This window comes from Halodesulfovibrio sp., assembly GCF_015482765.1.
Taxonomy (GTDB): Bacteria; Desulfobacterota; Desulfovibrionia; order Desulfovibrionales; family Desulfovibrionaceae; genus Halodesulfovibrio.
Genome location: NZ_JADMLB010000075.1, coordinates 1 through 56,846, shown reverse-complemented (window position 1 = coordinate 56,846; position 56,846 = coordinate 1). Strand labels below are relative to the sequence as shown.

Sequence of the window (56,846 nt, the reverse complement as noted above, 5' to 3'; positions counted from 1 at the left end):
AAGAAGCTGGAAAACTTTCGGGATTTCAGGTGCATTCTGTTTGTTGATAGTGAGACGAAGACCAACTTTCAGGCCTTCTGCTTTACAGTTCTCAATACCTTCAAGAGCTTTTTTGAATGCGTTTGGAACACCGCGGAACTTGTTGTGAACCTCTTCCATACCGTCAAGTGAGATACCAACGTAGGAAAGGCCGACTTCTTTAAGTTCGCGTGCTTTTTCTTTGGTGATAAGTGTACCGTTAGTAGAGATAACAGCGCGCATACCTTTATCGGTTGCATGCTTAGCAAGTTCTACAAGGTCTTTGCGAACGAGTGGCTCGCCACCGGAGAAAAGCATAACAGGTGCGCCGTACTGCGCGAGGTCATCAATGATCTCTTTACCTTTTTCTGTGCTGATGAGGTCTTTATGCTTATCAGGGTCGATAGCATGAGCGTAACAGTGAACACATTTAAGGTTACAGCGCTGGGTCATATTCCATACGACAACAGGCTTTTTATCTTTTGAAAACTGCAGCAGGTGGGAAGGAAGTTTGCCAGAGTCCCTGCCGTAGCGCAGCGCGTCGGAAGGTTCAACCTGACCACAGTAAAGTTTTGAGATGCCTATCATTGTGACTCCTTATAATATGAAAAGGCGTAAAGCCGTCTGACCCGATGTGAGGCTCAGGAGGAGCCCCAAAAGAAAAAACAAAAAAGGGAAAGGATTCCCCTGTAAACAACGTATATAAAATTTAGCTGATGCACGTTTGTCTAGCTTACGTACAACGCAGCTTTTCCTTACCAAACTACCTCGCACAGGGCAAAGAATTTCCTAACTCTCAAGTAGAATCAAACTTTTTCGTGTAATTTAGAACCGCTAAAGTAGGAAAGGCAATCTTTGCATTCAACAACAGATCACGGTATTGGGAAGAATGTGCGAAAGAAAGTCGCGTAATCGACTCTATTCTAAAAGAAGGATTCTGTTTGCTAGTAGTAATTAGTATTGATATAAAACTTCTATACCGCATAAATCCAATATGCACCAGCACATGTCGTGCCACGTCTTTATTACAAAATACTCAATAGATTTATGTTAGTTACAATACTGGATGCGTATGTAAACCCCTCACAGTTTTTTGCAACACAGCAAATAACTCGTGTTCCTTTACGTGCTCTTTTTTTTGCTGTCCTTGTTTTAACGAGTATTCCGTTTGTTCGAATCGGGCTTGGGAACCTTGTCGGAACATTGGGAGCAAATTATTTTGCACCGTATAGTGTAATTTTTGCTTTTTCTCTTTGGCAGACTCCGCTGGCAGCTATGCAGCAGCAGGTTGTACTTGTACCTTTTTATGCGCTGGGAATCGTTTTTTTGACAACGTTTCTTCATTTGCTGCTATGGCTCGCAAAGGGGAAAAATGCATCTTATGCTGCAACAATGCTTTGTGTATGCTATGCTGTACCCTGTCTTTATCTAAGTGTTTTCCCGTATTCAGGCACTATAACCGCTGCATTATACATGTCCATTTTTCTGGCATACAGCCTTAAATCTGTTCACCAGACGTTATGGAGCAGGGTTTTGCCTGTAGTTGCAGTAAATTTTTCATTACTTTTTATGGTCTGCAAGGTTCTCTTTCCCTAACGTAGGATTTTGTATATTGCTTTGATGCAGGTCACACCCTTTTGATTTTTAGTAGTACTCCAGCACGTTTTTCGTTTGAGGGTACGTAACAATACAAGGATAGAATATGGAAATCCGTTGTCCAGAGTGCGGGTATTCAAAAAAAGTTAATCCCGACTCCATTTCACCTGATATAACTGTTGCTACCTGTCCTAAGTGCAGTACTAAGTTTAAACTGCGCCCGTCCGATGAGACTGTAGAATCACAGAGTGTAGAACCGGATACAGCTGCTGCACACAGCGAGATGCCTCAGATGGACAAGAGTCTCACTGATGAACCTGCTGAAGAAGTGAAACGCCCTGTACGTCCTGAAGATTTGTATCCTCCATCCATGCGACGGGAAACTCCTGCTGAGCCGGAAGACTTGCTGCAGGATGAGTTTTGGAAGAATGATGATTCCAAACCTTCTTCCGATGAAGATCCTCTGCGGATGGTTTATTCAGACGGGCAGCCATTAAACGGTATGCCTAGTGATGTGCCTTGGGCAGAAGTTAAAGAACTTGGATTCTTTCCTGCCATCACAGCAACTGTGAAAGGTGTGTTGTTTAAGCCGGAATTATTTTATGAAATCATGAATAAAAGCGGAAAGTTTTCTATTCCGTTCAGTTATTTTATTCTTATTTCCCTAGCCGCTGTTCTTGTTGAAACATTGTGGCAGAGCGTTTTCGGCAATCCTTTGTTTCCAGCTGAAACTATGGGGCCGATATCAATTGATGAACTTTTTTCTATTATGTTCATCAGCCCACTTATTTTAGTGTTCTATCTGTTTACAACGGGTGCTGTCTTGCATGGCGCGTTACGATTGACGGGAGCGGCAAAAGGCAGGTTGGGCGTGACGCTCCGTGTGTTATGTTACGCATCAACAGCAGACCTCCTTGCAATTATTCCAGTTGTCGGGCCGCTTGTAGGTGGACTCTGGAAACTTATAATTATTGTGAAAGGATTAAAGACAGCACACGGAACAACATACACGCGGGTATTACCGCCTGTGATAATTCTGGTGCTCGTACTTGTTTCTTTTGTAGTATACAGTCTACAATTACAGGGTATTATATAGATTCATGTTGCAGAATTCTGCAGCCGCCCAAAAAGTGTTGTTCAAGTCTCGTACCTGTGTAGCAGAGTACACGACGATCTATTTTTAAGAGGGTTGGTTCATGCTTATCACATGTCCTGAGTGTCAGTTTGCCCGTAATATAAATGCAGAGGCTATTCCGCCTAAAGCACAGCTTGCAACGTGTCCGCGATGTAAGACGAAATTCCGATTTCGAATTTTGCACGACGAAGAGGAAGTTCTCGTTGAAAGCGTTGAAGACGTGTCTGCAGCACAGAGTACAAAAGATGATTTGAAGACGGGCACACATCGTGAGTCTGTAGAGTCAGTAAAAAAGGTCTCCGGCGATAGCGTTGTTGAAGATGCGACCATTGAAGAAGAGTACATCGAGTCTCAGATGGTTGCCGCAATGCAGGAAGAGATTGAACAGCTTATACGGGCGGAAGAAGCAGAGCAGGAAGACGTTGAGCAGACTGTAAAGCAAACCAGTATTCGTGACGTACTTCAGGAAGAAGCGACAGCTGCTGACCGTCAAGATGAGTCGCACCTTGACGATATTAATGAAATTTTATCAACACCAGCATTAGATCCTCAAGAAACTGTTGTTGAGGAGAAACCAAAGACATTTGTAAAACGGTCAGCTTCTGCTCAGGCGTTACGGGAGCAGGGCGTTGTATCGCATGATGTCACAGATATGTCTCCCGAAGCAGTAGCTGCTGAAGAAGGCGCCGTTCGTCAATACCAGCAAGAGCAGGAATCACAGGCTGTTGAAACTGCCTCCGCGCATGTTGTACCGGAACAGACTTCAGATACTGATATTTGGGACGCCATTGCAGCTATGGGTGATGATCCTGAATGTGTAGAGTCGTTCGCACCGGGATGTGGATCTCAGGTCAATATTATTCCTTGGGAAGATAACAGACTCGGCTTTGCTGGTCGTGTTGTAGGTACGTTTAAAGGGCTGTTTGTGCATCCGGTTCGTTTCTGGCGCGGAATAAACGCACATCCTGCCTTACTTCAGCCAATTCTGTTCTCTCTTTTTATGTGCATAATCTCGTGTATTGCCACTGCCGTAGGGGTGCAGATTTTAGCCGCTAACTGGATCGATATTTCCGCGATGCTGCAAACGGTTTTGCCACATGAGGGATATCTTCCTGCCACATTATTGTGGTCTGATGTTGCTCCGTTTGTTATGATCATTCTATGCTCCTCCTTGTTGTTCCTTCCAGTTATTTTGGGAGGTTTGATCACGTTGGGAGCTCGTTTGCTGGGCGGTGATCCTGTACCGTTCAGTACAGGTGTAAAGGCTGTTTCCTACAGTAACGGGGCAGTGAGTTGGTTGCTTATTCCGGTTGTCGGAATTCTGGGGGCAGCCGTTTATCTTCCGCTGTTATATGTTAACAGCGTCCGTGCTGGTTATAATTTGTCGTTATTTAAATCGGTTGTACTGGTAGGTACAGTTTTACTGTTGTTTGCAGCTTCGGTACTGATTATGACAGCTGCAGGGGTTACAGTTATGTAGCATAAGGAGTCGCGAGCATGTTTGCATGGCTTGCTAAAGCTTTTGGCAGTATTAAAGACAGGATCAGATACAAAGAAAAGGTCTCTCCGGAAGCCATTAGAGTGCTGGCCGCTGAACTATGTGAACTGGCTCGAATGGCCGAGATGTTTGCCAATGAAGAAGCCGCCCCCATAGACCGGATTAAGCGTATTCAATCTGAAACAGGACAGCTTATTGAATTGACCGGAAGAGCTGAATTTCGCAGACTTTCAGTGCAGCGTCGATTGGAATTGCATGAATCACTCGTGGATTCCAAGCGTCACTTGCTCAATACAATGCAAGCAACGCCTGTTGCTACGGATGTTATTCAGTAACGTCTTGAAATAAAAAGAATATAAGCCTGATGAATATGTCGGATTATCTCCGAATGTTCATCAGGCATTTTTTTTGCATAACCATAAGGGAATATGTAAATAAATGCCATTTTTCTGACATTGTGAGTAAGGGCTGTTATGAAACAAATAGTATCTTGTTGTATGCTGGTTATGTGCTGCGTTGGCTTGTTGACAGTGAGTGGGTGTTCTACCCCTGCTGTTCAAACAGAAATTAAACCTGTTCCTTCTGGTTTTACACCAGCAATGAACTTAGATAGCGAAATCGTGTGGGATGAATGGGTTCGTGGTGGAGACTTGAATGTTTCTGTGTATCCACAGACAAAGCCTGATGCTGCTCCTACGGCGGTATTTTTCCCATTTTTACCGACTGTAACCCTGCGTGATCCGCTTGAAACAGGAACAGCCGTAGCGAAAGGGTTCTGGCATGAATGGCTGCGTGAAGCGCCGTTTACTGTACTGGAATTTCGAGAGCTGAAAACTTCATACACTCCGGCATACGCTATACGCCTTGCACGTCAGCGTGGTGCACTGTTCGCAGTTACCGGTAAATTAACAGATTTTTATGACGGCGGCAGCGTAACCGGTGCTCGTCTCGGCGTTGTTGTGGATATTTATGACACACGCACTGGAGCGTTAATCTGGTCTATGAATCAGTTTGCCTACATGGATAAAGATAGAACCAGAGACTTTCTCTTGTTTAAAGCAGAAAGCAGACTGCCGTCAGATCCTATGTGGGTTGTAACAACTGCTATCGCTCGAAGCATGAAAAAACCGGTTCAGCAATGGACAGGACAGTGGGCTTTTGTTGAACAACAAAATAACTCAGAAGAGAATGCAGCATTCTAAATTGATTGCGGAAAAAAGTGCCTAGTCAAAAAAAAGACCACATGAAGATGTGGTCTTTTTTTTGGGGCGTAGAAAATTATTCGGTTACGCAGAGGTCGCCATTTTTTGGTACATGGCTGCTCCGGTTCGCTTCGCCGGTTGCGCAGCGGGTTGGACAGGCTGCTGATTGAATACACCGGAATTAGCATGTGTTGTTGTTTGAGTGCTAGGCATTGCAGCATTGTTTTTCATAGCTTCAATGGCTTCCGGAGTATCAATAATTTGAGCATAGGCATCACGCACACCATCAATGATCTTAATGACCTCATCAATGTATGTGGTGTCCATTGTCAGGTTCGCTTTAAGCAACCGTGTGTTGCAGAAGTAGTAGAGTTCGTGGAGGTTCTTTGCAATTTCACCACCGGCTTCTGCATTAAGGCTACTATCGAGTTCGTTGATAATATCCATTGCACGGGTGATGAGCATGCCCTTTTTTGCCACGTCTTTTTCTTCGATGCTGGTTTTAGCTTGATTCAAAAACTTGATACAGCCTTCGTACAGCATAATCAGCAACTGCCCCTGTGAGGTCGTGGATACTTGAGTAGAAAAGTAGGCTTGTGCGGCCGTTTTCATTGGGTGCTCCTCATAAACTTCTAACAAACTATTATAGATACTAGGGGAAGGGTGCAAACATGCCTGCTGAATACTATACACGTTTGTGTATGTTGTAAAAGCGGCAAAAATTTCCTGTTTGCAATAGCCCCCTAAAAATAAAGCAAAGTGGATGCCAAGCGTTGAACGTGACGTAACTGGTTGTCACCATTCATGCTTACTTACTTTATCGGCAGTAAATACGTTGCCTTTAGAATAACTGCATAAAGATCGTGTAAAGAAGTGTGGAGGAAGCAGCATAAAAAAAGGGCGGAATGTATCCCGCCTTTTAAGAAGTCTATTGGTTATGCATCCGGAAGACTGCTTGTCAGTTTGGCAAGCTTTTGTCGAGCCTCATCCGGATTTACCCCTTTCATTGAAACAATGTAGTCGAGGTTTTCTTCTGCATCACAGGGACGCAGGTAGAGAGGATCAACAGGTGCATCAGAGTAAGAAAGTGACTCTGCGATTTCTAACAGCGTTTCAGGTTTCGGGTGTGAAAATCGTTCGCCCAGCAACGTAGCGTTGGGCAACTCGGAGGTAAAGAAATCACGGTTCTTCTGAACTCCGGTTCCCAGTAATATACAACCTGAGCGGCGCGTAGCTATCATAGCGGCCAGTTCTTCAATTGTTCCTGCAGCGGGTTCAGTCAGTGCAATAGGAAGCCCTGTTTCAGACGTTCCTTTGAAAGCCTGAAAGTGTACTTGTCCTCGGCGGGCGTGGGTTACAACCCATACTTCCTGATCCGTACATGCACAGGTGTCCATTGCAAGGGCAGGAAGGTAATCAATACCCGCCATAGGGAAGCCATGAGAACGAGCAAGACCGAGTGCTGTTGCCAATACCAGTCTTAGACCTGTGAAAGATCCCGGGCCACGAACGCAAGCAATTCTGCTGACGTCTTTAAGCGAAAGGGACATTTTTTCCAGTCCTTCCATAAGGGCTGGTAAGAGAACCTGCATTCCCTGACGCGGTGAAAACAATTCTTTGGAAAAAAGCAGCTGATTTTCTTTCCCGCAGACTATCTGCAGGCGAGCTTCAGCGCTGTTAAATACAAGTGTAATGTTAGTAGAGTCTGCGGACATCGTTGAATGTGGCCCATACCATGAGTGTTAACAGTAAGAAAATTCCAACGCGGATAGAGTAGTCCATAACTTTACCTGGAACAGGTTTACCCACGATCATTTCATAGACAAGCATCACAAGGTGACCACCATCCAATACTGGAACTGGAAGCAGGTTAAGTACACCAAGGTTGATACTGATTATTGCCGCAAGAGCAAGAACAGCTAACAGTCCTTCCTCTGCTTGCTGGCTGACAAGCTGGGCAATCATAATAGGACCACCGACAGTGTCTGCCGGAATAACCCGCTCAATAAGTTTTACAAAGCCCTGCACTGTGAGCACGGTATTAGACCAGGTCATTTCAAGTGCTGCTGATGCAGAGTTCACAAATCCGAGCTGAATCTGTTCCGTTTTTCCTGCTGCCTGAATACCAATGAGGTATGTTTTTTCATCCTCACCAAAAAGGTTTTTTCGGGTAAGCAGGGAAGGGGTAACGTCAAATGTGAGTTGTTTCCCGTCACGGGCTACAACGATTTGTAATTCTTTGCCGCCACTTTTTTCAATGGTGGCTGGAATATCTTCCCAATACGTGATGGTGGTACCGCTGATGGATTTTACGGAGTCACCTTTCTCAATTCCGGCAACAGCAGCAGGGCTGTCTGCTCGAACATCACCGATTTCAGGAAGAAGCTGGAATTGACCATTTGTCGCAAAAATAGCCCAGTACAGCAAAAAGGCGAGTAACAGGTTTGCAATAGGGCCGGCAGCAACAATACACATACGCTGCCATGGCTTACGTTTTACAAAGCTGTCTTCTTCGGTAAATTCTCTGTTTTCTGGTGAGTTGATGTCATCATCCGGACTTTCCCCCACCATAGAAACGTATCCGCCAAGAGGCACAGCGGAGAGTCTGTATTCTGTTCTGCCACGTTTAAATTTGTATATTGCAGGTCCGAATCCGAGAGAGAACGTGCGGATACCTACACCAAATGCACGGGCCACACTAAAGTGTCCGAGCTCGTGGAAAAAAATAAGCCCACCCAGAACAAGAATGATTGCGATTGCACTGCTTAGCATACTGCTTAGATACTCCGTGGGTTAACTAGTGCCGGTTATAACGATCGTGCCCATTCAGATGAGCGTTTCCGTGTCGCATTATCCAGCGCTATAATGTCTTCAATGGAAGCAGGGGTGACCATGTCATGTGCGTTCATAGCTTTGCTAATGAGCTCCGGAATCTGGAGAAACTCAATTTTGTCCTGCAAGAACAGGTCTACAGCTATTTCATTAGCCGCATTAAGAACTACACAGAGTCCTTTTTCACCCCGTAAAGCCTCGCGTGCCAATTCAAGACACGGAAACGATAGTATATCAGGTTTTTCAAAGGTCAAGTCACCACAGGAAATTAAATCAAGAGGCGTAACGCCTGTTTTCATGATTTTTGGCCAGCCGATACAGTAGCCTATGGCTATCCGCATATCCGGTGGGCCCATGTGGGCGATTTGTGAGCCGTCATTATATTCCACTAGTGAATGGATAATAGATTGAGGGTGCACTACAACTTCAATAGTGTCCAGTGGAACACCATATAAGTGGTAGGCTTCAATAACCTCTAATCCTTTGTTCATAAGTGTTGCAGAGTCGATACTGATTTTGGGTCCCATAGACCAGTTTGGATGTGCCAATGCTTCCTTACTTGTTACAGTAGAGAGAAAATCTCGTTGTTTCCCACGGAAGGGACCACCTGATGCTGTAAGGATAATTCTGCGTACTTCAGCATCATCATGACCTGAAAGTGCTTGGAAAATTGCATTGTGTTCAGAATCGACAGGCAGCAGGACTGCTCCGGTACGTGAGCAGACATCACGAATAAGGTCGCCTGCAAGCACAAGAGATTCCTTATTGGCAAGGGCGATGACTTTACCGGCTTCTGCGGCGGCAAAGGTAGCGCGGAGTCCTGCTGCACCAACCTGAGCAGAAAGAACAGTGGATGCTTCCGGCAGTTGTGCCATGTGAGCATAGCCATCACCACCGATAAGAATTTCCGGCTTATAGTCTGAGGGTAATGCTGCACGGAGTTCGATGGCCGCATTTTCATCCAGTACAGCAAGGTAGGCAGGTCGCCATTGTTTAGCCTGCTGGGCGAGCAGTGTGATATTCCGTGCTCCAGCCAGACCTACAACAGTAAACTGTTCCGGTTGTTCTTTGATAACGTTAAGGGCACTGGTTCCAATTGAGCCGGTAGATCCCAGAATTACGATTGAACGCGGAAATGTTTGAGCGTATGTCGCGTCCGGCATTGAGGATATGTAATGTACCACAGGGCTTCCTATGCGTGTTGTGCGGCAAGCTTTGCGCCTGTCTCTGTCATAAAATTGAAAAGCAGCGTGATGTCGTCATCGGTTGTGCGATGGTTGGCAACACAGAGGCGAATAACACCTTTTCCACAAATACGAGCCGGTGTCATAAAACCGAGACCGCTTTTTTCCAGTTCTCCGAGAATGGCGACTTGCAGGTTGTCAAGCTCGGCTTCTGTCCATGAGCAACAATTATCTGGAATGTAGCGGGCGCATGCCATGGAAAGTTCAACACCGCAAACAGGTTCCCAGTTAGGGGATTCTGTCGTTAACGTATGGAACAGCTTTGCATGTTCGTGGTTGCGGTCAACAATTTCTGCCAGACGTTTTACGCCGTATGTTTTGAATGCAAACCAAAGCTTAAGAGCACGTCCTTGTCTGGAAAGCTGGAAATTTGTATTTTTCAAATCCCAATCTGTTTCCTGACCAAGATACACAGCTTTTGCTACGAAGGTATCTTTTTGCTGCTGTTTATTTTTAAAAAGTGTGATGCCGCATTCAAGTGGGATAAAAAACCATTTATGTGGATCTACGGCGATGGAATCAGCACGATCTATGCCGTCAAGAAGCGGGCGAAGTTTCTCTGAAATCATGGCCGCACCACCGTATGAGGCATCAACATGCAGCCAGAGGTTCATTTCTTCACAGATGTCTGCAATGGCATTCAATGGATCAATTGAGCCAGTTGAAACTGCTCCTGCCTGAGCAACAACACAGTAGGGTTGCATTCCGGCCATTCGGTCTGCTTCTACCATTCTTCGCAATTCTTCAGGAATCATACGACAGTCATCATCCGTCGGAACACTGCGCACATTGTTGTGCCCGATACCAAGTAACATCGCGGAACGGTAAACGGACATATGTCCCTGATCGGAAACATAGACAGTGAGCGGTTTTTCCAGCGCATGCATGCCCTTATCTGCAACTTCCGGAGCGTGCGTGTGGCGCCCCACAGTCATCCCCATCAGGTTGGCAACGGTTCCACCGGAAACAAGCGTTCCACCCCATGTGTCGGGATAGCCGAAGAGATCGGCAAACCATTTTAGAACAACTTTTTCTAAAATAGTTGCCGGCGGGCTGCCCTTATACAGCAAAGGAGCCTGATTGAATCCGACGCTGAGAAGCTCTCCGAGTGTTCCGGCTGGGGAAGGACTGGTGGTAATCCATGCAAGAAATCGAGGATGACCGATTTTAGTACATGCTGGTTTAAAAGAACTCTCAACCTGATCCAGAACGGCATCCGGTGAGGTTCCTTCCATAGGCATATCTTCAAACAGCGAATCTCTGATGTCTTCCATAGGTGTCCGGGTGACAACCGGAGCATCGGAAATATGTTTTATATGATCTCCGATGATTGCAACGACACGATTAAGATGATCGTCCAGTTGCTCTAGATCAAGGGAGTGCTGTTTATGCGTATCGTCCATCAGTCAATTCCTGCCTGTGGGTTAAAAGAACGGGTAGATGCTCTGTGCAAACCAGTATGTTGGCAGAACAAGAAGAATAGAGTCTACACGGTCAAGAACACCGCCGTGGCCGGGAAGAATAGCGCCGGAATCTTTTACGCCAACAGTACGTTTAAGCGCAGATTCAAAAAAGTCGCCAAGCTGTGAAGCACAGTTGAGCATAATACCAAGAAAAATTAATGCATACCATGGAGCCGTACCAAAGCTTAAGCCGATGGTAAGAGTAATAAGGCTGCATGCGAGCATGCCGCCGATAGATCCTTCAACGGTTTTTTTAGGGCTGACCCGTGGCCAAACTTTGTGTTTACCAAAGAAACGTCCGGCATAGAAACCGCCAATATCTGAAGCAAATGCAGCAAAGAGTACCAGAACAAGCTCTACGCGTTGGAAGCTGAAAGCAGCCTGCAAAAGAAGTGGGATGTAGAGGACGCCGCCGGTAATAATCTGGCTTTGTGTGAAGTCAGCATCATCACGTTTGCTGATGCCGTATTTTCCGAGGAAGGCGAAGTTGCTGATCCAGAAAGTAAGGGCGATGAAGCCGATAACAACTGAAGGCATGTTCAGGTAGGATGCGATGAGGATGGATACCCCCATAAGGCAGCCTAACAGCTTGAGTGTCATTTTTTCATTGCGCGGCCAAAACATGGAGTAGAACTCGTATTGTCCTACAACACTGGCAGCGAGAAGACCAGCGAGCAGTGCCCAGTCTCCGATAACAAGAACGGCAATAAGTACGGGAAAAGCAATAAGGGCTGTCATCCAACGCTGTCTGTGGGAATTAGTCATTGTTAAGCTGGTCTCCGGTCTTACCGAAACGGCGCTCGCGTGCTGCGTATGATTTGAGCACATCGTGGAATTCATCAATAGAGAAGTCCGGCCATAAGGTTTCGGTGAAATACATTTCGCTGTAAGCATGCTGGAACAGCATGAAATTAGAAAGGCGAACCTCTCCACTCGTGCGGATCATCAAGTCAGGATCAGGAATGCCGGAAGAATAGAGTCTTGCGGCAAGGGCTTCTTCTGTTACATCGTCCGCTGATGCTGAATCTTCTACCAGCTGCTTTGCAGCACGGATAATCTCTTCTCTCCCTGAATAGTTTAAGGCAAGATTAAGCGTCATGGTGGTATTCTTTTCGGTTTTTTTGATTGCATGTTGCAATGCAGTGCGAGCCGCGAGAGGCAGATCACCCATATCACCGAAAATGTTGAGTTTGATGTCTTGTTCAATCAGAGCAGGAAGCTCTTTTTTAAGGAAGCTGACAAGCAGCTCGAAAAGAAAACTGACTTCCTTTTTAGGACGTGCCCAGTTTTCACGAGAAAATGTATACAGGGTTACGTGCTGTATCCCTAATTTACGACATTCCCGCACAATGCGCTGTACTGTTTCAGAACCCGCACGGTGACCCACCGTACGTTCATTCCCCCTGTGCTTAGCCCATCGACCGTTTCCATCCATGATGAAGGAGACGTGCGTAGGCAGAGCTTCAGGTATTACCCAGTCCAGTAATTGTGAATTTGACAAAACATACCTCAGCATGCGGTTAAGTAATAAAAGAAACGTTGAGTTATAAGGGGAAAGCTTGGCTTCCGTCAAGAAAGGGTGTCTTGAGCAGATTGCCAACATACGAAAAAAGGCCGGATAAATATCCGACCTTTTTTTATGACTGAAATTCAGCCGAAGCAACCCGGAAATTAGATTTCCATGATCTCTGCTTCTTTGTCATTACCTTTAGTGTCTGCTTTAGCAACGAATGAGTCAGTAAGTTTCTGAACATCATCCTGACCACGGCGGCAGTCGTCTTCGGAAATGTCTTTTGCTTTTTCAAGCTTTTTCATCTGCTCGTTAGCATCGCGACGAACGTTACGGATAGCAATTTTAGCATCTTCTACGTTCTTTTTAGCAAGTTTAACAAGTTCACGACGACGTTCTTCTGTCAGCATCGGAATAGAGATGCGGATCAGTTTACCATCGTTCATAGGAGTCAGGCCGAGGTCAGAGTTAATGATAGCTTTTTCTACGAGAGGAAAAGCACCTTTATCCCAAGGCTGAATAGTAATTGTGCGGCTTTCAGGAACAGCAACAGATGCGAGCTGTCCAATAGGGGTTGGCGCTCCGTAGTAGTCGACCACAATGTGGTCAACAAGGCTGGCGTGAGCGCGACCGGTGCGCAGGCGACCGAATTCACGATCCAGTGCTACAAGCGCTTTTTCCATTCTTTCTTCGGCATCAAGAAGAATTTCATCCATGATTAGCCTCCGTGTACGATTGTACCAACATCTTCACCAAGGATAACTTTACGAACGTCACCCTTGAACAGGTTACAAACCAAAATTGGCACATTGTTTTCCATGCACAGCGAAATGGCAGTAGAGTCCATTACTCGCAAGTTTTTCTGAAGTACCTCGATAAAGCTGAGGGACTTAAACATAACTGCATCATCATTTGTTACAGGATCTTTATCATAAACGCCATCTACTTTGGTAGCTTTAATGATAGCCTGACATTTTAATTCCATACCGCGGAGTGCAGCTGCGGTATCGGTGGTGAAAAACGGGTTACCTGTGCCGGCAGCACAAATGACGATGCGACCTTTTTCAAGATGTCGTTCTGCACGGCGTCGGATGTACGGTTCACAAACTTCCTGCATGGTAATAGCAGAAAGTACGCGTGTCGGGTGACCGTGTTTTTCAAGGTGATCCTGAACAGCAACAGCGTTCATTACTGTTGCCATCATGCCCATGTAGTCAGCGGATGAGCGGTCCATACCCTTTGCTGAAGAGGAAAGACCACGGAAAATGTTACCGCCGCCGATAACAAGAGCAATTTCTAAACCCATATCAGCAAGTTCTGCGATTTCTGCGCAAACACCTGCTACTGTGTCCGGGTCAATACCAAACTTGCCGTCGCCGGCAAGAGCTTCGCCGCTGAGTTTAATCAGTACGCGCTTAAATTTTAAATTTTCCATTTGTTCCCCATATGGTTTCGGGCATTCTAGCAGTTTTCAGAGTCAGGTACGAAAAAATCCAGAATAGCCTTGATAACAAAATTAATCTCGTCTTCCGTATGATACGGATCAAGCGGTAGGCTGACTTCGCAGTCTGCCAGTTTTTCAGCTACAGGAAAATCTCCTGCTTTATACTGTAAGTGGCTGCAACATGGCTGCAAATGCATGGCAATTGGATAGTGGATGTTGTAGCCAATATTATGTTTTGTGAGGTGAGCACAAAATGCTTCACGTTTTTCAGCAGGAACCATTACTGGGAAAACATGCCATACAGATACTGAATGGTCATGTACCACAGGTAGTGCAAGTTCTTCAATTACTGATAATTTTTCAAGGTATATTGATGCCAGTGCACGACGTTTCTCATTCCACTCAGGAAGTGAAGGAAGAAGGCATTGCAGCAGGGCAGCCTGCATTTCATCCAGTCTGGAGTTAAAGCCGACAATGTCATGATGATACTTAACAGCGGCACCGTAACTGCGAAGCTGACGTGCTGTTTCTGCAATGGTATCGTCGTTGGTGGTCAAGCAGCCGCCGTCACCGAATGCACCGAGGTTTTTAGTCGGATAAAAGCTGAATGCTGCGGCATCACCAAGCGCACCGCATTTTTTATTTTTGTACAATGCACCATGAGCCTGACAGGAATCTTCGAAAAGAAGGAGATTATGTTTTTCTGCAATGGTACGCACTTCGTCCATTTCTGCCGGAATTCCATAAAGGTGAGTTGGCATAATGGCTTTAGTTTTTTCTGTAATCGCAGCTTCAATGTACTCGGGTGCAATATTACCCCATTCTTCGCACTCAACGAGAACAGGAGTTGCTCCTACTCGCATGATGCCGAGAATGGTGGCAATGAATCCACCGGCACTGACGATGACTTCATCTCCAGCACCAATTCCAGAGGCTCGTAAGATAATTTCTAATGCGTCAAGCCCGTTACCGGTACCGATGCAATGTTTAACGCCTGTAAATTCTGCAAACGACTTTTCAAACTTCTCAAGGCGCGGCCCCATAATGTAGCTTGTTTCGCTGAGAACCTGCTCTGTTGTTTGCTGTAGTTGGAGACGGAATTCCTCATAACGACGAGGCATAGCAAGGTAAGGTACTTTTTCAACAGCAGTACGTTTTGCATCGAATGCGTAAAATTCGTCTTTATCGTGAATGTAGTCTTCCGGGTCATAGTCATCAGACGCCAAAACCATAAGCACGGCATCTTCAGAAAAGTTGCTCATTTCACGCCAGTATCCTGCCGGAACCAGAACAGCTTTTTTAGGAGAGTCTAGCTCGAAGGTGTGCGTTTTCCCGTAGCCTTCCAAGGTTAATGTGACACGGCCTGAAGTAGCGACAATGCACTGCTGAAGTTTTTTGTGGCCATGAAAACCGCGGGCTTTATCGTATTCAATTGTGTGAATGTAATAAATTCTGCGAATTGGAAAGTTAAGATGCGTATTGGATTGAATTACGGATAATGATCCGCTTTGTTCTGTTCTATGTGTTTCAATATCAATGAGTTTAGGAAGCGTGTTCATATTAAAAGTCCTTTCTTGTTGAGGGGAAAGAATACAGTCTCAGCATGTTTTCAGCGTTATTCCGCATCAAACGGTGTGCCCCAGTTTCCTTCGTCAATACGAACGTATTTTAAAAACACATAAAAAAAGCCGTGCATTGCATTGATGAATCCGGCTTTGCCATCAAGCATACCAAGCTTGAGAAAGTAAATTTTGATAAAACGCATTGTAGCGTGAGCTAGCGCAGTAGCTATGCCGCCTTTGCGTTTTTTTCGTTTGAGATCTTCTGCGCCTTCCTGTGCATACAGGTTAATTTTTTCAAGATGATGGGCGAAGCTCTCATACGGGTAATGCAGGATGTCTGCATCAATGTCTTTTATTGTTCCTGAAGCACTGAATGATTCGTGAGAACCGCTTTGTGTTACGGTTAAGTGTTCAGGGCGGAAAATGCGGATTAATCTGTCCGGATACCATCCTGAGTGCTTCATGAATCGATCAAAATACCAGTTTCGACGACATGGTCGGAAGGCGGTGGTGGAAGGCTCTACGTGTTGTAATTCAGAGAGAATTTTTTCTTTGAGTGTTGCTGAGCAGATTTCATCCTGATCTAATGAGATAACCCACTCGCTCTCAATATGTTGTAAGCCGAATTCAAACTGTTTTTTGAAGCCGCCCCACGGATTTTGAAGGATAGTTGCCTTGTGTTTTTCAGCAATGGCTAGTGTCTCGTCAGTTGAAAAAGAATCTACGATAAGTATCTTGTCGCAAAAAGATAGAGATTGAAGGCACTTATCGAGAAGGCGTTCGCCGTTATATGTGAGAACTAGTCCAGTGATCGAAGGCATAATTTTTTCCTTAAAAAAAGGGGAGAGAAAACTCTCCCCCCTTATAAGCTGTCAGATAACCGTAGTATCTATTCAGCGTCTTCTTCTTTAGCGTCGTCTTCGCCGAGTTCGAAACGAACGAGGGAAGCGATAGTAGCGCCTTTGAGGAGGTCGCGGATAGACATTTTGTCATCACGGATGTAAGGCTGGTTCACAAGGGTGATTTCCTTGAAGAATTTAGCCATACGGCCGTCAACGATTTTGTCTACGATGTTTTCAGGCTTACCCTCTTCGAGAGTTTTCTGACGCTGAACTTCGCGCTCACGAGCAACGAGGTCAGCAGGAACGCCGTCTTCATCGATAGCTACTGGGTTGGTAGCAGCAATCTGCATTGCAACGCCTTTAGCCATTTCAGCATCGTCAGAACCGAGGATCTCAACGAGAACACCGATTTTGCCGTTGGAATGGATGTAAGAACCGATGATGCCTTCGCCGGAAAGCTCGATGCGATGTGCACGGCCGGCAGACATGTTTTCACCGAGGGTAGCGATAGCTTCGTTTACGTCAGCTTCAACGCGTGCGGTGAAACCTTCAGCACCGTTCTCAAGAACATCGTTAGCAAATTTTGCTGCGATTTCCTGGAATTTTTCGTTACGTGCTACGAAGTCAGTTTCACATTTGAATTCTGCAAGAGCAGCGCGGTTAGCTTCAACTACGCAGCCTACGAGACCTTCAGAGGTAGCGCGACCTGCTTTTTTAGCAGCTTTGGACAGACCTTTCTGGCGGAGCCAGTCGAGTGCTGCAGCTTCATCTGCGTCGTTTTCTACGAGTGCTTTTTTGCAGTCCATCATGCCAGCGCCGGTTTTTTCGCGCAGGCTCTTAACCATAGCAGCAGTAATAGCCATGATCTATTCTCCCTCTGAATGAATTATTCGGATGCGGTTGCTTCAGCAGCTTCTTCAGCTTCAGCAGCTTTAACCATCTCAGCTTCAGCGTCTTTGCCGTCTTTAGCCATTGCGCCGCCTTCAGCACATGCATCAGCGATGTGAGATACGAAAAGCTTGATAGCGCGGATAGCGTCGTCGTTACCTGGAATGATGTAGTCGATCACGTCAGGGTCGCAGTTAGAGTCAGTTACTGCAACGATAGGAATACCGAGTTTGCGGCATTCTTTAACAGCGATGTCTTCGCGCTTAGGGTCAACGATGAACGCGAGCTGTGGCAGGCGTTCCATGTTTTTAATACCACCAAGTGTAGCTTCGAGTTTGTCCATTTCACGACGGAGACGAAGAATTTCTTTCTTCTGGTAGCGGTTTACGCTGCCGTCTTCGAACATAACTTCGAGTTTTTTGAGGCGGTCGATAGACTTACGGATAGTCTGGAAGTTGGTAAGAGTACCACCCATCCAGCGGTTGGTTACGTAGTACTGGTCAGCACGAGCAGCTTCAGTTTTAACAGCTTCGTGAGCCTGACGTTTGGTACCGATGAAGATAACTTTGCCACCGTTAGCAACAGTTTCAACAACTTTGTCGTGAGCACGACGGTAAAGTTTTACAGTCTGCTGGAGGTCCATGATATGGATGCCGTTACGAGCACCAAAGATGAATGGACGCATTTTCGGGTTCCAGCGACGAGTCTGGTGACCGAAGTGAACACCGGTTTCCAGCATTTGTTTCATAGTTACGTAAGCCATTGTAATCTCCTTCAATGGGTTTTTCTTCCACCCCGAGCCAAGTCCCTCCACCTTCAGGATCTTACGAATTCTGAAGGCACCCAGGGAAGATGCTTCGGAGTGTGCTTTGTATTAAAAGGCAGGGATACATACTGCGAATAAGTGAGTTTGGCAAGCATTGATGCCGCTCATTCGCATTTTTTCTGCATGATATTCTCTCTGCGAATATTTAAGTATAGCGTAGAATCTATTGAACTGGAAGTCCTGAAGTCGTTTCCCGCTTATCAATATTTTTGACAGGATTAATCAACGTGCCGATTCCGTTAATCTCTACCTGAATTTCATCCCCTTCCTGAATAGGGCCTACGCCATGCGGTGTGCCTGTCAGAATCACATCTCCGGGGAGAAGCGTCATAACATGGGATATGTTCGCCACAAGCTCAAGCGGGCTGAACAGCATATCAGACGTATGCCCCTGCTGAACCAGCTGGTCATTTTTATAGAGTTTAACGGAAAGATCTGAAGGGTCAGGAACATGTGTTTCAAGCCAGGGGCCTATAGGGAGGAATGTATCAAATCCTTTGCAGCGCCCGAACATGCCGTCGCTTTTTTGAAGATCCCGGGCAGTGACATCGTTTGCACAGGTGTAGCCGAAAATATGCTCCTGAACCGCATGCGGAGAAAGGAATTTGGCCTCTCGTCCCATAATAATGGCAAGCTCTGCTTCATAATCTACGCGTGTAGACTGTGGAGGAATATAAATTGGCTGTCCGGTATTAATGATGCAGGAAGGAGGCTTAAGGAAAAACATAGGCTCTTCCGGTAGCGGCATTCCAAGTTCAGCTGCGTGGTCTTTATAGTTAAGCCCCACGCAAACTACTTTTGAAGGTGTAACCAAAGGAAGAAGCTGGGCCTGTTCTAAAGGGAACCGTTCTGTAACACCTATCTGTGGAGTGAGGCAGCGTAATAGTCCATCTTCAAGAGCTGCGTAGAATGTTTTGTATTGATAATGAACGCGAACAATTTTCATAACACACTCCCGTACTGGATTGTTTGGTATGACTTACCAATAGGTGTTTTCTATACTAATTACAGTGTTGTAGAAAAGAAATGTATTGTGTTGCATTTGCTTGTGCAAATATTCGTCATTGCAACAAAAAAAGTGTTAAATTATCTCTTTTTTATGTACGATTGCGCAGTTTATCCAATTATTATCGAATCTGTTTTTAAATGTAATTACAGTTTTTTATAACAGGATGCATCACCTTCCTGCTTGGAGCCTTGTCATGTCAGAGTCTGCCCTGATTGATAAATTTTTGCCAGAGTACACATTTAATGAGTGTCACGAAATTGTGGTGAACAGCCCCATTGAAGAGGTCTACGAAGTTACAAAGAATGTAGATCTCTCTAAATCCACTCTTATTGTAACTCTTTTTAAACTGCGGGGATTGCCGACGCGCAGGATGACATTGCAAGGTGTTGTGGAGGATGTGGGCTTTTCCAGACTTGCAGAAAATTATCCCATCGAGCATCTGGTCGGTTTTTTGGCGAACAGAAATATTGTTCCTATTTCTACTGCAAAAGAATTTTTAACGCACTCACTTTCTGCAAAGGTGAAGGTTGCATGGAATTTCAGCCTGTCAGAGATAAGTCCCGGATTAACTAGGGTTACAACGGAAACCCGGGTGCTCTGCCTGTCCAATATGACGCGCAGGATATTTAAAGGCTACTGGATGTTCTTCAGGCCGTTCAGTGCGCTGATTCGGCGCAGAATGTTGAAAATCGTGAAACGGCAGGCAGAATTGATTGGCTGGAATTGCTACTTGTAATGAAGTAGTTGTACGCTAAGTTGTATTTTTTATTTCATATAACAGTGCGTACCGTTGTGGTGTGATATCTCTAGAGTGTTATAAGTTGCCTGTTTTAGGACTGGAGGGATATATGCCGCACATGAATGAAATTGGAATCGTGGCAATGGTACTAATCTGCATTGTCGGATTTGCGTTGTACTCAGCGCTGATAGTTTTGCCGTGTTGGATTATTGCCAAACGGCGCAGTATTTCTCCGCCTTGGTGGCAGTGGCTGATTCCGTTATGGAATATGTACATTGCTTTTAGAATAGGCAAAGGCTCTAATAAGCTCATATCTTTTTCTTTTCTTCTATTGCTTGCGGGAATAGGTGGTGTTGCACTCCGTGAGCAAGCACAGTCTTTTGTTATTGTCGGAATTTTCCTCCTGATTGTCTCGTTTGTTATCGGCATATATGTTGTTTATATGTGGCTGAAAAACATGAGTGTCTTAGCAGGGCGGCATCCGTTGTTTCTTCCGGTTGTAATGCTTATTCTGCCTGTAGTTCTGGCATTAATTGGTGGCGTCCTTATCGGACAGAAAGTGGTATCACCAGAAGAGGTGAGAGGCTGTGAAAATGTTATCAGTTTAATTTCATGGGTGATCTTTCTAATTATTGCATTGAGAACACCTCGCGAGCCTTTAGGAAATGAGGAGTTTGTTCTCGGCAAAGAATAGACCCCGCTCAATATTTACTCATAAAAAAACTCCCGATCCAGTTTTGGAAAGGGAGTTTTTTTTATACCATGGTAATGACTGGAACAACGACGGGGTCGCGTTCGAGGACTTTTCGGAAGAATCGGCGTAATCCGGAGCGGATACGATCCTGTAACAGCTCAATGTCCTCAGGGCCGATGTTTTCAAGCAGTTCAAGAATAATACATTTTGCATCTTCCAGAACATGATCGAAATGGGCTTCGAAGATAAACCCTTTTGAAACAATTGTCGGTCCGTGCAGGATCTCCCAAATCTGTTCGTCGAGAACCATAAAGACCACAACCATTCCTTCGCCACCGAGAATCTGACGCTCTTTTAAAACGGTCAGTCCCACATCGCCGACGCCTTTTCCGTCCACAAGAATCTCTTCAAGCTCAAGAGGCGGTTCCGGCGTTAATGTGCCGTCGCGTAACGTGATTGGCTGCCCGTCTTCAATAATGAAGGTGTTTTCTTCTGCAACGCCGCACTCCTGCGCCAGACGACAATGTTTTACCAGATGACGGTATTCACCGTGGACAGGAATGAAGTGTTTCGGTGCAACTGTTTCGAGCATTTCACTCAGCTCGTCGCGATACGCATGACCGGATGCATGAATGTTTCGGAAGCTTTCGTAGTACACTTCTGCACCCATTCTATACATATCGTTAATCATGCGCGTAATAGCGAGCGTGTTTCCCGGAATAACACGGGAGGACATAACAACCGTGTCGCCTTCCTGAATCGCAAGGTGTTTATGTTCTCCGCGCGCAATACGTGAAAGCGCAGAGAGCGGTTCACCTTGTGAGCCGGTAAGAAGCAGAACGGTTTCTTCGTCCGGAAGTTCCGGCATTTCACGGGTATCCATGAAAAGCGGAGTCCGAATGCGTAAAAATCCAAGGTCGTTTGCAATTTCTATATTTTTAACAAGACTGCGTCCGGATACGGCGATCTTTCTTCCGTAGCGGGCAGAGATGTCGAGTACCTGCTGAATTCGCTGGATATGGCTGGAAAAGAGGGTGACGATGATTCGCCCTTTAGCATTGGCAAAAAGGTCTTCAAAGGCACTCTTAATATCACGTTCGCTGAGAGAGAAGCCTTCACGCTCAATGTTGGTTGAGTCGGAAAGAAGGAGTTCAACACCGTCTTCAGAAAAGGCTCGGAACCCTTCAAGGTCAGTACGGTGGTTGTCCAGCGGTGTCCGGTCGAGTTTAAAGTCGCCGGTATGGACAATTTTACCAGCCGGAGTTTCTACCCCGAAGCCGTAGCCCTCGATTATTGAGTGGCAGACTGGGAAGAAGTTGAAAGCCATATCACCAAGCTCAACCCGTTCGCGGGGAGCTACAGGGATTAATTTTGCGCGGTGGAGCAAGTCTGCTTCACGCAGTTTACTTTCGACAAGAGCAAGGGTGAAGCGTGAACCGTAAATCGGAACGCTGAGCCAGCGGATAAGCCACGGCAGCGCGCCGATATGGTCTTCGTGCCCGTGGGTGAGAACAATGCCTTTTATCTTGTCTTTTTGTTGTAAAATGTGCTCGAACTGCGGAATAACCACATCGACCCCAAGATGGTAGTCGTGCGGGAACATTAACCCGCAGTCGACAATGACAGTGGATGTCTCTGTCGACCACATGGTGCAGTTCATGCCTATTTCACCCATACCGCCCAGCGGTGTGAGTGTTATGCCTGAGTCTTGTGGCATGCACGCATCTCCATGTATTTCTTATTCATGTGTTCACGGAGCATGTCGCTGAATTCGTTTCGTTGCTTCATAGTGTATTCGGCAGTGCTGATAGGCTCCATAGCCGTAATATACACTTTTTTACGAGAGCCGAGGGAGATACGTCCCTTAGGAAGAATATCGCCGGTACCTTCAATAATGACAGGCACAATAGGCACACCGGCTTTTAAAGCGAGCATGATTGCGCCGGTTTTGAAATCACCGAGTTCTTCAAGTTGATCTTGTCGTGTTCCCTCAGGGAAAAGAATAACAGAACGTCCGTTCCGGATTGTTGTTGCAGCAGTTTCCAAAGATTCCATCGCTGCACGTCTATTGCTTCGGTCTACAGAAATGTTACCGAATAATCTGAAGCAGCGTCCGATCAGCGGCAGTTCCTGTAAGCTTTTTTTTGCCATAAAAGCAGGCAGTGCTTTTTTTAACGCTACCGTTGAAAGAGGAATATCAAATTGGCTTTGATGATTGGCAACAAAGATAACCGGTTCATCTGTCGGAATAGAGTCTGTATCAGTAATTAGAGTAATCTGGGAGCAAAAGCGCGCCGCACGGCACCAATACAGTGCAAAGTAACGAACCATTTTGCCAGAGCTATCTAAAGCTGCTGAAATTGGCATAAAGATACAGACGTAAAGTGTCGTAAGTAAAAACGAAAAGTAAAACCAAATTGTGCGAATCATACGTTGTCCAAATAAAAAGTGAGCTGGTAACCTAACTAAATTCAGCACCAGGCTCAAGTACGGCAAGCGAGGCGCAATGTAATGATGCGGTGCTTGTAGCATGGAGGAAAGGAAAGTGGTTAGTACTTTATTGCGCTCAAAAAAATCTATATTCAGCGAACAGTTAGAGTCGCATCCGTAGTGTGACGCTTCACCGCACAATATGGTATCGGGTTACGTTGTTGCGCTTTCGTCTGAATATTCAATTTCAGATTCAGGTTCCTCTTCTTCGGTTTCGATGTCCTCAGGGGGCGCTGCATACGTTGTAATATAGTTCCCCGGATGTTTTTTTGATGAGTACATAGCGTTGTCAGCCTGTTTAACTAATCCGTCCGCATCCAACCCGCTTTCCGGTGTAAATTCTGCCAGTCCAATACTGAATGTAACAATGCACTCAGGATCGATTTTCGCAAATTCTGTAATAAGGCGATCGCAGATTTCTTTTGCCTGTTCAGCAGAGGTTTCGGCAAACAGAATGCAGAATTCATCTCCGCCATAACGGGCACCGATGTCTTCTTTTCTGAGGCTGTGTTTAATTGCAGTGGCAACATTTGTAAGAACTGCGTCGCCGTACTTGTGTCCGAATGTATCATTAGCTTTCTTGAAATTATCAAGGTCGAAGTAACAAAGAGTGAAATTATTGGCTCTGCGTTGAGAACGTGAAAGCTCAATGTTCAAATATTCAAAGAAGGTTTTTTGATTGTACAGTCCGGTTAATCCATCTTTGCTGGCTTGTTCTGCAAGTTCTTTTGTGCGTTTTGCAACGGTGTTTTCAAGTTCATGCGCGTAATTTTCTAAATCGTCTTTACTTCGTTTAACTTCATTAACAAGTCCTTGAATATATGTGTCAAAAACAAGAACAAGGTCAAAGAGCATAAGATTTTCAAGTGCTGTTGAACGACTGTTGCAGATGTCACAGGATTTTGTTTTATTTTGAATACGGAGTTTTTCCCGTAAGATTTTACTGAGCAGCTGGTAGGCCGTGATATACAGTTTGGGCGGAACTCCAATACGTTTATGAACCAACCCGATGCGTAGCCGTGATTGTACATATTCAACATCATAAGTGCCCTCAAAAAGTGAACGCAGATATCGCTGCATGTGATTGCGTAACCTGTAAAGACTTTCTGCATCACCAATAACTTGGGCAACACCTTCTACTTCCACAAGCTCTGCGTAAAAGCTGTTTACGATATCTTCAATGTCAGCAAGGATAACGGGCTTGATTTCAAGTAATGTGAGCATGTCTTCTTCGGATATATGGAACAGACTTTTCCGCTTTACAATTTCATGTGCAGTAATACGCATCTGCTCATCAAGCGTGAAATCTGTGGGCTTCATAGCTCCATCAATTTTGTGCATTCTGTTTTCCTTATCGTGAAGAGTTAAAAGCAACGAATATCTTTTTAAGCATATTGGCTCTAACTGATGGTCAACATGATAAGTGGCAAGGAACGTAAGAAAGCCCCTTTGAGTCATCAAAGGGGCTTTCTTTTTTCTCCTTAGTTACGTTGTGGAGTTACAAGTGATTAGGTTTGATTAACTTGCTTCTTTTTCAGAAACAACTTTATCGATTACTGGTGGTGGTGCCTCTTCGTAATGGTCAAATTCCATAGTGAAGACACCCTGACCGCCTGTAATGGAACGAAGATCCGGCGCGTAGCGGAGAACTTCGCCCATTGGCACGTGTGCTTTAATTTCGGTGATACCGGCTTTTGAGTCGGAACCGAGAACTTTACCACGACGTGATGACAGGTCACCGATAACATCACCCATGAACTCATCAGGGATGTGAACCGTCATAAGCACAACAGGCTCAAGCAAGGTTGGTTTTACCTGTTCCATAGCGCCCTTGAGAGCGAGAGAACCGGCAATTTTAAATGCCATCTCTGAGGAGTCAACGGAGTGGTATGAACCGTCGTAGAGCTTAACTTTAAAATCAACGAGAGGGTAACCGGCTAAGCAACCGCGTTGTGCTGCTTCCTGAATACCTTTGTCGACAGCCGGAATGTACTGGCGAGGGATAACACCACCTACGATGGCATTTTCAAACTCATATCCGAAGCCCTGCGGCATACCTTCGATTTCAATCCAGCAATCACCGAACTGACCGCGTCCACCGGATTGTTTTTTATGTCTGCCTTGTACCTGTGCTTTACCTTTAATAGTTTCGCGGTACGGAATTTTTGGTGTTTTAAGAACCATGTCGCATTTGTAACGACGCATGGCGCGTTCAACGCTTGTTTCAATATGCAGCTGTCCCATGCCTGAAAGCAGAATGTCGCTGGATTCTGGATCACGGGAAAGTGTAAGGGTTATATCCTCATCAAGAAGTTTATGAACCGCTGCATAAATCTTATCTTCGTCTCCTTTTTCTTTTGGAGCGATTGCGTATGAAATCAAGTTAGGAGGAAGTTCCGGCATCAGAACTTCGAACGAAGCCTTAGGATCAGCAAGTGTATCACCAGTTTTTGTTACTTTCAGTTTAGGTACAGCGATAATAGAGCCGGGGCCGATTTCTCCTTTTGCAGGTGCGGACTCTTTACCGTTCATAAACAGTGGAGCGCCGATGCGTTCCGTATCGTCATGTGTGACGTTGTGTAAGGTAGCATCACCGGTAAAGGAACCTGAAAGAACACGCATGATTGACAGCTGACCTGAGAATGGGTCTGAAAGTGTCTTGATGGTAAGCAGAGCGAGAGGCTCATCAGGAGATGATGCGCGCTCATTACCTTCTTTATCCATCCATGCAGCATGCTGGAGCGGAGACGGCAGGAGATCCTGAACAGCATCAAGAAGTTCTGCACCACCGTGGTTAGTAAGAGCAGAGCCGAGCATTACTGGAATAAGGTCTCGTGACAGCACGCCTTCGCGCAGGCCGGTAGTAATTTCTTCTTGAGAGAGTTCTCCGGTCTCAAGGTAGTTTTCCATCAATTCTTCATTGCTTTCTGCAATGTTTTCGATGGTGGTTTCACGAAGTACAGAGACTTCCTCTGCGAGGTCTTCGGGGACATCGCCTTCAGTGGTGGAGCCATCTTCATTAAAGAAGAATGCTTTGTTGTTTAATACATCAACATAGCCTTTAAAATCATCGCCCTGACCAATTGGCATTTGCAGCAATACCGGGCGAATTCCAAGAATAGAAGACAAACCGTCAAATGCTGTGTCAAAATCAGCACGGTCACGATCCATCTTGTTAATGAAGATAATGGAAGGAAGTTCTGCTTCCTGAACGAAGTTCCAAAGGCGGCTTGTCAGCGGTCGTACGCCGTCAACAGCATCAATAACAAAAACGGCGCCATCAACCCCGAACAACAGGTGGTTAATGTCGCCTACAAAGTTATTGTCGCCCGGAACATCCATAAGGAAGTGGCGATTTTTGTTCCAATCCATGGTGGCAAAGCCCGGCTGGATAGAGCCTCTGCGCTTTACCTCTTCTGGCTCGTGGTCGAGGGAAGTGGTGCCTTCTTCAATTTTCCCAAGGCGATTGATAACCCCGGACTGAAACATAAGCATTTCAGCCAGCGAGGTTTTTCCACTTCCTCCTGTGCCCACAAGGGCATAAGTTCTCTGAGAATCAAGTGTCTTGGCCATATACCTTCTCCCTTATGTGGTTTTAGGGGATTATGCCTGCTAACATTGCAAACTGCGGTGTTCCATAACTTGTCTAGAGGGGGTGCCTAATGACTGTTTATAGGGGGCACCCCTATGGTTCCACCTTGTATAACGCTGCAACACTTGTCAACCTCTCATGCGAAATTTTCAAATTCTCAGACGGATACGCACCTTTCTGTTGAATTTTGTTGTAAGTTGTAGAAGTATAATCCGTCGTTAATTTTTGACTCTGCCAAGTTGCTGATTCGGGAGTACATATGTACATCAATATTCTTGTTGGAATTGTCTTTATTGCACTTGTTGTATGGATAATTAGAGATTTTGTGCATCGTCGTAAGTCACCTGCGCGAATTATGGAAGACGAATTGAACCAGCGGCGGGAACGGCAGGAACAGGTCGCTGCGAACCTTGAACGCCTGCGGGACATAGGTGTGAAGAAGCTGGAATCTGTCCGCAAAGCATTAGAGGAAATGAATGCTGCGCTACCGGAATCACAGCGATTTACTATAGAAAATAATCGTGACAGTGTGGCGGTTATTTTTGAAAAAACGTATGTAGAGATTACTCATCAGCTGACGCAATTTTCTCTTAGCGGCAATGAGCAGGACTTTTCAGATGATGTTGCGATGCATCAGCGTTTTGTCATTGAGAGTAAAAATGCACAGGGCGATGTTGTCCGAAGTCGTGACGCAGAGACGGAAGAAGAAGCTATCCGCCTTATCGCAAAAGAAATTGCAAGTGTTGTTGAACCGTGAGTAAGCAGTCGCAATTTGCATTGGCATAGCTGTATGTTGTTTTGCTTTCAGATGAATGATAAACTGAACAACGTTGCGTCTGATGTTCCAATGAGTTTGTGACGAGTATTACATTTTCCAAATGGGGGCGAAATGTCGAAAGAATGTACCCTGTATGCACTTTCAACCTGCATTCATTGCAGACGTATGAAAGTTTTTTTAGAAGATCATGATGTAGAATTTGACAATGTTTTCGTTGATAAGCTTCGTGGCGATGAACGAAAAGAAACAATCGATTTGATTAAGAATTATAACCCGAAACTTTCATTCCCGACTCTTGTTGTTAAAGAGGGCGCATGCATTGTGGTGGGCTTCCATAAGGATCAGATCGAAGAGGCGTTGGATTTATGAGTAATACAATGACGGCTGAAAAGCTTTATGAAATGCTCAAGAAGATTCAAGAGCCACGCGGTTTTTATTTCAACAAGAATATGGATATCACCATGCCGCTTCTTGAAAGCCTGCTCATTAATAAAGAAGAGTATGGTTATATGGCATGCCCTTGCAGATTGCCGAACGGCGATTTTGATGCGGACAGAGATATTATCTGCCCGTGTGAATATCGCGACCCCGATTTAGAAGAATTCGGCGTGTGTTACTGCGGTCTCTATGTGACTGAAGAATACAACAAGTTAGAAGATCCAGGTGAAGTGGCTATCCCCGAACGCCGTCCACCGGAGAAAATTTTAGGCTAAGTGTAACAACACAGGCCGTGAAAATGAAAAACGCTGTGCAGCACTCAAAGAGAGGTTGCACAGCGTTTTTTTTGTTCGAACTGGACTTCGTTTGTTACTCAAGTCCCAGCAGTTCAGCGCCATTGCTGAGGAACATTTCAAGCTTTGGTAAGGAGAGCTTGAGCCGTTTTTTCAGTTTGGCGATTTCTTTATCAGGACTGTACAGAGGATAGTCTGATCCGAAGAGAATTTTTTCATGCGGGTGCTTTTTCATAATCGCACTCAATGTAACATCGTCAATAAAATCAAGAGTACTTGATGTGTCGATGTAAACATTTTTTCCGATAAGCACGTCTAATGCATGCTGCCACTGATGGTAGCCTCCAAAATGCGCTGCAACAAAGCGCGCCTTAGGGAAGTTTTCAATAAGCGCAGCAAGCTTGTACGGGCAAGACGGGTTATCTTTGGGTTCAAGTTTGTCGCCAATATGCAGAAGCATTACAAAGTCATTTTGTGCTGCTTCAATGATCGGCAACAGACGTTTTTCATCCAACCGGAAACCTTGGAAATCCGGATGGAGTTTTAAGCCCTTGATGCCTCGTGCTTTGAGACGCGCGAGCTGGTTTTCCCAATCATCAAAATCCGGATGAATTGTTCCGAAGGGGATTGCATCAGGGTGTGCAGCCTTGAGAGACAGGGCAAAGTTATTTGCGGGAATAACCTGCGAGGCTGAAGTTGCTGCACAAAGTACCACCATCTTATCCAGACCGGCTTTTTTAATGCGGCGGATAAGGTCATCCATAACGCCCGGGCACTGGCAGTTGACTCCGTAATGGGAGTTCAAATGCTCAACGGCCTTTGCGGCGATTTTTGGATGGAATGCGTGAGTATGGAAGTCGAGATACATAATAGCGCAGCGTTCTTTTGGTTAAAGTTTGTTTCCTACAAAGAGTTCTTTCAGCCTGTCGGGAACTTTAACAGGGCGTCCTTTTTCGTTGGTACAGGCATGCTCTGTGAGTCCGGTAGCTAAAATAGTGTCCTTTGTTTCGTTGTAAATTTCGTACTCAAAGGTCATGGATGCACGCCCCCATTTACTGATTCCGACACGAATGTGCAGCAGGTCATCAAATCGCGCAGGGCGTTTGTACCGGCACTGTGCTTCACGAACCGGAAGCATTATGCCCCGTTCTTCAACAGTTTTGTAACTCATGCCCTGTTCGCGGATATATTCGCTGCGGCTTCGTTCGAATAAATGGAGATACTCTGCGTAATACATGACAGACATCGCGTCGGTTTCCCCGTAGGAAACACGATGTGAAAGCCAAGTCTCAGGAGTCGGAAATTCTGCCATAGTCATTCCCTCTATATATTCAGTCGGTATTCAGATTGCTGACGATTTCGTTCAATGCGGTGTGTCAGGCACAAACGGCCGCAATGTACGAAGAGCTCTTTTGTTGGCTGACAGTGAACATCAGTTTTTCAACGGAACTCTTTCCATTTTATATCGGCGCTGAAGATTGCCCCGCCGTACATAAAAATGGTGTCAGCAGTCTCGGTGTTATATGTGGTGCTGTAAGTACGGCACATTTTTATGTTGTCGTTTTCGCCACTCTGTGCGGGCGCGACATAGTTCTTTACCTGTCTGCTCCTGAACGATGGAGTGCAGGTAATCCCCGTCAGCCGTCTTACCGGATTTGCTGATAAGTTTTTCCAGTGCGGTACATTCGGCACGGTAGCTTACATCTATGAGCGCAGGCTCATATTCAAGCATAAAGTCTTCCGGAACGGATTCTTGAATCCAGCCGAGGTAGCGCACATTATTAACATGTCCGTTAATGTCAATATCAGCTTTTCTGCTTATGAGTGGGCTTTCGTGTTCAGCCGCACGCAAGCACGGGACAACACGGGTGGGAAACTCTTTGCATGGCGGGTTGTCTACCGGATAATTTTCGGTAATGGCATCCGGCACCGGAACGAGTTTACGCTTTTTAATATCAATGACAAGCCATGCGGTTGTTCCTTCAGCAATAAGATGATGTTGCTCATCAAAAACTTCAAAACAACGCAGAGCTAAGTTGGGCGTATGGGCGGAAGGCCATGTGTGGATGGAGATTGTTTCTCCGGCATCCGGATAACGGTCTACAGTCATGGTGAGTCTGCTGAGCACCCATGCGATACCATGTTCCAGAAGGAATTCGCTTGGAAAACCATGCAGGCGGGCATTGTTTGCAGCAGCTTCTTCAAAAAAAGCTGCAAATGTAGCCGGACAGGCTTTGCCGAAACGGTCAGTATGGTAGGTCTTTATGGTGAAAGACTCTATCCCCTTCAGTGTCATGTGTGATTCCCCTTATGAATAAGGATGTTAGCTAACACTGACCTGTGTGGAGAGCAAGTAATCAGGGGATATTAATTGTGCGGTGGCTGCTGTGATGAAAAAAAGCAGCCACCGCATTGTTCTGTTGTTATGGCGTTACTAACCGTGCATACGGATTCAGAGTGAATTCTTGAGGTGTGTAGATGGCCTGATCGGCACGGGTAGCAGCCGCCCAGCGCTGGGTTCCATATTCGAAATGCCACCATTCACAATGGAAGTTTATGAAACCGGCCTGAGTCATCACAAAGTAAAGAAGACGTCTGTTGTACAGCGCTTCTTCTTCACGGGTGGTGAGCTTTTCTCCACGTTCCAGCTTGTCTTCAAAGAAAAGTGTGCTGGAAATATCACCGGGGTAGTCAAACGGAGCACCGAAGAACAATTGTTTTCCAGAACGTTCCGCAATGCATACATCCACTGCGCCACCGGTTGAATGCGGTGCAGGCTCTGAATAGTCTGTCATTGGCTTGGCAACAAACTGCTGTGCCATAGGTACAATTTCTTCCGGTGTTTTTTCCGGATGCATAGAAGCAAGGGCATTTTTGCATTCAGAGAACAGAAACGTTTGTACAGCGGTAGAGCGCCATCCATCAAGAATGACAAGCCGCAGGTGTGACGGCAGAAGTGACGATGCATGAAGCAGACGTTCCAGCACTCCTTCACGCGCATAGCATTCCGGCAGTGCTCCTTCAATTTGCCGTTCAAAATAAATAGAGCGGCTCAGCATGTGTTCCGGTGCTAACGACAGTGATACGATATCTTCATTCGATTCTGTAGATGCAGTGGCATATACAGTTTCCCAAGAAGCGTGAACAATTCCATGAATTGGGGGTACGATTTTATCAGGCATGACAAATCCAGTAAGAGATATAGGTCAACGTACCGCTAGTATCCCAGCAGGCGCGGAAGCCAGAGTGAGAATTCCGGTACAAAAATAAGCAGCAATTGGCAGATAAGCGCTACAAGAACAAAAGGCCAGATATGTTTAAACATTTTTTCTAACGCGACATTGCCGACAGAGGAAACAATGTAGACACAGGCGCCCATAGGCGGTGTGATGAGTGCAATGGTGATGTTCAGTGTCATAACAATACCGAAATGAAGCGGATCAATTCCTGCTTGTGCCGCAAGCGGGCTGAACACAGGAGTCAGCAGCACAAGAGCAGCAATTTCTTCCATAAACATGCCGATGATGAAGATCACAATGCTGATAAGCAGAAGAACCATAGAGGGCGACGATGCGTACTCCATGACCAGCGGTGCAAGCTTTTGCGGCATGCGTTCCGAAGAAAGAATCCAGCCAACAATGGTTGCAGCACCGATAACAATAAAAATGACACTGCTCAGCCGGACGGTACTGCATGTGGATTGAATGATTCCTTTCACGGTAAGCTGCTTTGTCCACAGTAGACCCATGATGAGTACATAGGCGCAGGCAACAGCACCGGATTCTGTGGGAGTCATGAATCCGAAAAGAATACCCCCGACAATAATCCCCGGTGCAAAAAGCGCAGCCATTGCTCCGCCGGTTGAGATGAAGAGTTCTTTCCATGAAAATTTGGAATTAACGACTGGAAGTCCTAACCGTGCTGCGCTGATGCGATGCATAATGATGAATGCAATACCAAGCAGCAGGCCGGGGACGACTCCTGCAATAAACAAAGCGCCCACGTTGGTTTTGGTCATTGCTCCAAAAAGGATCATAAAGATACTTGGAGGAATAATAGGGCCGATGAGTGAACTTCCTGCTGTTAACCCTGCTGCATACGAGTCAGGGTACCCGCCTTTCTTCATGGCAGGAATCATAATAGAACCAACTGCTGAAGCATCCGCAGCAGCCGAACCGTTCACACCTGCAAAGATGATACTGGCAACAACGGTGACATAGCCTAACCCCCCTTTTAAATGCCCTACGAGAGCTTCAGAAAAACGCAGAAGACGTGAGGTGAGACCGGAATTGCTCATAAGTTCACCGACCATAATAAAATATGGAATCGCAAGCAGAGAGAACGGCTCCATTCCGCCATAGAATTGCTGAATCATAATGCGCAGTTGACCGAGCTTGTCTATGTATATGAAGCCTGCAAAAGCGGTTGAAAGCATGGCAGCGAAAAGCGGCAGACCGGAAGCCAGAGTAATGAAAAAGATGCACAGAAGAATCAGCGTCATAATGAAGTCTCCTCTGTGTGTTGTTTGTGCATTGCGGAAGTCTCAGCGTGAGGTTGCTGTAGTGCCTCATCAGGGGGAATGAACTGCTGTAACGTGTATTCAACAAGCATAAGCCCCATGCCGACTGGAATCGCCATCAGCGGTAGTGATTTTGTTATTCCTAATGTCATGATGGTAAACAGACGCATCTTGTATGCATACTGTGCTCCCAGCCATATCATCAGCAAGAGAATGCTCATGAACGCTATTGTGCGAATTCCGCAGACAAGACGTCTGGAGCGTTGAGGAAGCCTGTTTACAAGTATGGTTATTGCCATGTGCTCGCCATGCTTTAACGCAGGGGCTGCAGCAAGCATAACCATCCAGACAAGGGTGATTTTTGCCAGATCAGTTGTCCAGATCGGCGGGCGAAAGAATCGGGAAAAAACTCCTACCATTACAGTTGCCAAGTTTATAACCAGAAGCGCCCCTGCTCCAGATAGGCAGAGGCGTTCCAGAATAGTTGAAACTGCTTGGCATTTGGTTGCCAAAGAGGTCATTACTGAACCTCATTATTCGCTTTTTGTGCGTCTGCCAGAGCGTCATCTATCCACTCTTTTTCAATGTGCTGACGTAACCATTTAATATAGGAAGGTGTGCTGAGTTTTTTGAATTCAGCCATTTCTTCGTGGGTGGGGGTGTACACTTCCATTCCTTTTTCTTTCAGGAAAGCGATTCTATTTTCTACCTGAGATTCAACAAAGGTTCGTGTCAGTGCGTTCGCTTCTTTGGCTGCGCTGCGGATTGCCTCGCGCTCCTTGTCTGCAAGCTCTTCCATCATGGCATTGTTCACAAGGAGGAACTGGTCGGAATATTGTACGTTGGCAAGTGTCAGGTGTGACTGCACTTCATAGAGACTGCCGATGATGATGTATGTCGGCGGGTTCATTTGACCGTCTGCAACGCCTGTTTTTAATGCGAGGTAGACTTCCGTCCAAGGGATAGGAGTACCAGCAGCGCCAAAGGCTTCGTACATGGCGACCTGGCTGGCATCCATTGCCCGAAATTTCAAGCCCTTGAAGTCCTTTGGTGATTTGATTGGCTGAGTGCAGGTAAAGGCAATAAAGCCGCCTTCTTCAATCACCTCAAGAAGCTGAACACCGGTACGTTCTCTGAATTCTTTGCGTATTTTTTTCATAGCATCGCTGGAATCAAAGAAGATGTGGGCAGCTTTGTAGCTGTCAAAAAGGAAGGGAACGTTTGTGGCAAATATTTCAGGAAAAACAGTTTCCATTCCGCCGAATGATGCAACGTTAATCATAGGGTCTGTCATAACCTGTTCCATGCGTTGCTGTTCATTGCCAAGCTGGCTGTTTGGAAACAAGTCTATAGCAATAGCTCCACCTGTTTTCTCTTCTACAAGCTTTTTGAAGTGTGTGGCAAAGACGTGAACAGCATTGTCCTCTTCTGAGGCAGGGCCGTTGTAGCTCATTTTGATTGTTGTTTTTGCAGAAGCTGCAACTGCAACCGTGAGTATCAGTAGCCCAGTTATCAGCAGGCAGCGTAGGAACTTCCATGAAATATTGTACAACATCATCATATCCTCCCTTGTTAGCATCGTGCTTGCTGAGAAAAGTCTCAGCATAGAAGACGTACAGTGAACACTCTTATAGTAGGTGTTCTAAAAAAGAGGCGATATGTCAATGTGTTATAAAATAAAACCTATTCGTTCCGCAGAACTTTCAAGACATCCACATTTGATGCAACCCACGCTGGGTATGCCCCTGCGAGGATACCGAGAATGCAGGAGCCGATACTGGCTCCGATAATAAAGAGGGGGTCATAAATGTAAGGATAGCCTGCGACATAATAGACGATGGTTATGATGACGACAGCCACAAGTGCCCCTAAGGTGCCGCCAATGCCCGAAAGCAGGCTGGATTCTAAAAGGAATTGGGACATGATTGCGCTGCGGCGGGCACCGATGGCTCTGCGGACACCAATTTCCAGCTTACGGGTCTGTACAAGCAGAATCATAATCGAGAGCACACCCATTGCTCCTACAGAAAATGAAATGGATGAGCTGAGTAGACCGAGAAGCCACACAAGCTGAAGGGCTTGTGTTTTTAACTTTGAAACATCATTGGCGGACAGCACAAGAAAATCTTCATCAGCCTTACGGGTGATGTTGTGCTGCTTGAGCATAATATCAGTGGCTACCTTTTTGGCTGCTGCTTCGTCTTTATCGGAAAAGAGTGTCATAAAGACTCCGGACACCCAATCCTGATTGGACATTCGGCGCATGTAGGTGGTGATAGGAACAAACACCTGTTCATCCTGATCGGTTCCGGCAAGGTCTCGTCCGCGTTTCGGCATAATACCGATGACTCGCAACGTGGTAAGGTTGTAGTGAACGATCTTACCGAGCCCTTCAGCGGGGCGATTGAACAGCTTACTCGCGATAGTGAATCCGAGTATGCAGACTTTTGCACGGTTTTCCACATCTTGAGCCGTAAAGAAATGGCCGGAAGAAACAGGAGCAGCCCGAACAGCAGGAAAGTCTGCGTTTACAGCAATGAGTTGAGAATTAATGATGTTGCGGCGGTAGCTGATAGTGGAGTTTTTTGTAACAAAGGGCGTTCCTTCTTTTACGTATGGATTGTTCTCCAGCAGAGCTGTTACATCAGCCATTTTAAAGGTCGTAGTAAGGCCGCCATAACGCAGTGTTCCGCTGCGTCTGAAGGTAGGCTGACCCGCAAGTACCACAAGCAGGTTCGGGCCGAGCTTTTCTGTTTCCAGTCGAGCCTGTTCTTTCAGTGCTTCGGATACATGAACGACCCCCGTGAGGGCGAGGGTTCCTAAAAAGACTCCCAGCATAGCCAGAACAGAGCGAAGCTTGTGTGCCGCAAGAGAGCGCAGGGCAATGCGTAGGTAGTTAAGCATCAGCCGTCTCCCCGTAATGCCTTGATAGGATCAAGTTCCGCAGCCTGTTTAGCTGGACTTAATCCAAAGAGTACGCCCACAGCCATGGCTGCACCTAATGCCGTCAGGAATATCTTTAACGAAAGCCTTATTTCAATAAGATTAAAAATAAAAAGAACACGCGCAAGGGCAATTCCTAACAGTACTCCTAAGACCCCGCCGATAATAGTCAGCAAAACTGCTTCAAGTAAAAACTGGCGAATGATGGCGCGCTTACTGGCGCCGATAGCACGCTTGAGACCGATCTCAATGGTTCGTTCTGAAACGGATAAATAGAAAAGATTTGCCAGAACAAATCCACCTACGATCATGGCGGTAACTGCGGTAACACCAAGAAAGATGGTGAGACCGCCTTTTAAGGCAGAGAGGAATTGTTGAACTTCTTCTGCTGTAAGAATGGAAAAGTCATTCGGTTCACCGGGGGAAAGGTTATGCAGATGACGCAGAAAACTGGTGAGGTTGTCGACGTTAGCCTGCATGTTTTCAGCATCAATGTATTTAATGCGTAATCCTCTGAAATACTGCCTGTCTGCTCCGAAGCGCTGTGCAAGGGTTGTAAGGGGAACAATAACACGATCATCAAGGCTGGAACCTCCACCGCCGGAATAGCCTCTGTGGGAGAGTTCACCGATAATAGTGAACGGTACGTTACCGATAAAGATGGTCTTGCTGACAGGGCTTTCTGTCGGAGAAAACAGAGCCTGTGTGACTGTTTCACCAATAAGGCAGACTCGTAAGGCCCGTGTCACATCTTCCTGAGTAAAGTCTCTGCCCGAAATGAGCGGCCAGTTCCATGCTTCACTGTAGTTGGCTGAGGAGCCGATAATGCGTGCAACGTTCCAGTTTTTGTTTCTGTACCGGATAACTTTCCCGCTGATTGATCGTAATGGAATGACTAAATATGTTCCGGGAAGAGAGCGTCTTATCTGGGTAAGATCATTCCACGAAAGGGTAAGTGTCCGTTGTCCTACCGGTCTGTTGAAGATATCTCCGCCCAGAACAAGAACGGCATCAGGGCCGAATGATTCAGTCAGTTCTTCCGCTTTCTGGTTTGCTCCATCGTGTGCGGCAATGATCACCGTGAGGGACGCGATCCCTAGAGATACTGAAATGATGACAAAGAGCGAACGAATCTTATACGCCCACAACGCTTGAAGCGCGAGGAGTCCTGTTCTGCCCATGACGGCCAGGCTGGATTTCAGGGTATGAAGTTTCATTCCCTGTATTGTACCCTACTTACATGCTCGTACAAGAGAGATAGCGTATAGATTTAGCTTGTTCTGAGAAAAATAGTGAGAAGAAAAAGGCGTCCGGCATCACGCACACATTGTGAAGCCGGACGCGGGGGATCAAAAGAACGGAGGCACATCAGGGAAGAGAGTGCTTGATGTTGACTGTATGTAAGAAAGCTTGATCGGGATGTTTCAGCACTGACCGTTTACATAAGGCAGGAAATGAAACGGCAGAGCTGTTGTATGGAGTGAGACAGGCTTTCGTTACACATCACACGTTCTTTTGTAGAGAGTGAATCGGTATAGATGCCGCCGGACAGCAGGGGAATGCATGGTCTTGTCAGGGGGAAGAAGCATTCCGGCTGCTGACCAACGGGTCTCTATTTGTTCATATGCAGCTAGCAGTTTTGCCAGCACAGCTGTATATGATCTTTTGCAAGGCTTCTGGATACAAGACTTACTCCGACAGCCAATGCAACGGATATAGGTAATGCAACAACGTTCGGGTCAACCCACTGGAGGAGAAACATGGTGCTGCCCGGTGCTGCATCTGCAACAAGAGTTACTTTTCCAAACAGTGTCTGACAAAGGCCGATAGCTGCAGCTTCTTTTTTATGGATGAACAACATCCAGAGCATGGAGACGGTGAATCCGCCTACGATAGAAACTTTAGCACCTGTTTTTGTCATGCCCTTCCAGTAGAGCCCGAAGACGTATGCCGGAAGGAAGGTTGCACCGCTTAAGCCGAAGAAAAAGGCTGTGGCACGTGCAACAATGGAGGGAGGAAGCAGCCATGCCCACACAAGAGTAGCAATAATCGTAGCAACAATACCGAGTTGGCTGATGGATGAAGCGCTCAGATTGTTTTTACGACGCATAACGTTTCTGGAGACATCATGCGCAAGAGAGGTTCCACCAATGTGGAACTGGCTGGAGAGTGTGGACATGGCCGCGGCAAACATAGCCAGCAGAAACATGGCAGAGAACCAAGGCGGCATAACTTTTTCAATAAAAACAGGGACGATTTTATCAAGGTTGCCGCCAGCCATTTGAATGCTGATTTTGCCGAATTGGTTTAGGAAAATTGCGTTGGAAAGTGCACCTACAACGTAGATCACTCCAATGGTAAGCAGGATAAAGATTGCACCGTACAGAACAGCACGGTTCAACTCTTTGTCGCTGGAAACAGTCATGAAACGTACTGCAAGCTGCGGTTGTGCAAGAACGCCGATACCTACACCGTAAACGATGGTTGTGTAGATCACGAGCCACAGCGGAGAGCCTGTTTCTGTTCCCTGTGTCCAGCCGAGAATACCACCTTTCTGCAAGGAGGCCGGAACAAGATGCGCCATAGAGGTGAGCGTTTCATGCGCCGGAATAACACCACCGAGCTGGTAGTATGTGTAGCCGAGCAGGAAGATCATCATGGCAACCATGATAGTGCCTTGGAATGCATCAGTGTACATAACAGCTTTCATGCCGCCGGTGATGACGTACAGAGAGAGAATGACAGTAATGCCGATGAGCATCCATTCGTACGGCAGTCCCAGCGAAACTTCAGTCATACGGCAGATACCGGTGAGCACCGCTGCTGCGTATACCGGAATAAAGAAGAAGATAATGCTGCCGGAGAAGCCTTGAATAAATTTTGAGTTGTAGCGTTTACCGAGCAGTTCAGGGAACGTGTGACAGTTCAGTACCACACCCATGCGACGGGTTCTTTTGCCTAAAAAGACCATAGCAATGAAGATGCCCACGAAAATATTTAAGAACGCCAGCCAGAGTAATGACATTCCGAACATGGCAGCAACACCGCCGAATCCGATAATCGCAGAGGTGGAGATAAAGGTTGCTCCATACGACATAGCCATAACGAACGGATTAACAGAACGTCCGGCGAGCATGTAGTCTCCGGCGTTTTTCGTTTCTTTCCATCCCTTCCAACCTAAGTAGAAGACAATTCCAAAGTAGAGCAGTGAGGTAATCAGCTTGACAGCCATGTCGTATTTCTCCCGTTACTTATCCGTGCTTTCCTGCACTAACGATTCAATAGTTACTGTGTCCGGCGTACCGGCGTTGTTCCAATTCTTTATGCCGTACGCAACACAGCCGATGGTGGATATGATGCAGAGCCAGTAAGGCAGGGCAGTTTCGATACTTCCGAGTCCTAACAGCATAATTCTTTCTCCTTGTTATAAAAAAAACCGCAGGCTCTCACCTGCGGTTAATCGGTATACTTTCCTTAATCAGTATGCGTGATTACGCACACTCAACCGATCCGCAGGTCTTTAAGACGCGGTAACCATAATATGCATAAAAATAGCTGTTCATATGGCGGTTGATTGTGTTCATGGCTTTCTTCTACCTGTTCTAATACAAAAATGTCAAGTTCGACAAAGCAGAAAAAGCTTATTTTTTCGATATCGTCGAAAAATATAGTTTAGAGGGAAGTCTTTTCAACCAGCTGACACCAGAGAGTCTCTCTTATGTTCTTCCATAATGTATTGGCTTAATGAAAACTGGTTATCTCGATGTACATATAAAAAAGAGGCTGTTCACTTTTAAATGACAGCCTCTTCTTGATAGTAGAAAGGTAATGTAGCCGCGGCTTCCAATGGAATAAGTGCTTGATGTCGTCGCGTTAAACCGCGGTCAAGGGGGCGTCCCCCTTGCGGGTGTTTACGGATACCAGTCCCTTGTGGAGGCAGAGCCCTTGCCCGTCGGAGACATCTGCTTAACACGCTCAGCGGAACGCTGTGGTGTTTTGCCGTTCACGCTGAACGAGTGCTTACGGATGCCAGTCTCTTGTGCGGGGCAGAGCCTTTGCCCGTCGGAGACAACATCCTTGAGCTTAGTTGTTCTGCCAACAAAGCTGAATGTGATCTTCTGCCAAACTGCGAGAAACGAGACTGACGACAACAGCAATGGTCAGGGACACAGGAAGCGCAACAACGTTCGGATCAACCCACTGGAGCAGGAACATCGTACTTCCAGGAGCCGCATCTGCTACCAGAGTCGCTTTTCCGAACAGTGTCTGACAAAGCCCGATGGCAACCGCTTCTTTCTTATGGATGAAGAGCATCCAGAGCATCGATACGGTAAACCCGCCGACCATAGAAAGCTTGGCTCCGGTTTTGGTCATTCCTTTCCAGTACAGCCCGAAAATGTATGCTGGAAGAAACGCCGCACCTGTGAGACCGAAGAAGAACGCAGTGGCACGCGCAACAATGGAGGGCGGAAGTAACCAAGCCCATACCAACGTCGCAAGAATAGTTGCGAAGATACCGAGCTGACTGATCTGTTTGGAATCACGCTTTGTCGGCATAACAACCTGCGAAACATCATGTGCAAGAGAGGTTCCGCCAATGTGGAATTGACTTGAGAGCGTTGACATGGCCGCCGCAAACATGGCGAGCAGGAATGCCGCTGAGAACCACGGAGGCATAATGCTTTCAATGAAGACTGGAATGATCTTATCAAGGTTTCCGCCTGCCATCTGGATACTGATTTTTCCGAATTGTTCGAAGAAAATAGCATTGGAAAGTGCGCCTACAACAAAGATAACGAACACCGTCAGCATAAGGAAGATAGCACCGTACAGCACTGCTCTGTTAAGCTCTTTGTCGCTGGAAACAGTCATGAAGCGAACGGCAAGCTGCGGTTGTGCGAGTACACCGATGCCTACACCGTAAACCAGTGTTGTGTAGATAACGAGCCAAAGCGGTGTGCCTTGTGCTGACCCCTGTGTCCAGCCGAGAATGCCGCCTTTCTGCAATGCTTCCGGCATAAGGTAAGACATGGCTGTGAGCTTTTCGTGTGCTGGAACCACACCGCCGAGCAGGTAGTAGGTGTATCCCAGAAGAAAGAGCATCATCGCTGCCATGATGGTTCCCTGGAATGCGTCTGTGTACATAACAGCCTTCATACCGCCGGTGATCACATACAGAGAGAGGATTGCGGTAATGCCGATGAGCATCCATTCGTACGGCAGCCCTAAAGATACTTCAGTCATACGGCAGATACCGGTAAGAACCGCTGCCGCATACACAGGGATGAAGAAAAAGATGATGCCGCCGGAGAACGATTGAACAAACTTGGAGTTGTAACGCTTTCCGAGCAGTTCAGGAAACGTGTGGCAGTTCAGTGTTAATCCCATACGGCGTGTGCGTTTTCCGAGAAAAACCATGGCGAGAAAAACACCAACAAAAATTGTGAGAAAAGCAAGCCAGAGCAGAGGCATGCCGAACATAGCAGCGACACCACCAAAGCCAATGATAGCAGATGTGGAGACGAAGGTTGCACCATATGACATGGCCATGATGAAAGGGTTCACTGAGCGTCCGGCAAGCATGTAGTCACTTGCCCCCTTGGTCTCCTTCCATCCTTTCCAGCCCAGATAAAAAACTGCTGCAAAGTACAGCAATGCGGTAATAAGTTTGACGGCCACGTCGGTAACTCCTCTTAGTTGTCCGTGCTTTCCTGCACTATTACTTCTACTTCAGCTGTCACAGTGTCAGGCTCACCTGCATTGTTCCAGTTCTTGATCCCGTACGCGATACAACCAATGGTTGAAAGGATGCAGAGCCAGTACGGCAATGCTGTTTCAATACTTCCGAGTCCGAGTAGCATATGTGTCTCCTGTGTTAAGGGTACAAAAAAAACCGCAGACTTTCGCCTGCGGTTTCATCGGTGCATAGAGTTAGTTTGTGTTACGTTTGAACACACTCAACCGATCCGCAGGCCTGAATGCCGCGGAAACCAAAAAACGCAAAAAGGAAATTGGTGGTTAAGTTGTTCATGTGAATTCTCTATCTGTGTTTGTACAAAAATGTCAAGTTCGATTTTGTGTGCCGTTAGAATTTTGTTTTGATAACATCTGAGGCCAGATCACCGTTCGCGGCTTTAATATTGCCAAGCCACTGACGAACAGTATCAAGGTTTCCTTTGATCCATGCGGAAGCTGTTTCGTTAACATCCTGCTCTTTAAGCGAAATGTCATATGTCCATTTTCCTTGTGTCAATTTGCTCACATTGAAGCGGGACAAGAACAGGTACGCATCGGGATTCGCTGTTTTTATGTCAGCACGGATAAGTGTGTTGATGGTGCTTTCGGCAATAAGTTTCGGGGCACCTCCCATGCTTTTCAAGTAGCGCATGTCCAGAGTGATGTTCATCCAGTGTGGCTCCCAGCATGTGAATACAACCCATTTTTTCTCTTTAAAAGCGCTGATGACATCTTTCAGCATATCATCAACAGGCGCACCTTGCTGTTTCCAGCTGCCAAGTCCGTCTGTATTTTTCTTAATAAGTTCATCAACAAGGATATACATGCCGGAACCGGGTTCACTTGTGTAGATAGTGGAATTGAATTTATCAGCATGCTTTGCAAGATCTTCAAGATTCTCTACACCCTTAGCGTGTGCATATCCGGGAACGCAAAGTCCGGTATGCGCGCGGGCAACATTCACTCCGGCAACATGCACATTCTTTGTTTTCAGTAATGGTTCAAGAAGCATTTCCTGTGTTGGAAGCCATGAACTCATGTAGACATCCACTTCTCCTGCATCGAGAGCTTTGTATACTTCGGAAGCTTCCATAGGAACGGTTGATGTTTTGTAGCCCAGTGCATCCAGAACCTGTGTAGCTACTGCTGCTTTAACCATAGCCCCTGACCATGGCGGAACTGCAAAGCGTATAGGGGCTGTTTCTGCATAAGCAGGAACAGTGGACGCTAGAAAAAATGCTGCAAAAAGAAACGTAATGATGGACTTATACATAATGTCTCCTCGCGTGTTGTTATTGTATAGAGCTGTCCGCAGTGTCAGAATTACGGACGGGCTGTTGGGTTTTATCACTTACCACTTCTCCGTCTTTAAAAACAATGCGTCGTCGTGCACTGCCGGCGGTAAGCGGGTCGTGTGTAACAAGAATTATGGTTTTTCCCAGCTCATTAATCTTTTTGAACAGATCAAGAATTTCGTTGCTGGTGCTGGAATCCAGCTGCCCTGTGGGTTCATCAGCGAGAAGAAGAGGCGGATCGTTGAACAAGGCTCTGGCAAGGGCGACTCGTTGCTGTTGTCCGCCTGAAAGACTCGAAGGCTTAAACGTGAGCCTGTCTCCCAGCCCTACAGCATCAAGCAGTTCTTCAGCATGCTGTCGAAGCTTGGTGCGTGCCCTGTGTCCATACAGCCCTGGGAGCATAACATTCTCCACAGCTGTGGCATACGGGATGAGGTAGAAGTTCTGAAAGACAATGCCGGTCAGTTTGTTTCGAGCATCACTTTGTTCATCATCAGTCATTTGGGCAGTGTTGGTTCCGTCAAGAAAGTAGGAGCCGGACGTAGGACGATCGAGAAGGGCAAGGAGATGTAGAAGCGTGGATTTTCCCGAGCCCGAAGTGCCCTGAATCGCCACGAGTTCTCCATGGTTGATGACCAGATCAAGGGACTTCACCGCATTGACGGTTTGCCCTCCTTGACTGAAGGTGCGTGTGAGTGCCTTTGTCTCAATTACCGGCTTATTCATACTCTTTATTTATTACTGTCTGCATTAATGGTTGGAATGATAATTCGTGTTGCTACCTTCTCACCTTCGTTGATGCCTGAAAGGATCTCAGTATTCTCCTCTCCCATAATGCCGAATTTGGGAGAAACAGGCGTGGCGTCTCCATCTGCATCCACAACATAAACATATTTTTTTCCATCAACCCACTTGATAGCTTCGTTTGGGACAACGAGAACACTGTCGATTTCTTTCGTGATGATTGAGCACTGTGTGGTCATTTCCGGACGAAGTTGCAGGGCAGTTGCGGCGGAAAGTGGAACGAGAGCCTGATAGTAGACGATGTTATCCTGTATGACGGCTTCAGGATAAATTGTTTCAACCATCCCCCTGAAAATTGTATTGGGATAGGCATCAACAGAAAAATTGACCGGCATTCCTTTGGTCACGGTGCCGACATCGGTTTCGTCAACGTATATGAGCATTTCCAGACGCGTTGGATCAAGAATGGTGATAAGATTCGCTACTTCCAGTCCTGTAACAACTGTTTCCCCTTCCTGAGCTGTAACTTGGCTTACTACTCCGGTAATAGGAGCATAAATTTCTGTGTAACTGATCTGAATACTGGCGTTTTCAAGATCAGCTTCGGCAGAAACAACACCTTCTACGGCTTTGATGAGATCAGTCACATAGTTTTCTTCTACGAGATTCAGCGCCTCTTCATCTGCTTTAGCCTGTGTGGCAGCAACGACATAGTTCTGGTATGCCTCATCCAGTGCTGCCTGCTCGAGAACACCGGTCGCCACGAGAGCTGTATTTCGCTGCCAGGTCAGGTAGGTGAAGCGTCGCTCTGCAAGCGAGCCTTTGAGCGTTGCCTGAGCTTGATCTATCTGGATTGGGTACGTCTTATTCACATTGGTCAGCTCTGCCTGAGCTTGGCGCAGTGCCGCTTCCTGAGCCTGATAAACCGCACGTTCTTCCCGATCATCAATCTTGGCGATAAGGACACCTTGTTTGACCCTGTCCCCTACTTGCACAAGCATGCGTTTGATAAGACCGGTTGCCCGTGTGCCTGTTTTTACAATAGCACCGACCTGAGGCTTGATGATTCCGGTTGATTTAAGCTGGACTGATACACTGCCCCGTTGTGCTGTGGCTGTGCGTAACACTCGGACAGCATCATCTGACTGTTGGGCAAGGAGAAACCATATTGCTCCGATGAGAAGCAATACTCCAATAATGATAGATGGAAGAGAAACCGGCAGTTTACGCATTACAGTGTATCCTTTTGCGTCAAGGGACACGTAAACTGTACGCTACATATGAGTGTGATAGCTATTCTAAGAGCGGAAGGATGGTAAAAATAATGTGTATACAGTTAGATAGGCGAAAAAAAGACCACTGCTCGCGTAGTGGTCTTTTATGGGCGTAATAGCGGTGATGCTAAAACAAGTTGGTGGCATATGCTGCATTAAGCAGTGATGTGTATTTGCTGTCGTAGCGCTTTTCATCTTTTTGAAGAGAAGCAGCCGCTTCAGCGGGTGCAATTGCAGGGGCGTAATTGCGGTCAGTAATCATGGCGCTGAAGGAGTCAGCAACCGCAGCAAGTCTGCCGAACCAGCCGATATCATCACCTTTAAGCTTGTTAGGGTATCCAGTTCCGTCTAATCGTTCATGGTGCTGCATAATGGCTTGCACCATTTCGTCGAAAGCAAAGCCCAGTTTATGAACCACCTTTCCGCCCTGAAGGGCATGATCGATGATTTTTGCTCGCTCATCACGTTTCAGCGGCTCTGTTTTAGACAAGATAAAGGAAGGAACTTTTGTCATTCCAAGATCATGTAATAACAGTGCCAGTGTTGCTTTATCCAGATCCCTGCGTTTGAAATCCTTGCGGGTTTCAAAAAAGAGCCAGAGTCCGGCAATACAGCTGTTCAGCGAGTGAGAGCTGAGTTTATGCTCTTTCAATGCTAGGCGACGCATGAAGAGTTTAATGCGGAACTTATCCTGAGCAAGAAATTCCGTGAATACCATAACGTCTTTGTACAGTGTTTCAAACACTGGGCGGACGGGCTGGTCAAAGAATTCTTCAAGGCGGATGGTTAACGCCTGAATAATCACTTCAGCGATTTCTGTCTCTTTCAAGTTTTCATCAACAAGAACAAGGTCAAGCTGTTTGACAATGTGCTTGAAGTACACCGCATGGTCAGCACGGGCTACAAACAGGCTGCCATCACCGCATAATTTGTGGATTTCATCTACCTGCTCGTTAGAGAGCCTATGGCCTTTACGACAATAGGTTTCAAGCGTGGCAGACTCATCTTTGTACACAAACAGATCCAGTGGTGGTCTGTATTTCGGGAAGCTTTCCAGAATTGACTTAGCAATCTGGTAATAGGCCTCTCTAAAGCTTTCGGAAGCAGCGGAACGATCAGTTGTCATACTTACTTATGGTAGATTTTAACCAAGTTTGTACCCCTGGCTTGTCCTCCCGGTTTTGGCTGTCCTGCAGTAATAACAACGCGATCTCCGGCACGGAATTCAGGGGATGTTTCAACAAATGTTTCAGCCCTTTGTAGGTGGGCTTCAATAGATTTGTCAACAGGATCGGTTACAACACCCCATGAGAAGTTCAATGCACGACGAACATTTTCGTTCGGAGTCAGTGCGTGAACAAGCTGATCCGGACGGCGTGCGGACATTAAGCGGGCAGATGCGCCACTGTTGGAGTGACATACAAGAGCCTTGGCTTCTACTTTTTCAGCCATGAGACATGCTGAGTATGCAAGGAAGTCAGGAGTAGACTGACCTTTGCTTGGAGTCATGTCACGTTCTTGCTCGAAGTAGTATTTTTCTGCTTCCTGAGCGATTTTGGTCATGTACTTAACTGTCTGCACAGGGAAGTTACCCATAGCGGTTTCTTCAGAGAGCATAAGACAGTCGGTACCGTCGAGTACTGCGTTAGCAACGTCAGTGGTTTCTGCACGGGTAGGAACAGGGTTGTTCACCATGGACAGAAGCATCTGGGTAGCAACGATTACAGGTTTGCCTGCGCGGTTACATGCTTCGATAATGCGTTTCTGCATAGCAGGAAGCTGCGGCAGCGGGCATTCAACGCCAAGGTCACCACGGGCAACCATGATGATGTCAGTAACTTCGAGAATGTCTTCGAGGTTCTGTACTGATGTCTGGCGTTCGAGTTTTGCGATAATCGGAATGTTTTTGCCTGCTTCAAGAATAATCTTGCGTGCAACTTCAATGTCAGCAGGAGTCTGAACAAAGGAGAGTGCACAGGCATCAACACCGAGACGCAGACCGTCGCGAAGGTCTCTCTGGTCTTTTTCGGTCATAGCCGGAAGGTTGATCGGCTTACCCGGAAGAGCCAGACCTTTACGGGAGGTCAGGAATCCGTCGTTGCGGCATTCAATCTCAAATGCGCCGAGATCGAGTTTTTCGGTCACGCGGAACGGAAGTACGCCGTCTGCGAGTACGATTTTGTCGCCGATTTCCAGAGTTTCCATGATCTCTGGAACATCAAACGGAATAAATGGAAGTTGACGCACATGTTCTGAACCGGAAGGGCCGAGAACGAGACGGTCATGCTTTTTAAGCGTGTAGCTGTCTTCGCTGAGCTGGCCGATACGCATTTTAGGGCCGGAAAGGTCCTGAAGAATGGTAATCGGGGTATCATACTCGGTTTCGAGTTCGCGAATAAGTGCGATAAGACCTTCAAACATGGTCGCATCGCCATGAGAGAAGTTAAGCCTGAAAATCCGTACACCGGCTTCAATAAGTTCTGACAGTTTCTGTCGGGAGTTACTGGCCGGACCAATGGTGGCAATAATTTTAGTTCTCATGGTATCGATATTTTGTGATTTGCCACATATTGTCAAGAGCTATTGAGGAGTGAAACCGGTTTTAGTTCGTTTGCAACTGGTTACAACTTTGGGGCTATACCATTCTTATAATAGTTGGGGTGGTAAAGTGTGGTAAAAGGTGGTAGAGGTGACGTATGTATTTCAGAGGCCGATCCCACCGAAGTCTCGATAATAAAGGCAGAGTAATGCTGCCCACTGCCTTTAGGGACATCCTTCTTTCTCGCTCCGAAGGCGGGAACCTTGTCCTTACCACTTATGACAGGTGCGTAATGGGATACCCCTTGCCTGATTGGGAAGAGTTCGAGCAAAAATTCCACCGATTAAAAAATCCATCTCTTAAGTTGCGTCATTTCCGAAGACTCGTTATTGGCGGAGCCGAAGAAGTTGTTGTGGACAAGCAGGGACGCATTCGTCTTCCGGCTGACCACGTGGTTTATGGTGGGCTTCAGAAAGAAATAGTGATTGTCGGGCAAGGAAACAAGTTTGAAATTTGGGATAAGTCCAGATTTGAAGACCTGATGGCACTCGACTTTGATGATGTGGCCGACGAATTAACAGAAAGCGGGATTGACTTCCCGATTTAGGAATAAGGTGACGAGTAATGAGTTCCGAACAGGATAGCGCGCAAAACCGGCAAGAATGGGACGATCACGTCTCTGTATTGCTGAACGAAGTGATCGACTATCTCGACCCTAAGCCGGGTGGATACTACTTGGACGGTACCCTCGGTCTTGCAGGGCATAGCGAAGCTTTGTTGAAAAAAGCAGAAGGTAAAGCGCATCTGCTCGGTATTGATAGAGATCTCGAAACATTGGAACGTGCGCGTAAGCGTCTCGAACCGTTTGGAGATTATGTTGTAACCGCCCATGCCAGATTCAGTGAATTTGAAATGGTTATGCGTGATGTAGGTTGGGATGAGCTGGACGGTGCACTGATTGATATCGGTGTTTCCTCTATGCAGATTGACCAGCCGGAGCGCGGGTTCAGCTTTAAAACAGAAGGCCCTCTTGATATGCGTATGGACCCATCCGGCGGTATGCCGCCAGCAGGCTCCATTGTGAACAAGGCGTCTTATGAAAAATTAAAATTTATTATCGGTCGGTACGGCGAAGATCCTATGTGTGGCCGAATTGCCAAAGCGATTCTTGAAGCGCGTGCTCTTTCCCCGATTGAAACCACGACACAGTTGGCTTCCATTGTTGAAAAAGCATATCCGGCAAAATGGCGTGCGAAATCGAGAAATCATCCTGCAACACGTACTTTTCAGGCGTTGCGCATGGTGGTTAACAGCGAACTGGAAGAGCTGGAAGCGTTTCTTAAACGCATTCTGGATCACCTTCGTCCCGGTGGAAGACTTGCAGTAATTACGTTCCATTCTCTGGAAGATCGTATGGTTAAACGTATGTTCAAAGAAGAATCTACCGGATGTATTTGTCCGAAACAGATTCCGGTATGCATTTGTAACCATACGCCGAATATTAAGTTGATTACCAGAAAGCCTGTTACTGCAACAGCTGAAGAATTGAAAATAAACTCCCGTTCTTCCAGCGCAAAACTGCGTGTGGTTGAAAAATTGTAGCGGAAAGCCATGGCAAAAAAATTTGATGTATGGATTCTTGCTTTGATTCTTTCAGGAGTCGTCACGTTGGCACTGTGCCTTACCACAGTGTGGCTTAATATTGAGCAGGTGAATATGGGCTATGCCCTTAAAGAACTTCAGGTAAGCGTCAACAAAAAGAAAGCTCATACAGCAAGACTTCAGCTTGAACGGGACAACCTGTTGTCTCCGTACAGGCTGAAGAAAGAAGCCGCAAAGCTCGGGATGCAGGCAGCTCAGGTCGGACAGCTTCGACGAATGCCTGATGAACCGACAAAGAATTGATGGAGTGACCGTGGCGAAGGCAGCGCGAACTAGATCAAATACTCGATCAAAACGAACCGCCTCGGCAACCCGTGATTCTGCTTCTCAAAAGCGGGACTGGAGCCGTGTGCGGTTTTTATGCGTTGCAGTGTTAATAGCAGTTGTGTGGTGCTCTCTTTGGGCAAGAGCATACTGCTTGCAGGTTGTTGATACGCAGAATTTAAGCGGTAGAGCGCTTCGACAGCATCTTACATCAGAGCTTGTTACAGGGCGTCGCGGGAAGATTCTTGACCGTGATAACAGAGTGTTGGCATCTACCCTTGCCATTAAATCTGTTTTTGTGCGTCCGTATGAAGTGGAAAGCCCGTATACAGTGGCTGTGCGCCTTGCCAGAGTGCTGGGCGTTGATCCGTCTTTCATCCGTAAAAAGATAAAGAAGGGCCGCAACTTTGTTTGGGTTAAGCGAAAAATTGATGACAAGACAGCCGCAGCTATCAAAAAACTCGGATTGAAGGGCGTATACCTTCAAAAAGAGTTTGGGCGGATTTACCCGAACAAAATGTTGAGCGGTAACCTGCTTGGCTATGTAGGTATTGATGAGAAAGGGCTGGCCGGTATTGAGTATGCCTTTAACAAAACCCTTACCGGCTCTTCGTCAAAATTTGTGGTTCAGCGTGATGCCGCAGGGCGAAGACTTTTCTTGCAAGGTGCAGAAGAAACAACACCGCTTCAGGGCGAAGATATTGCTCTGACAATTGATTCAGAGGTTCAGTTCTTTGCTGAACAGGCTGTTCAGTATGCAGTGAATGCCTATGATGCCAAATGGGGCGGGGCAATGGTTGTTGATGTTGCCAGTGGAGATATTCTCGCATGGGCACAGGCTCCTATGTTTAACCCGAATGTGTTCGGGCAGTATTCAGCAAGCCAGCGACGCGACCGCATTGCGCAGGATGTCTTGGAAATGGGGTCAACAATTAAACCGTTTCTTATGGCAGCAGCCTTGGAAGAAAATATTATTGAGCCGGATACACTGTTTTTTTGCGAAAACGGGCGATGGAAACTTCATAACGTCCGCATTCGCGATACAAAGAAATTACAGTGGCTGACAGCTAAAAAGATACTGACTTACTCCAGTAATATCGGTACAGCCAAAATCGGACTTGAGCTTGGGGCAACGAAGTATCGGGATTATCTCGTACGGCTCGGTTTCGGGAAAAAGGCGGCACTGCCGCTAGCCGGACAATCTTCCGGTATTTTGCGGCCGTTGAACCGATGGACGCAGGTAGACCTTGCCAACGCCGCGTTTGGGCAAGGCTTTGCAGCCACAATGCCGCAGCTGGCAGAAGCCTATTTGGCTTTGGCAAACGGCGGGGTGCGAAAACCGTTACGGTTGGTAAAAAATTTTCCATTGAATGAAAATGTGCTTCGAGAAAATTCACAGAGGGTTTTTTCAGAAGAAACAGCACATACTGTTTTAAAGATGATGCAAGACGTGGTTGAATCCGGCACTGGTAAAAGTGCTGCCATCTCCGGTGTTTCCATTGGCGGAAAAACCGGAACAGCGCAGAAAGCATCACGAAGCGGCGGGTACGGACGTAAGTACACCGCGTCGTTTGTCGGGCTTGTTCCGGCAATGAATCCGCAGTTCATTACACTTGTTGTGGTTGATGAACCGGCTAAAAACTATTACGGGAGCAAGGTTGCCGCACCGGCCTTTAAAGAGATTGCGATGCGGTACATGGCTCTCAACGGCACCTTACCAGACTTTGAGAAGTCCCGTTTGTTTGCCACTTCCAAGCAGTCAACGCTGAAGCCTGCATATGGTGAAAGACGATTTGATGTAGGTGGTAAACCACATATTTCCGGTAATTCTATTCCGGATTTACGGGGCAGGTCAGTACGCTTCGCAATGGAAGTGTATGCTCGTCAGGGCATCATTCCATCTGTAAAAGGTAGCGGTGCTTTTGTGAAAAGACAAAAACCGGCAGCGGGTGCAAAGTGGTCTGCCGGCAGTAAACAGCAATATATACTCTGGCTATCGGAGCAATCGTAATATGGCGCAGACTATACCTATGGAACAGCTGGAGCAGCAGGTCGCAACCGGCTTGCTTACGCTGCATATCGATTCCCGCAAAGTGAAGCAGGGAGACGTGTTTATTGCGCTTCCGGGTGCTTCTGTTGACGGTGGAAAATTTATTGGGAACGCCATTGAGAATGGTGCAGCATACATTGTGTGCAGCGAAGAGAATATTCCGACAGATTCTGCAGATGCAGTGTTTGTTGTTACAGACAATCCAAAAGAGACTCTCGGCAGACTCGCTTCTGCCCGTTTTGGTACTGCCAACCTGAATTTAAAGCTTGTCGGTGTTACCGGAACAAACGGAAAAACAACAGTAACCAGTATCCTTGAATATCTGTTTGCACAGGCCGGACGCAAAACCGGTGTTATCGGCACCGTTGCATACCGCTGGCCGGGTACTGAAATTGTTGCAAACATGACAACGCCGGATTGTTTAAAACTGCATTCCTTGCTTTCGCGTATGGAAGCAGCCGGTGTTGAAAATGCATTCATGGAAGTTTCCTCCCATGCTCTGGATCAGAACCGCTCTGCAGGGATTCGTTTTGCAGGCGGTGTGCTGACAAACGTCACACAGGATCATCTGGACTATCATGGTGATATGGAAAGTTACTATGAAGCAAAGAAAAAGCTGTTCACAACAGTTCCAGATACAGAGAAGCTTGGTGTGGTCAATCTTGATGATGACTATGGCAAGCGTCTGTTGCCGGAACTCGCAAACGGTATCGGTTTTACCCTGACAGATCAGACTGTTGAAGGATGTCGTGTACTGCGTGGAGATATTGTTGAATCCACTGTGGACGGATTGAAACTTCATATGACCTTTGAGGGACAGGAGTGGAAAATTACCTCTCCGATGGTCGGTACTCATAACGCATCCAACCTGCTTGCAGCTATGGCGGTAGGCATTGGAATGGGGCTGACTCCTGCGCAGATGCAGTGTCTTTCTGAATACAACGGTGTGTGTGGTCGCCTTGAGCGCATCCCGACAGAGAAAGGCATTTATGCTTTTGTTGATTATGCACATACTCCGGATGCGTTGGTAAACGTTCTTTCTGCTCTGCGTAAAACAGGGTTTGAGCGCATTATTGCAGTGTTCGGTTGCGGCGGTGACCGTGACCGCACTAAGCGTCCGCTCATGGGTGAGGCAGTAGCAAAAGGGGCTGACGTGGCGGTGCTTACTTCAGATAACCCGCGTACTGAAAATCCTGATGCTATTCTCGACGATGTGAAGCCGGGTCTTGCCGAATGTAAAGAAGTGCTGGTGGAAGTGGATCGCAAAAAAGCGTTAGAGCTTGCGGTTTCCATTGCTGAACCTGGAGATTGTATTCTCGTAGCCGGTAAAGGACACGAGGACTATCAGGTTATCGGCACTAAAAAGGTATCATTCAGCGATCAGGCAATTCTTAAGGAGTTGCTCTAGTGAAGTTAACGCTCGAACAAATCCAAAGCGCTATGGGCGCTGTGGGATTTCTCGGTGATGCAGAAGGTACTGTACCTGTCGGCGTACAGACCGACAGTCGTGTGTTAAAGCGCGGTGAACTGTTCTTCTGTATTTCAGGCGAGCGGTTTGACGGCCATAACTTTGCGAAAGCAGCGCTGGAACGTGGTGCATGCGGAATTGTTGCAGAGCGTCCTCCATTTTCTATGGAAGAAATGATGGAGCTTGAATGCGGTGACGGCGGTGTACCTCTTTTAATGGTTCAAGATTGTGTAGAAGCTCTCGGGAAGCTCGGAGCATTCTACCGCCTGCAGACAAAAGCTATTGTCACAGGCATTACAGGTACTGCCGGAAAAACAACAGTGAAAGAGCTGTTGGCAGAAGTTCTTTCTGTACGAGGCGAGACCGCAAGGAACCATCTCAATTTGAATAATCAGATCGGACTGCCGGTATCTATGCTTGCCGCTTCCGGTGATGAGAAATACTGGGTGATGGAAGCAGGAATAAGCCAGCCGCACGATATGGACGAGCTTGGCGCTATTATGCGACCGGATCTTGCAATTATCCTGAACGTTGGCGAAGGCCATACCGAAGGATTAGGCGACAAAGGTGTTGCCTACTATAAGTCACAGCTTTTGAAATATGTTCAGCAGGGTGGAGTCGGACTGGTTTCTGCTGACTATCCTGAACTAACAGAAGCATGTGAAGGAAAGTTTGATGAAATGCGGTACTTCAGTATCAAAGATCCCGAATGTGCTTATTACGCTGAGTACATAGGGGCTGTTTCTGAAGTACACGGTAAGTACCGCGTTAATCTTTGCGGCAAAGAATTTGAAGTAACTGTTCCGTTCAGAGGAGAGTTTGCAGCCGAGAACGTTATCGCAGTGGCTGCTGCCGCAGATATTATCGGATTACTTTCAAAAGAAATTATTCAGGGCTTTGCTCAGGCTACGTTGCCGGAAAAACGGTTTAACTGCTCACAGCGAGGCAACTGGCTTGTTATAGACGATTGTTATAATTCGAATCCGCTATCTTGTGCCCGTGCGCTGGAAACAGCTGCAGAGCTGGCAAAAGATAAGCCGCTTGTTCTGGTGTTGGGTGAAATGCTGGAACTGGGGGAGCAGGCTTACGAGGCGCACAGAGATTTAGGTAAAAAGATCGCAGAATCTAATGCCGATGTTGTGTGCTGGATTGGCAATAACCGCAATGCGGTGAAAGACGGTCTGGATGAGACTGACTTTACCGGGGAATTCCACTGCGTGGAAACACCGCAGCAATTTCTTAACCTCTGCAGAACGCTTTGCGTAGATGACGGTGCCATCTTGTTTAAGGGGTCCCGTGGTAATAAGCTAGAGCGTTTTGTTTCTGTGTTCTGCGACAATTGTTGTCCAAGCAGAACAACGGGGATAACTGGTGCTTTATAATCTGCTTTACCCGCTCAGTTCAGATCTGAGCTTTTTGAATGTATTCAAATACATCTCCTTTAGAACAGTGGGAGCTCTTCTTACTGCTCTGATTCTTTCAATTGTCTTGGGGCCTTACTTTATTAACTGGCTCAAAAAAATTAAATGCGGACAGTACATCCAGTCCGAGGTGGCAACCCACAGCAGCAAAGCTGGTACACCAACAATGGGTGGTATCCTGATCGCGTTTTCTATAGTTGTCAGCACACTGTTGTGGTGTGATTTAAGCAACTCATACGTCTGGCTTACCTTACTTGTGTATGTAGGCTTTGGATGTGTCGGGTTTCTGGATGACTTTACAAAGCTTCGCCGTAAGGAAAATCAGGGACTGTCTGCCCGCGCTAAGTTTATGTGGCAGATCGCTATTTCCGGCGTAGCTCTCTATATGCTGGTGCAGTTGCCGGCATATTCAACGGAACTGTATGTTCCTTTGTTTAAAAACGTCAGTCCTGATTTAGGGCTGTTCTATATTCCGTTTGCCATGCTGGTTATTATCGGCTCATCAAACGGTGTGAACCTCACAGACGGAATGGATGGACTTGCCATTGTTCCGGCTGTTGTTACCGCACTTGTGTACGGTGTTTTTGTTTACATTGCCGGTCACGCAGCATTGTCGCAGTATTTGCAAGTTGCAGCTGTACCGGGTGTGGGTGAAATTACCGTATTCTGCGGAGCGCTTGTCGGCGCAGGCCTTGGTTTCCTGTGGTTCAACGCGTATCCGGCTCAGGTGTTTATGGGTGATGTAGGTTCACTTTCAATCGGTGGTACTCTTGGTTTTATTTCCGTGCTGTGCAAACAGGAGCTGATGATGGTCGTTGTCGGTGGATTGTTTGTCGTAGAAACCTTGTCGGTAATCTTGCAGGTAGGGTCCTATAAGCTACGGAAAAAACGAATATTCAAAATGGCACCGATTCATCACCACTTTGAAATTAGTGGTATTCCGGAATCCAAAGTTATTATTCGCTTCTGGATTATCTCAATACTGTTGGGCGTAATGGCTCTCAGTGTCCTGAAGCTGCGTTAAGGAGTTACTCGTGGAAAATCGACCACAGGTAGTTACACCCGGATGCAAAGCCGTCGTTGTCGGCACTGGCCGTTCTGGTCAGGCTGCTGCAAGGCTGTTGCATTCACTCGGGGCTTCTGTACGTATCGTGAATATGAACGAGGAATCTGTTCCGGAATCCTTCCGTAAAACAATAGCTGAATGCGGTTTTGAGACCGCATTCGGTCCTCATACAGCAGAACAGTTTATCGGTGCAGATGTTGTAGTGCCAAGCCCCGGGGTTGCCATGCGCAAGCTCGAGGCATTTATTCCTTCCCAAGCCGTAGTGCTTGCGGAAATGGAACTGGCTTGGTCATGCGTTCCTCACATTCCTGCAATTGCAGTGACAGGAACAAATGGAAAAACAACAACAGTACGCCTTTGCGATGCCATGCTTCGTGAAGCAGGAAAACGCGTTTTCCTTGGTGGTAACATCGGAACACCGCTAAGCGAATTTGTTCTTGAAGAGCAGGAAGCAGATGTTCTTGTGCTGGAAGTCTCCAGTTTTCAATTACAAACTTGCCGCCACTTCCGTCCAAGTGTCGGTGTATTGCTGAATATTACTGAAGATCATCTCGATTATCATGAAGATATGCAGGAATACATTGATGCCAAGTTGCAGATGTTTGCCAATATGCAGCACGATGATATCGCGCTGTTTGGTGAAGATGTGCAGCAGGTTGCAATCAGCAGCCAATGTAACGGACTGAAGCAGGCGACACAGCATGTGTTTTCCGATACCGGACAATTTGCACAGGCTTCGTTGAAAGGGTCTCATAACCGACTGAATATGGAAGCAGCTTTTGCTGCAACTTCCCGTTTCGGTGTAACTCTGGATCAGGCGTTAGCCGCAGTGGAAAACTTTTCAACTGCACCGCATACGTTGGAAACTGTCGCTAAAGGTCGCGGCGTACTTTTCGTCAATGACTCAAAAGCCACGACGGTTGATTCAGTCCGCGCTGCCTTGGAAAGTTTTGCAGAGCCTGTATTGCTTTTAGCAGGTGGCCATTACAAAGGCGGAGACCTTGGCTCTCTTGCTGAGTTGGTAAAAAAACATGTTCGTGCTGTAGGTCTGTATGGTGACAGCCGGACAGTTTTTGAATCAGCATGGGACGGCGTTGTCGATCTGGACTGGCATGAATCTATGGAAGATGCAGCCAGGGCTTTAATGGGAAAGGCACAGGACGGTGATGTCATGCTGCTTTCTCCAGCAACCTCCAGCTTCGACCAGTATGCAAACTATAAGGCACGCGGTGATGACTTCAGAAGAATTGCCGCAATGCTCAGCGAATAATAATACGATAATTACCGGAGCATTCCGGTTGTGTGTGGAGTCATTACATGGCTGATAAACGACAGGACACCACAATTTCATTGGACTGGATTTTACTCATAGCAGTCCTGTGTGTTCTCGCGTTCGGACTGATAATGGTTCTGAGTTCCAGTGGCATTATGGCAGAACGTAACTTTGGAAGTAAGTATCACTTCTTTCAAAGGCAATTTATGTTTGCCTGCATCGGGCTTGCCGGAATGGGCATATGCGCTTTTTTACCGAAACGCTTTATCTACCAATTGCATTACCCGTTGCTCGGCCTGTCTCTTTGTGCCTTGATCATTACGCTTTCTCCGTTGGGAGTGAAGGTTAACGGTGCAAGTCGCTGGATCAGTATTGGACCGTTTTCTGTGCAGCCTATGGAGTTCGCAAAGCTTTCATTGGTTCTGTACCTTTCGTATTTTTTCAGTACGAAGCAGGAACTGGTAAGAACGTTCTCCAAGGGTGTTATACCGCCTTTTTT

Annotated in this window: 55 protein-coding genes; 18 read left to right on the top strand and 37 right to left on the bottom strand. The window is 46.6% G+C overall.

The genetic code is table 11. The annotated features are described in order from the left end of the window. Positions 1-606: radical SAM protein (locus QZY95_RS15065; protein ID WP_290925019.1), on the bottom strand; the 606-nt coding region annotated here is incomplete at its 3' end. 1,114 nt (positions 607-1,720) lie between these two features. Here QZY95_RS15065 and QZY95_RS15060 point away from each other — a divergent pair. From QZY95_RS15060 to QZY95_RS15045, 4 genes are all read left to right on the top strand, one after another. After that, positions 1,721-2,710, top strand: a complete 990-nt coding sequence (locus tag QZY95_RS15060; protein WP_290925017.1) for a YIP1 family protein — start codon at positions 1,721-1,723, stop codon at positions 2,708-2,710. Positions 2,711-2,810: 100 nt separating this feature from the next. Continuing rightward, complete coding sequence (locus QZY95_RS15055) at positions 2,811-4,229, top strand: zinc-ribbon domain-containing protein (RefSeq protein WP_290925015.1); 1,419 nt, start codon at positions 2,811-2,813, stop codon at positions 4,227-4,229. A 17-nt stretch (positions 4,230-4,246) separates the two neighbouring features. Then, positions 4,247-4,582 carry a hypothetical protein gene (locus QZY95_RS15050; protein ID WP_290925014.1) on the top strand — a complete coding sequence of 112 codons (336 nt, stop codon included), beginning with the start codon at positions 4,247-4,249 and terminating at the stop codon, positions 4,580-4,582. A gap of 138 nt (positions 4,583-4,720) precedes the next feature. Then, entirely contained in the window at positions 4,721-5,449 is a 729-nt protein-coding gene (locus tag QZY95_RS15045) for a hypothetical protein (RefSeq protein ID WP_290925012.1), read from the top strand. Positions 5,450-5,533: 84 nt separating this feature from the next. On the opposite strand, the gene fliS is transcribed toward QZY95_RS15045, so the two are convergent. From fliS to QZY95_RS14975, 14 genes are all read right to left on the bottom strand, one after another. Next, positions 5,534-6,061, bottom strand: a complete 528-nt coding sequence (fliS, locus tag QZY95_RS15040) for a flagellar export chaperone FliS (protein WP_290925010.1) — start codon at positions 6,059-6,061, stop codon at positions 5,534-5,536. Positions 6,062-6,384: 323 nt separating this feature from the next. Next, a complete protein-coding gene (tsaB, locus tag QZY95_RS15035; protein WP_290925008.1) occupies positions 6,385-7,164 on the bottom strand; it encodes a tRNA (adenosine(37)-N6)-threonylcarbamoyltransferase complex dimerization subunit type 1 TsaB in 780 nt (259 codons plus the stop codon). Continuing rightward, entirely contained in the window at positions 7,145-8,221 is a 1,077-nt protein-coding gene (rseP, locus tag QZY95_RS15030) for an RIP metalloprotease RseP (protein WP_290925006.1), read from the bottom strand. The genes tsaB and rseP overlap by 20 nt, the downstream gene beginning before the upstream one ends. A gap of 35 nt (positions 8,222-8,256) precedes the next feature. Continuing rightward, the gene (gene dxr / locus QZY95_RS15025) at positions 8,257-9,465 is read right to left on the bottom strand and encodes a 1-deoxy-D-xylulose-5-phosphate reductoisomerase (protein WP_290925004.1); all 1,209 of its coding nucleotides are present in this window, start codon (positions 9,463-9,465) and stop codon (positions 8,257-8,259) included. A gap of 8 nt (positions 9,466-9,473) precedes the next feature. Continuing rightward, positions 9,474-10,928 carry a pyridoxal-dependent decarboxylase gene (locus tag QZY95_RS15020; RefSeq protein WP_290925002.1) on the bottom strand — a complete coding sequence of 485 codons (1,455 nt, stop codon included), beginning with the start codon at positions 10,926-10,928 and terminating at the stop codon, positions 9,474-9,476. Positions 10,929-10,949: 21 nt separating this feature from the next. After that, positions 10,950-11,753, bottom strand: a complete 804-nt coding sequence (locus QZY95_RS15015; RefSeq protein WP_290925000.1) for a phosphatidate cytidylyltransferase — start codon at positions 11,751-11,753, stop codon at positions 10,950-10,952. Further along, a complete protein-coding gene (locus QZY95_RS15010) occupies positions 11,746-12,504 on the bottom strand; it encodes an isoprenyl transferase (RefSeq protein WP_290925023.1) in 759 nt (252 codons plus the stop codon). Before QZY95_RS15010 ends, QZY95_RS15015 begins: the two co-directional genes overlap by 8 nt. A 155-nt stretch (positions 12,505-12,659) precedes the next feature. Then, positions 12,660-13,214, bottom strand: coding sequence for a ribosome recycling factor (frr, locus tag QZY95_RS15005; RefSeq protein ID WP_290924998.1), 555 nt, complete (start codon positions 13,212-13,214; stop codon positions 12,660-12,662). Positions 13,215-13,216: 2 nt separating this feature from the next. Then, positions 13,217-13,933 (bottom strand): UMP kinase, encoded by a 717-nt coding sequence (gene pyrH / locus QZY95_RS15000; RefSeq protein ID WP_290924995.1) that lies wholly within the window; start codon positions 13,931-13,933, stop codon positions 13,217-13,219. Between the two features lie 26 nt (positions 13,934-13,959). Further along, a complete protein-coding gene (locus QZY95_RS14995) occupies positions 13,960-15,501 on the bottom strand; it encodes an aminotransferase class V-fold PLP-dependent enzyme (protein WP_290924993.1) in 1,542 nt (513 codons plus the stop codon). 56 nt (positions 15,502-15,557) lie between these two features. Then, a complete protein-coding gene (locus QZY95_RS14990) occupies positions 15,558-16,328 on the bottom strand; it encodes a glycosyltransferase family 2 protein (RefSeq protein WP_290925021.1) in 771 nt (256 codons plus the stop codon). 65 nt (positions 16,329-16,393) lie between these two features. After that, positions 16,394-17,209 carry a translation elongation factor Ts gene (tsf, locus tag QZY95_RS14985; protein ID WP_290924991.1) on the bottom strand — a complete coding sequence of 272 codons (816 nt, stop codon included), beginning with the start codon at positions 17,207-17,209 and terminating at the stop codon, positions 16,394-16,396. Positions 17,210-17,232: 23 nt separating this feature from the next. Continuing rightward, complete coding sequence (gene rpsB / locus QZY95_RS14980) at positions 17,233-17,997, bottom strand: 30S ribosomal protein S2 (protein ID WP_290924990.1); 765 nt, start codon at positions 17,995-17,997, stop codon at positions 17,233-17,235. Positions 17,998-18,223: 226 nt separating this feature from the next. Further along, the gene (locus QZY95_RS14975) at positions 18,224-19,006 is read right to left on the bottom strand and encodes a fumarylacetoacetate hydrolase family protein (protein ID WP_290924988.1); all 783 of its coding nucleotides are present in this window, start codon (positions 19,004-19,006) and stop codon (positions 18,224-18,226) included. 256 nt (positions 19,007-19,262) lie between these two features. Here QZY95_RS14975 and QZY95_RS14970 point away from each other — a divergent pair, with 256 nt between their 5' ends. Together QZY95_RS14970 and QZY95_RS14965 are read left to right on the top strand one after the other, a co-directional pair. Continuing rightward, on the top strand, positions 19,263-19,805 hold the full coding sequence (locus QZY95_RS14970) for a hypothetical protein (protein ID WP_290924986.1): 543 nt from the start codon (positions 19,263-19,265) through the stop codon (positions 19,803-19,805). Between the two features lie 112 nt (positions 19,806-19,917). After that, on the top strand, positions 19,918-20,502 hold the full coding sequence (locus QZY95_RS14965) for a hypothetical protein (RefSeq protein WP_290924984.1): 585 nt from the start codon (positions 19,918-19,920) through the stop codon (positions 20,500-20,502). Positions 20,503-20,563: 61 nt separating this feature from the next. Here the strand turns inward: QZY95_RS14965 and QZY95_RS14960 are convergent, their stop codons facing one another. From QZY95_RS14960 to QZY95_RS14945, 4 genes are all read right to left on the bottom strand, one after another. Next, complete coding sequence (locus tag QZY95_RS14960) at positions 20,564-22,219, bottom strand: ribonuclease J (RefSeq protein WP_290924982.1); 1,656 nt, start codon at positions 22,217-22,219, stop codon at positions 20,564-20,566. After that, positions 22,198-22,932, bottom strand: coding sequence for a lysophospholipid acyltransferase family protein (locus QZY95_RS14955; RefSeq protein WP_290924980.1), 735 nt, complete (start codon positions 22,930-22,932; stop codon positions 22,198-22,200). Before QZY95_RS14955 ends, QZY95_RS14960 begins: the two co-directional genes overlap by 22 nt. 213 nt (positions 22,933-23,145) lie before the next feature. Beyond that, positions 23,146-24,333, bottom strand: a complete 1,188-nt coding sequence (locus QZY95_RS14950; protein ID WP_290924979.1) for a GGDEF domain-containing protein — start codon at positions 24,331-24,333, stop codon at positions 23,146-23,148. A 177-nt stretch (positions 24,334-24,510) separates the two neighbouring features. Next, positions 24,511-26,565 carry an elongation factor G gene (locus tag QZY95_RS14945; protein WP_290924977.1) on the bottom strand — a complete coding sequence of 685 codons (2,055 nt, stop codon included), beginning with the start codon at positions 26,563-26,565 and terminating at the stop codon, positions 24,511-24,513. 278 nt (positions 26,566-26,843) lie between these two features. Between QZY95_RS14945 and QZY95_RS14940 the strand changes: the two genes are divergently transcribed. The 3 genes from QZY95_RS14940 to QZY95_RS14930 all read left to right on the top strand — a co-directional run bounded on the left by QZY95_RS14940 (position 26,844) and on the right by QZY95_RS14930 (position 28,075). Continuing rightward, positions 26,844-27,341: a FeoB-associated Cys-rich membrane protein gene (locus QZY95_RS14940; RefSeq protein WP_290924975.1), complete on the top strand. Its 498-nt coding sequence runs from the start codon at positions 26,844-26,846 to the stop codon at positions 27,339-27,341. 132 nt (positions 27,342-27,473) lie between these two features. Next, on the top strand, positions 27,474-27,731 hold the full coding sequence (locus QZY95_RS14935; protein WP_290924972.1) for a glutaredoxin family protein: 258 nt from the start codon (positions 27,474-27,476) through the stop codon (positions 27,729-27,731). Continuing rightward, positions 27,728-28,075, top strand: coding sequence for a ferredoxin-thioredoxin reductase catalytic domain-containing protein (locus QZY95_RS14930; protein WP_290924970.1), 348 nt, complete (start codon positions 27,728-27,730; stop codon positions 28,073-28,075). Before QZY95_RS14935 ends, QZY95_RS14930 begins: the two co-directional genes overlap by 4 nt. Positions 28,076-28,169: 94 nt before the next feature. Here QZY95_RS14930 and QZY95_RS14925 read toward each other — a convergent pair whose 3' ends face one another. The 18 genes from QZY95_RS14925 to pyk all read right to left on the bottom strand — a co-directional run bounded on the left by QZY95_RS14925 (position 28,170) and on the right by pyk (position 47,145). Next, on the bottom strand, positions 28,170-28,961 hold the full coding sequence (locus tag QZY95_RS14925) for an amidohydrolase family protein (RefSeq protein ID WP_290924968.1): 792 nt from the start codon (positions 28,959-28,961) through the stop codon (positions 28,170-28,172). 21 nt (positions 28,962-28,982) lie between these two features. After that, a complete protein-coding gene (locus QZY95_RS14920) occupies positions 28,983-29,405 on the bottom strand; it encodes a thioesterase family protein (RefSeq protein WP_290924966.1) in 423 nt (140 codons plus the stop codon). A gap of 207 nt (positions 29,406-29,612) precedes the next feature. Next, a complete protein-coding gene (locus tag QZY95_RS14915; protein WP_290924964.1) occupies positions 29,613-30,389 on the bottom strand; it encodes an acyl-ACP thioesterase domain-containing protein in 777 nt (258 codons plus the stop codon). A gap of 127 nt (positions 30,390-30,516) precedes the next feature. Further along, positions 30,517-31,275 (bottom strand): M15 family metallopeptidase, encoded by a 759-nt coding sequence (locus QZY95_RS14910; protein ID WP_290924962.1) that lies wholly within the window; start codon positions 31,273-31,275, stop codon positions 30,517-30,519. Positions 31,276-31,310: 35 nt separating this feature from the next. Beyond that, positions 31,311-32,594, bottom strand: a complete 1,284-nt coding sequence (locus tag QZY95_RS14905; protein WP_290924960.1) for a TRAP transporter large permease — start codon at positions 32,592-32,594, stop codon at positions 31,311-31,313. Next, positions 32,591-33,133, bottom strand: coding sequence for a TRAP transporter small permease (locus QZY95_RS14900; protein ID WP_290924958.1), 543 nt, complete (start codon positions 33,131-33,133; stop codon positions 32,591-32,593). Before QZY95_RS14900 ends, QZY95_RS14905 begins: the two co-directional genes overlap by 4 nt. Beyond that, entirely contained in the window at positions 33,133-34,173 is a 1,041-nt protein-coding gene (gene dctP / locus QZY95_RS14895) for a TRAP transporter substrate-binding protein DctP (RefSeq protein ID WP_290924956.1), read from the bottom strand. The genes QZY95_RS14900 and dctP overlap by 1 nt, the downstream gene beginning before the upstream one ends. A 122-nt stretch (positions 34,174-34,295) precedes the next feature. Continuing rightward, the gene (locus QZY95_RS14890) at positions 34,296-35,516 is read right to left on the bottom strand and encodes an ABC transporter permease (protein WP_290924955.1); all 1,221 of its coding nucleotides are present in this window, start codon (positions 35,514-35,516) and stop codon (positions 34,296-34,298) included. Then, the gene (locus QZY95_RS14885; RefSeq protein WP_290924954.1) at positions 35,516-36,772 is read right to left on the bottom strand and encodes an ABC transporter permease; all 1,257 of its coding nucleotides are present in this window, start codon (positions 36,770-36,772) and stop codon (positions 35,516-35,518) included. Before QZY95_RS14885 ends, QZY95_RS14890 begins: the two co-directional genes overlap by 1 nt. A 413-nt stretch (positions 36,773-37,185) precedes the next feature. Beyond that, positions 37,186-38,787, bottom strand: coding sequence for a sodium/solute symporter (locus QZY95_RS14880; protein WP_290924952.1), 1,602 nt, complete (start codon positions 38,785-38,787; stop codon positions 37,186-37,188). Positions 38,788-38,802: 15 nt separating this feature from the next. Continuing rightward, on the bottom strand, positions 38,803-38,964 hold the full coding sequence (locus QZY95_RS14875) for a symporter small accessory protein (RefSeq protein WP_290924950.1): 162 nt from the start codon (positions 38,962-38,964) through the stop codon (positions 38,803-38,805). Positions 38,965-39,638: 674 nt separating this feature from the next. Further along, a complete protein-coding gene (locus QZY95_RS14870) occupies positions 39,639-41,234 on the bottom strand; it encodes a sodium:solute symporter family protein (RefSeq protein ID WP_290924948.1) in 1,596 nt (531 codons plus the stop codon). Between the two features lie 14 nt (positions 41,235-41,248). Then, positions 41,249-41,416, bottom strand: a complete 168-nt coding sequence (locus tag QZY95_RS14865) for a symporter small accessory protein (RefSeq protein WP_290924946.1) — start codon at positions 41,414-41,416, stop codon at positions 41,249-41,251. 224 nt (positions 41,417-41,640) lie between these two features. After that, entirely contained in the window at positions 41,641-42,564 is a 924-nt protein-coding gene (locus QZY95_RS14860) for a glycine betaine ABC transporter substrate-binding protein (protein ID WP_290924944.1), read from the bottom strand. A gap of 19 nt (positions 42,565-42,583) precedes the next feature. Next, positions 42,584-43,312: an ABC transporter ATP-binding protein gene (locus tag QZY95_RS14855; protein ID WP_290924942.1), complete on the bottom strand. Its 729-nt coding sequence runs from the start codon at positions 43,310-43,312 to the stop codon at positions 42,584-42,586. 5 nt (positions 43,313-43,317) lie between these two features. Next, entirely contained in the window at positions 43,318-44,562 is a 1,245-nt protein-coding gene (locus QZY95_RS14850; protein ID WP_290924941.1) for an efflux RND transporter periplasmic adaptor subunit, read from the bottom strand. A 169-nt stretch (positions 44,563-44,731) separates the two neighbouring features. Beyond that, positions 44,732-45,730: an HD domain-containing phosphohydrolase gene (locus tag QZY95_RS14845; RefSeq protein WP_290924939.1), complete on the bottom strand. Its 999-nt coding sequence runs from the start codon at positions 45,728-45,730 to the stop codon at positions 44,732-44,734. A gap of 2 nt (positions 45,731-45,732) precedes the next feature. Continuing rightward, positions 45,733-47,145 carry a pyruvate kinase gene (gene pyk, locus QZY95_RS14840; RefSeq protein WP_290924937.1) on the bottom strand — a complete coding sequence of 471 codons (1,413 nt, stop codon included), beginning with the start codon at positions 47,143-47,145 and terminating at the stop codon, positions 45,733-45,735. Between the two features lie 155 nt (positions 47,146-47,300). Here pyk and mraZ point away from each other — a divergent pair, with 155 nt between their 5' ends. The 9 genes from mraZ to QZY95_RS14795 all read left to right on the top strand — a co-directional run. Beyond that, positions 47,301-47,750: a division/cell wall cluster transcriptional repressor MraZ gene (gene mraZ, locus QZY95_RS14835; RefSeq protein ID WP_290924935.1), complete on the top strand. Its 450-nt coding sequence runs from the start codon at positions 47,301-47,303 to the stop codon at positions 47,748-47,750. 17 nt (positions 47,751-47,767) lie between these two features. Then, positions 47,768-48,745 carry a 16S rRNA (cytosine(1402)-N(4))-methyltransferase RsmH gene (gene rsmH, locus QZY95_RS14830; RefSeq protein ID WP_290924933.1) on the top strand — a complete coding sequence of 326 codons (978 nt, stop codon included), beginning with the start codon at positions 47,768-47,770 and terminating at the stop codon, positions 48,743-48,745. Between the two features lie 9 nt (positions 48,746-48,754). Further along, the gene (locus QZY95_RS14825) at positions 48,755-49,048 is read left to right on the top strand and encodes a hypothetical protein (RefSeq protein ID WP_290924931.1); all 294 of its coding nucleotides are present in this window, start codon (positions 48,755-48,757) and stop codon (positions 49,046-49,048) included. Continuing rightward, positions 49,029-51,080 carry a penicillin-binding transpeptidase domain-containing protein gene (locus QZY95_RS14820; RefSeq protein ID WP_290924929.1) on the top strand — a complete coding sequence of 684 codons (2,052 nt, stop codon included), beginning with the start codon at positions 49,029-49,031 and terminating at the stop codon, positions 51,078-51,080. Before QZY95_RS14825 ends, QZY95_RS14820 begins: the two co-directional genes overlap by 20 nt. A 1-nt stretch (position 51,081) precedes the next feature. Continuing rightward, positions 51,082-52,527 carry a UDP-N-acetylmuramoyl-L-alanyl-D-glutamate--2,6-diaminopimelate ligase gene (locus QZY95_RS14815; protein ID WP_290924928.1) on the top strand — a complete coding sequence of 482 codons (1,446 nt, stop codon included), beginning with the start codon at positions 51,082-51,084 and terminating at the stop codon, positions 52,525-52,527. Continuing rightward, positions 52,527-53,969 carry a UDP-N-acetylmuramoyl-tripeptide--D-alanyl-D-alanine ligase gene (gene murF / locus QZY95_RS14810; RefSeq protein ID WP_290924926.1) on the top strand — a complete coding sequence of 481 codons (1,443 nt, stop codon included), beginning with the start codon at positions 52,527-52,529 and terminating at the stop codon, positions 53,967-53,969. Before QZY95_RS14815 ends, murF begins: the two co-directional genes overlap by 1 nt. Then, entirely contained in the window at positions 53,959-55,032 is a 1,074-nt protein-coding gene (mraY, locus tag QZY95_RS14805) for a phospho-N-acetylmuramoyl-pentapeptide-transferase (protein WP_290924924.1), read from the top strand. The genes murF and mraY overlap by 11 nt, the downstream gene beginning before the upstream one ends. A 10-nt stretch (positions 55,033-55,042) precedes the next feature. Beyond that, complete coding sequence (murD, locus tag QZY95_RS14800) at positions 55,043-56,344, top strand: UDP-N-acetylmuramoyl-L-alanine--D-glutamate ligase (RefSeq protein WP_290924922.1); 1,302 nt, start codon at positions 55,043-55,045, stop codon at positions 56,342-56,344. A 47-nt stretch (positions 56,345-56,391) separates the two neighbouring features. Continuing rightward, the coding region (locus QZY95_RS14795; protein ID WP_290924920.1) for an FtsW/RodA/SpoVE family cell cycle protein at positions 56,392-56,846 on the top strand (455 nt) is incomplete at its 3' end.

Excerpts from the sequence above, each read along its gene's own strand:
- QZY95_RS14960 (WP_290924982.1), bottom strand. The coding sequence starts at position 22,219 with ATGCCACAAGACTCAGGCATAACACTCACACCGCTGGGCGGTATGGGT.
- fliS (WP_290925010.1), bottom strand. The coding sequence starts at position 6,061 with ATGAAAACGGCCGCACAAGCCTACTTTTCTACTCAAGTATCCACGACC.
- pyk (WP_290924937.1), bottom strand. The coding sequence starts at position 47,145 with ATGAGAACTAAAATTATTGCCACCATTGGTCCGGCCAGTAACTCCCGA.
- QZY95_RS14820 (WP_290924929.1), top strand. The coding sequence starts at position 49,029 with ATGAACCGACAAAGAATTGATGGAGTGACCGTGGCGAAGGCAGCGCGA.
- QZY95_RS14930 (WP_290924970.1), top strand. The coding sequence starts at position 27,728 with ATGAGTAATACAATGACGGCTGAAAAGCTTTATGAAATGCTCAAGAAG.
- dctP (WP_290924956.1), bottom strand. The coding sequence starts at position 34,173 with ATGATGATGTTGTACAATATTTCATGGAAGTTCCTACGCTGCCTGCTG.
- QZY95_RS14885 (WP_290924954.1), bottom strand. The coding sequence starts at position 36,772 with ATGAAACTTCATACCCTGAAATCCAGCCTGGCCGTCATGGGCAGAACA.
- QZY95_RS14935 (WP_290924972.1), top strand. The coding sequence starts at position 27,474 with ATGTCGAAAGAATGTACCCTGTATGCACTTTCAACCTGCATTCATTGC.
- mraZ (WP_290924935.1), top strand. The coding sequence starts at position 47,301 with ATGTATTTCAGAGGCCGATCCCACCGAAGTCTCGATAATAAAGGCAGA.
- QZY95_RS14900 (WP_290924958.1), bottom strand. The coding sequence starts at position 33,133 with ATGACCTCTTTGGCAACCAAATGCCAAGCAGTTTCAACTATTCTGGAA.
- QZY95_RS14945 (WP_290924977.1), bottom strand. The coding sequence starts at position 26,565 with ATGGCCAAGACACTTGATTCTCAGAGAACTTATGCCCTTGTGGGCACA.
- rpsB (WP_290924990.1), bottom strand. The coding sequence starts at position 17,997 with ATGGCTTACGTAACTATGAAACAAATGCTGGAAACCGGTGTTCACTTC.
- QZY95_RS14865 (WP_290924946.1), bottom strand. The coding sequence starts at position 41,416 with ATGCTACTCGGACTCGGAAGTATTGAAACAGCATTGCCGTACTGGCTC.
- QZY95_RS14915 (WP_290924964.1), bottom strand. The coding sequence starts at position 30,389 with ATGACACTGAAGGGGATAGAGTCTTTCACCATAAAGACCTACCATACT.
- QZY95_RS14905 (WP_290924960.1), bottom strand. The coding sequence starts at position 32,594 with ATGACGCTGATTCTTCTGTGCATCTTTTTCATTACTCTGGCTTCCGGT.
- QZY95_RS14860 (WP_290924944.1), bottom strand. The coding sequence starts at position 42,564 with ATGTATAAGTCCATCATTACGTTTCTTTTTGCAGCATTTTTTCTAGCG.
- QZY95_RS15010 (WP_290925023.1), bottom strand. The coding sequence starts at position 12,504 with ATGCTGAGGTATGTTTTGTCAAATTCACAATTACTGGACTGGGTAATA.
- tsaB (WP_290925008.1), bottom strand. The coding sequence starts at position 7,164 with ATGTCCGCAGACTCTACTAACATTACACTTGTATTTAACAGCGCTGAA.
- pyrH (WP_290924995.1), bottom strand. The coding sequence starts at position 13,933 with ATGGAAAATTTAAAATTTAAGCGCGTACTGATTAAACTCAGCGGCGAA.
- QZY95_RS14875 (WP_290924950.1), bottom strand. The coding sequence starts at position 38,964 with ATGCTGTTAGGACTCGGAAGTATCGAAACTGCCCTGCCTTACTGGCTC.
- QZY95_RS15055 (WP_290925015.1), top strand. The coding sequence starts at position 2,811 with ATGCTTATCACATGTCCTGAGTGTCAGTTTGCCCGTAATATAAATGCA.
- QZY95_RS14975 (WP_290924988.1), bottom strand. The coding sequence starts at position 19,006 with ATGAAAATTGTTCGCGTTCATTATCAATACAAAACATTCTACGCAGCT.
- QZY95_RS15050 (WP_290925014.1), top strand. The coding sequence starts at position 4,247 with ATGTTTGCATGGCTTGCTAAAGCTTTTGGCAGTATTAAAGACAGGATC.
- QZY95_RS14955 (WP_290924980.1), bottom strand. The coding sequence starts at position 22,932 with ATGATTCGCACAATTTGGTTTTACTTTTCGTTTTTACTTACGACACTT.
- QZY95_RS15020 (WP_290925002.1), bottom strand. The coding sequence starts at position 10,928 with ATGGACGATACGCATAAACAGCACTCCCTTGATCTAGAGCAACTGGAC.
- QZY95_RS14950 (WP_290924979.1), bottom strand. The coding sequence starts at position 24,333 with ATGCACAAAATTGATGGAGCTATGAAGCCCACAGATTTCACGCTTGAT.
- QZY95_RS14965 (WP_290924984.1), top strand. The coding sequence starts at position 19,918 with ATGCCGCACATGAATGAAATTGGAATCGTGGCAATGGTACTAATCTGC.
- QZY95_RS14890 (WP_290924955.1), bottom strand. The coding sequence starts at position 35,516 with ATGCTTAACTACCTACGCATTGCCCTGCGCTCTCTTGCGGCACACAAG.
- QZY95_RS14995 (WP_290924993.1), bottom strand. The coding sequence starts at position 15,501 with ATGAACACGCTTCCTAAACTCATTGATATTGAAACACATAGAACAGAA.
- QZY95_RS14940 (WP_290924975.1), top strand. The coding sequence starts at position 26,844 with ATGTACATCAATATTCTTGTTGGAATTGTCTTTATTGCACTTGTTGTA.
- QZY95_RS14970 (WP_290924986.1), top strand. The coding sequence starts at position 19,263 with ATGTCAGAGTCTGCCCTGATTGATAAATTTTTGCCAGAGTACACATTT.
- QZY95_RS14880 (WP_290924952.1), bottom strand. The coding sequence starts at position 38,787 with ATGGCTGTCAAGCTGATTACCTCACTGCTCTACTTTGGAATTGTCTTC.
- QZY95_RS14850 (WP_290924941.1), bottom strand. The coding sequence starts at position 44,562 with ATGCGTAAACTGCCGGTTTCTCTTCCATCTATCATTATTGGAGTATTG.
- QZY95_RS14825 (WP_290924931.1), top strand. The coding sequence starts at position 48,755 with ATGGCAAAAAAATTTGATGTATGGATTCTTGCTTTGATTCTTTCAGGA.
- QZY95_RS14855 (WP_290924942.1), bottom strand. The coding sequence starts at position 43,312 with ATGAATAAGCCGGTAATTGAGACAAAGGCACTCACACGCACCTTCAGT.
- QZY95_RS15015 (WP_290925000.1), bottom strand. The coding sequence starts at position 11,753 with ATGACTAATTCCCACAGACAGCGTTGGATGACAGCCCTTATTGCTTTT.
- frr (WP_290924998.1), bottom strand. The coding sequence starts at position 13,214 with ATGGATGAAATTCTTCTTGATGCCGAAGAAAGAATGGAAAAAGCGCTT.
- rseP (WP_290925006.1), bottom strand. The coding sequence starts at position 8,221 with ATGCTAAGCAGTGCAATCGCAATCATTCTTGTTCTGGGTGGGCTTATT.
- QZY95_RS14925 (WP_290924968.1), bottom strand. The coding sequence starts at position 28,961 with ATGTATCTCGACTTCCATACTCACGCATTCCATCCAAAAATCGCCGCA.
- QZY95_RS14910 (WP_290924962.1), bottom strand. The coding sequence starts at position 31,275 with ATGCCTGATAAAATCGTACCCCCAATTCATGGAATTGTTCACGCTTCT.
- QZY95_RS14920 (WP_290924966.1), bottom strand. The coding sequence starts at position 29,405 with ATGGCAGAATTTCCGACTCCTGAGACTTGGCTTTCACATCGTGTTTCC.
- rsmH (WP_290924933.1), top strand. The coding sequence starts at position 47,768 with ATGAGTTCCGAACAGGATAGCGCGCAAAACCGGCAAGAATGGGACGAT.
- QZY95_RS14845 (WP_290924939.1), bottom strand. The coding sequence starts at position 45,730 with ATGACAACTGATCGTTCCGCTGCTTCCGAAAGCTTTAGAGAGGCCTAT.
- QZY95_RS15060 (WP_290925017.1), top strand. The coding sequence starts at position 1,721 with ATGGAAATCCGTTGTCCAGAGTGCGGGTATTCAAAAAAAGTTAATCCC.
- tsf (WP_290924991.1), bottom strand. The coding sequence starts at position 17,209 with ATGGCTATTACTGCTGCTATGGTTAAGAGCCTGCGCGAAAAAACCGGC.
- QZY95_RS15045 (WP_290925012.1), top strand. The coding sequence starts at position 4,721 with ATGAAACAAATAGTATCTTGTTGTATGCTGGTTATGTGCTGCGTTGGC.
- QZY95_RS14815 (WP_290924928.1), top strand. The coding sequence starts at position 51,082 with ATGGCGCAGACTATACCTATGGAACAGCTGGAGCAGCAGGTCGCAACC.